Source organism: Kitasatospora sp. NPDC057015 (genome assembly GCF_042673745.1).
GTDB lineage: Bacteria > Actinomycetota > Actinomycetes > Streptomycetales > Streptomycetaceae > Kitasatospora.
Genome location: NZ_JBHUSG010000054.1, coordinates 1 through 57671 on the forward strand (window position 1 = coordinate 1; position 57671 = coordinate 57671).

At 69.6% G+C, this 57671-nt stretch carries 33 protein-coding genes and 1 pseudogene (1 of these 34 running past the window's edge); 21 read left to right on the top strand and 13 right to left on the bottom strand.

Translation table 11 applies throughout. From position 1 onward, the window contains the following. The 3 genes from ACFTWP_RS34640 to ACFTWP_RS34650 form a co-directional block, all read right to left on the bottom strand. Positions 1 to 3100: caspase family protein (locus ACFTWP_RS34640; protein WP_380268995.1), on the bottom strand; the 3100-nt coding region annotated here is incomplete at its 3' end. After that, a complete protein-coding gene (locus ACFTWP_RS34645) occupies positions 3097 to 3888 on the bottom strand; it encodes a hypothetical protein (RefSeq protein ID WP_380268996.1) in 792 nt (263 codons plus the stop codon). The genes ACFTWP_RS34640 and ACFTWP_RS34645, both read right to left, overlap by 4 nt. A gap of 325 nt (positions 3889 to 4213) precedes the next feature. Further along, positions 4214 to 4408 carry a hypothetical protein gene (locus ACFTWP_RS34650; RefSeq protein ID WP_380268997.1) on the bottom strand — a complete coding sequence of 65 codons (195 nt, stop codon included), beginning with the start codon at positions 4406 to 4408 and terminating at the stop codon, positions 4214 to 4216. Positions 4409 to 5122: 714 nt separating this feature from the next. Between ACFTWP_RS34650 and ACFTWP_RS34655 the strand changes: the two genes are divergently transcribed. The 5 genes and pseudogenes from ACFTWP_RS34655 (at position 5123) to istA (ending at position 19382) form a co-directional block, all read left to right on the top strand. Next, on the top strand, positions 5123 to 15826 hold the full coding sequence (locus tag ACFTWP_RS34655) for a LamG-like jellyroll fold domain-containing protein (RefSeq protein ID WP_380268998.1): 10704 nt from the start codon (positions 5123 to 5125) through the stop codon (positions 15824 to 15826). 12 nt (positions 15827 to 15838) lie between these two features. Continuing rightward, complete coding sequence (locus tag ACFTWP_RS34660; RefSeq protein WP_380268999.1) at positions 15839 to 16396, top strand: SMI1/KNR4 family protein; 558 nt, start codon at positions 15839 to 15841, stop codon at positions 16394 to 16396. Between the two features lie 279 nt (positions 16397 to 16675). Beyond that, positions 16676 to 16825: pseudogene (locus ACFTWP_RS34665) on the top strand (transposase); the annotation flags it as partial. A 460-nt stretch (positions 16826 to 17285) separates the two neighbouring features. After that, positions 17286 to 17651, top strand: coding sequence for a hypothetical protein (locus tag ACFTWP_RS34670; protein ID WP_380269000.1), 366 nt, complete (start codon positions 17286 to 17288; stop codon positions 17649 to 17651). Positions 17652 to 17906: 255 nt separating this feature from the next. Beyond that, entirely contained in the window at positions 17907 to 19382 is a 1476-nt protein-coding gene (istA, locus tag ACFTWP_RS34675) for an IS21 family transposase (RefSeq protein ID WP_380269034.1), read from the top strand. A gap of 39 nt (positions 19383 to 19421) precedes the next feature. Here the strand turns inward: istA and ACFTWP_RS34680 are convergent, their stop codons facing one another. Beyond that, positions 19422 to 19703, bottom strand: a complete 282-nt coding sequence (locus tag ACFTWP_RS34680) for a hypothetical protein (RefSeq protein ID WP_380269035.1) — start codon at positions 19701 to 19703, stop codon at positions 19422 to 19424. A gap of 58 nt (positions 19704 to 19761) precedes the next feature. Here ACFTWP_RS34680 and istB point away from each other — a divergent pair, with 58 nt between their 5' ends. The 3 genes from istB (at position 19762) to ACFTWP_RS34695 (ending at position 28299) form a co-directional block, all read left to right on the top strand. Continuing rightward, complete coding sequence (istB, locus tag ACFTWP_RS34685) at positions 19762 to 20535, top strand: IS21-like element helper ATPase IstB (protein ID WP_380269001.1); 774 nt, start codon at positions 19762 to 19764, stop codon at positions 20533 to 20535. A gap of 590 nt (positions 20536 to 21125) precedes the next feature. Then, positions 21126 to 24788 carry a hypothetical protein gene (locus ACFTWP_RS34690; RefSeq protein ID WP_380269002.1) on the top strand — a complete coding sequence of 1221 codons (3663 nt, stop codon included), beginning with the start codon at positions 21126 to 21128 and terminating at the stop codon, positions 24786 to 24788. A 655-nt stretch (positions 24789 to 25443) separates the two neighbouring features. Next, positions 25444 to 28299, top strand: coding sequence for a hypothetical protein (locus ACFTWP_RS34695; protein WP_380269003.1), 2856 nt, complete (start codon positions 25444 to 25446; stop codon positions 28297 to 28299). Positions 28300 to 28683: 384 nt separating this feature from the next. On the opposite strand, the gene ACFTWP_RS34700 is transcribed toward ACFTWP_RS34695, so the two are convergent. From ACFTWP_RS34700 to ACFTWP_RS34715, 4 genes are read right to left on the bottom strand one after another with little or no spacing between them, the layout of a single operon-like run. Beyond that, on the bottom strand, positions 28684 to 29346 hold the full coding sequence (locus ACFTWP_RS34700) for a hypothetical protein (RefSeq protein WP_380269004.1): 663 nt from the start codon (positions 29344 to 29346) through the stop codon (positions 28684 to 28686). A 3-nt stretch (positions 29347 to 29349) separates the two neighbouring features. Continuing rightward, positions 29350 to 32073: an RNaseH domain-containing protein gene (locus tag ACFTWP_RS34705; RefSeq protein WP_380269006.1), complete on the bottom strand. Its 2724-nt coding sequence runs from the start codon at positions 32071 to 32073 to the stop codon at positions 29350 to 29352. Further along, on the bottom strand, positions 32060 to 35377 hold the full coding sequence (locus ACFTWP_RS34710) for a hypothetical protein (RefSeq protein WP_380269007.1): 3318 nt from the start codon (positions 35375 to 35377) through the stop codon (positions 32060 to 32062). The genes ACFTWP_RS34705 and ACFTWP_RS34710 overlap by 14 nt, the downstream gene beginning before the upstream one ends. Continuing rightward, complete coding sequence (locus ACFTWP_RS34715) at positions 35367 to 36530, bottom strand: hypothetical protein (protein WP_380269008.1); 1164 nt, start codon at positions 36528 to 36530, stop codon at positions 35367 to 35369. Before ACFTWP_RS34715 ends, ACFTWP_RS34710 begins: the two co-directional genes overlap by 11 nt. Before the next feature lie 457 nt (positions 36531 to 36987). Here ACFTWP_RS34715 and ACFTWP_RS34720 point away from each other — a divergent pair, with 457 nt between their 5' ends. The 3 genes from ACFTWP_RS34720 to ACFTWP_RS34730 all read left to right on the top strand — a co-directional run bounded on the left by ACFTWP_RS34720 (position 36988) and on the right by ACFTWP_RS34730 (position 40041). Beyond that, positions 36988 to 37473 (top strand): hypothetical protein, encoded by a 486-nt coding sequence (locus tag ACFTWP_RS34720; RefSeq protein ID WP_380269009.1) that lies wholly within the window; start codon positions 36988 to 36990, stop codon positions 37471 to 37473. Between the two features lie 644 nt (positions 37474 to 38117). Continuing rightward, a complete protein-coding gene (locus tag ACFTWP_RS34725) occupies positions 38118 to 38903 on the top strand; it encodes a helix-turn-helix domain-containing protein (protein WP_380269010.1) in 786 nt (261 codons plus the stop codon). A gap of 205 nt (positions 38904 to 39108) precedes the next feature. Beyond that, positions 39109 to 40041, top strand: a complete 933-nt coding sequence (locus tag ACFTWP_RS34730) for a hypothetical protein (protein ID WP_380269011.1) — start codon at positions 39109 to 39111, stop codon at positions 40039 to 40041. A gap of 217 nt (positions 40042 to 40258) precedes the next feature. Here the strand turns inward: ACFTWP_RS34730 and ACFTWP_RS34735 are convergent, their stop codons facing one another. Beyond that, positions 40259 to 40642: a hypothetical protein gene (locus tag ACFTWP_RS34735; RefSeq protein WP_380269012.1), complete on the bottom strand. Its 384-nt coding sequence runs from the start codon at positions 40640 to 40642 to the stop codon at positions 40259 to 40261. 205 nt (positions 40643 to 40847) lie between these two features. Here ACFTWP_RS34735 and tap point away from each other — a divergent pair, with 205 nt between their 5' ends. From tap to ACFTWP_RS34760, 5 genes are all read left to right on the top strand, one after another. Beyond that, on the top strand, positions 40848 to 43145 hold the full coding sequence (gene tap, locus ACFTWP_RS34740) for a telomere-associated protein Tap (protein WP_380269013.1): 2298 nt from the start codon (positions 40848 to 40850) through the stop codon (positions 43143 to 43145). Positions 43146 to 43151: 6 nt separating this feature from the next. Further along, positions 43152 to 43709, top strand: a complete 558-nt coding sequence (tpg, locus tag ACFTWP_RS34745) for a telomere-protecting terminal protein Tpg (RefSeq protein WP_380269014.1) — start codon at positions 43152 to 43154, stop codon at positions 43707 to 43709. Positions 43710 to 43958: 249 nt separating this feature from the next. After that, on the top strand, positions 43959 to 44270 hold the full coding sequence (locus ACFTWP_RS34750) for a DUF6247 family protein (RefSeq protein ID WP_380269015.1): 312 nt from the start codon (positions 43959 to 43961) through the stop codon (positions 44268 to 44270). Beyond that, positions 44267 to 44527: a hypothetical protein gene (locus ACFTWP_RS34755; RefSeq protein ID WP_380269017.1), complete on the top strand. Its 261-nt coding sequence runs from the start codon at positions 44267 to 44269 to the stop codon at positions 44525 to 44527. Before ACFTWP_RS34750 ends, ACFTWP_RS34755 begins: the two co-directional genes overlap by 4 nt. 50 nt (positions 44528 to 44577) lie before the next feature. After that, positions 44578 to 46104, top strand: a complete 1527-nt coding sequence (locus tag ACFTWP_RS34760; RefSeq protein ID WP_380269018.1) for a hypothetical protein — start codon at positions 44578 to 44580, stop codon at positions 46102 to 46104. A 62-nt stretch (positions 46105 to 46166) separates the two neighbouring features. Here the strand turns inward: ACFTWP_RS34760 and ACFTWP_RS34765 are convergent, their stop codons facing one another. Both ACFTWP_RS34765 and ACFTWP_RS34770 read right to left on the bottom strand, forming a co-directional pair. After that, entirely contained in the window at positions 46167 to 46568 is a 402-nt protein-coding gene (locus ACFTWP_RS34765) for a hypothetical protein (RefSeq protein ID WP_380269019.1), read from the bottom strand. 15 nt (positions 46569 to 46583) lie between these two features. Next, positions 46584 to 47876, bottom strand: coding sequence for a competence protein CoiA (locus tag ACFTWP_RS34770; RefSeq protein WP_380269020.1), 1293 nt, complete (start codon positions 47874 to 47876; stop codon positions 46584 to 46586). Positions 47877 to 48096: 220 nt separating this feature from the next. Here ACFTWP_RS34770 and ACFTWP_RS34775 point away from each other — a divergent pair, with 220 nt between their 5' ends. After that, the gene (locus tag ACFTWP_RS34775) at positions 48097 to 49170 is read left to right on the top strand and encodes a hypothetical protein (protein ID WP_380269021.1); all 1074 of its coding nucleotides are present in this window, start codon (positions 48097 to 48099) and stop codon (positions 49168 to 49170) included. Next, positions 49136 to 49477, top strand: coding sequence for a hypothetical protein (locus ACFTWP_RS34780; protein WP_380269022.1), 342 nt, complete (start codon positions 49136 to 49138; stop codon positions 49475 to 49477). Before ACFTWP_RS34775 ends, ACFTWP_RS34780 begins: the two co-directional genes overlap by 35 nt. Positions 49478 to 49680: 203 nt before the next feature. Here ACFTWP_RS34780 and ACFTWP_RS34785 read toward each other — a convergent pair whose 3' ends face one another. After that, positions 49681 to 50856: a methyltransferase domain-containing protein gene (locus tag ACFTWP_RS34785; protein ID WP_380269023.1), complete on the bottom strand. Its 1176-nt coding sequence runs from the start codon at positions 50854 to 50856 to the stop codon at positions 49681 to 49683. 280 nt (positions 50857 to 51136) lie between these two features. Here ACFTWP_RS34785 and ACFTWP_RS34790 point away from each other — a divergent pair, with 280 nt between their 5' ends. The 3 genes from ACFTWP_RS34790 (at position 51137) to ACFTWP_RS34800 (ending at position 54199) form a co-directional block, all read left to right on the top strand. Beyond that, positions 51137 to 51697, top strand: coding sequence for a hypothetical protein (locus ACFTWP_RS34790; RefSeq protein ID WP_380269024.1), 561 nt, complete (start codon positions 51137 to 51139; stop codon positions 51695 to 51697). 1550 nt (positions 51698 to 53247) lie between these two features. Next, positions 53248 to 53508 carry a hypothetical protein gene (locus tag ACFTWP_RS34795; RefSeq protein WP_380269025.1) on the top strand — a complete coding sequence of 87 codons (261 nt, stop codon included), beginning with the start codon at positions 53248 to 53250 and terminating at the stop codon, positions 53506 to 53508. Positions 53509 to 53845: 337 nt separating this feature from the next. Beyond that, complete coding sequence (locus tag ACFTWP_RS34800; RefSeq protein ID WP_380269026.1) at positions 53846 to 54199, top strand: hypothetical protein; 354 nt, start codon at positions 53846 to 53848, stop codon at positions 54197 to 54199. A gap of 869 nt (positions 54200 to 55068) precedes the next feature. Here the strand turns inward: ACFTWP_RS34800 and ACFTWP_RS34805 are convergent. Next, positions 55069 to 57671: the final stretch of an NACHT domain-containing protein gene (locus ACFTWP_RS34805; protein ID WP_380269027.1), read on the bottom strand. It continues 2707 nt past the right edge of the window; the window shows 2603 of its 5310 coding nt (coding positions 2708-5310); its start codon lies off the right edge, out of view; the stop codon is at positions 55069 to 55071.

Sequence of the window (57671 nt, forward strand, 5' to 3'; positions counted from 1 at the left end):
CAGCGTGGCCGGTGAGGGGTTCGCTCACCGGCTGGCCGGTGGTCAGGTCCCACACCCGCACCCTGGTGTCCCCACTGCCGGTGACGGCGACGGGCCGACCGTCGATCTCCGTGCACGCCACCGCGAACCCTGTGCCAGCGTGGCCGGTGAGGGGTTCACTCACCGGCTGGCCGGTGGTCAGGTCCCACACCCGCACCCTGGTGTCCCCACTGCCGGTGACGGCGACGGGCTGCCCGTCGAGAGTTGTGCACGCCACCGCGGTCACGCCGCTGGTGTGGCCGGTGAGGGGTCCGCCCACCGGCTGGCCGGTGGTCAGGTCCCACACCCGCACCGTGCGGTCCTCGCTGCCGGTGACGGCGACGGGCCGCCCGTCCAGCACGGTGCACGCCACCGCGCGCACGGTGTTGGTGTGGCCGGTGAGGGGTTCACTCACCGGCTGGCCGGTGGTCAGGTCCCACACCCGCACCGTGCGGTCCGTGCTGGCGGTGACGGCGACGGGCCGCCCGTCCAGCATCGTGCACGCCACCGCCTCCACGTGGTCGGTGTGGCCGGTGAGGGGTTCACCCACCGGCTGGCCGGTGGTCAGGTCCCAGACCCGCACCGTGTCGTCCGTGCTGCCGGTGACGGCGACGGGGCGGCCGTCGAGCATCGTGCACGCCACCGTGCGCACGCCGCGGGTGTGGCCGGTGAGGGTGTCGCGCAGGGCGGGGTTGAAGGTGCTGCCGGTGGCCCACCGAGGTGTCCAGGTGCCGGGTGGGATGCGGTGGGTGAGGTCGTGGTGGAGGTGGTGGGCGCCGGCGCGGGCGGCATCGAGGGCGAGGACCTGGCGGCGTTGCCTCGGGGTGGTGTTCTGGTGGCGGTGGAGGCCGGTGCGGTAGACGGCGGCGGCCAGGCGGGCGGTGTCGTGGTGGGCGTGGTGGAGGTGTGGGGTGAGGCCGCGGGGTTCTGCGTGGACGAGGTACTCGGCATCGACGAGGACCTCGTCGAGGAGCCCGGCCTGGGCGGCGTGGTGGGCGAGGTAGGTGCGGGCGTAGGGGTGGGCGCGGGACCAGTCTCGGGTGCCGTCGGCGTGGTAAGGCACGCGGTCGGTGAGGACCCGCACGTAGGCGGCATGCACGGCCCGGTCGTCGGTGTCCTCGCGCAGGTGCTCGGCCATGGCCTCGTGGTAGAGCCGGTAGGCCGAGCGGTCGTTCTCAATGGCCTCGACCACGTAGGAACCAGCCTCGTGGCGCAGCCACAGGAGGTCATCGTCGGTGTAGGGGCGGCCGGAGATTTCGGTGGCGAGGGGCGCCCAGATGTCCTCCCAGGGCAGGCCCTGGCCCTGGGCGTAGGCGAGGGGGCGCAGGAGGTCGGTGGCGCGCTGGGCGTGGTGGCTGAGGCGCCGGTGGAGGTCTTCGCGCATGGCGTCGCCGGCGTGGCGGGGCAGCGATGCCCGCCAGGCAGCGTCGGTGGGGTCGGGAATGGTGGGGGATGCGGCGAGGGTGCCGGCGGTGATGCGGGCGATGAGGAAGGAGTGCCCGGCGGCGGTGGCGACGGCTTGGGCGACCGGTCGTACCGTGTGGGGCCGGTCACGGTAGGGGGAGGTGCGGCGGGCCTGGAGCAGGGTGCGGGCGGTGTAGGTGGTGAGGGCCTGGTGGTCGCGGTAGCGGGGGCTGTCGAGGTCGATGACGTGGTCGGTGTTGGTGGGGTCGATACCGAGGCGGGGCAGGAGGTAGGGGCGGGTGCCCAGCAGCAGGCGGATGCGGCCGCGGGAGTGCTGGATGAGGGGGCGCAGGATGGTGGTGCAGAGGGTGTGGGGGGTGGCGGCTTCGTCGAGGGCGTCGATGAGGACGGTCAGTGGCCGGGGGCGGTGGTCGAGGGCGTCGAGGAGTTCGCCGACGGTGCTGGCCCGGACGCGGGCAGCGGCACAGAGGGCCTCAAGGACGTCGGTGTCGGTCAGACGCTGGGCGTAGACCGCGGCGTCTAGGGTGCCGGCGGCGATCAGGTCCTGCGGCAGGCCGAGTGCGTGGAGGGGGACGGTGCGGCGGCGTTCGGGGTGTGTGAGGGCGGCGATCAGGCCGAGGACGGCGGTCTTGCCGGAGCCGGGGGCGGCGGTGACCACCCGGCAGGCCTGCGTGTCCGGGCCGGGAGGGGGGTTGAGCCAGGTGGCGAGGGCCCGGAGGGCGGTGTGTCGGCCGCTGAACCACCAGGTGGGGGCTGTGATGAGGTCGCCACCCGGATCTGCGTGGTAGCCCATGGCGCGTACCAGCAGGCGGGAGGTGAACTCGGTCTCCCGCCGCTGGTCCTGTTCGTCGAAGGCGGCGGCCTGCTGGAGTACGAGGTCGACCTCGGTCAGTTGTACGTCGTGGCGGGGGTTGGGAAGGAACGCGGGCGGCTCGCCGTCCAGGCCCACCATGGCCAGGCCGATCCGCTGGTGGCCGGGCAGGTCCTTTGAGCCGTTCATGTGCTGCACGACGGCGTCCACCGACAGCGTGCCGGGCCCGTGTCCGGCGACCGACAGAGCGGTGACCGCCTCTTCCAGCAGCTTCGGGAACAGGCCTGCCGTCGCCTGCTGGTGCGGCTGGGCGGAGGAGACGACCACTAGGCCTGACCCGGAACTCCTGCCCCAGGCCGCGCCAAGGCGCTCCAGCGCGGCGGCGGCCATCTGGTTGCCGCCTTGGCCGACGTAGCAGGCGTCCAGCAGCAGCATCACCCGGCGGATCCGGGTGTCGCGCAGCATCGTCCGCGTCAGCTCTGTGGTGGGCAGCGCGGTGTAGGTCAGGTCGTCGGGGTCGGTGTCGGCGGTGAGCAGGACGTGTTCCTCGCCGTCGTCGAGGATCTCGCCGTGGCAGGACAGGTAGAGCGTCAGCAGGTCGTCCTCACGCCGCTCCGGCGAGGCGCAGAACGCGCGCAGGGCATCGGTCAGCTGTTGTCTGGTCGGGCTGAGCGGCAGCGCGTCGTGGAGGAGGTAGCCGAACGTGCCGGTGAACAGGTCGACGACCCTGGCGCGGGCCTGCACCAGGCCGGGCCGGTTCCACTTCCGGTTCTTCGGGTAGTCGGCGACCACCGCGGAGATCAGGTACCGGCGCTGCCCTGAATCACCGTCCTGCGGAATGCTCATGCCAGGCCCTCGGCGATGGCCTTCCCGCACAGCTCATCGGTCAGGTACGAGGTGGCGTCGTGGGCGTGCACGCCGTTGTACAACGTGGCGGAGCTCAGCCGCCTGCCGAAGAGCGGGCGCAGGTCCTTCACCAGCGCCACCACGTCGCCGGTGGCGGCAAGGTTTGTCCACGCCAGCTGCTCGCCGCCCGGCCATGCCCCGCGCAGTTCCTTGCCGTCCCGTTCCGGGGCGGGCTGGAGGCGGTCGAAGACCAGGTTGCGGATTCCCAGGGGCGAGCCGATCGTCACCAGCGCCCGCACCCCGTGCCCGGGCAGCGCGCCCAGCGCCTCGTAGGCGACCACGGAGCCGAGCGAGTGCGCCACCACCACCCGGGTGTCCGGGCCGATCTGCGCCATGACCCGGGCGCGGGCCTGCTCACGGACCTGCTGGTCGGTCAGGTAGGCGCGGACCTGCTTGAGGTCCGCGACCACGGCCCGCAGCGCCAGGTTCGCGAAGAACGTCGACCCGGACAGGGCCCGCAGCGCGGCCTGTACCGACCGCGGGGTCGCCACCAGCGTGCCGTCGGCATCCGGCGCCACCACCCCCGGGTCCGTCTGCGCGGCCGCCCGCCACCACGCCGCCAGCAACTCCTGCTCGAAGCCGTCCTCGACATCCCGAGCGGTGTAGGGCGGGTCGCCGGCGGCGAGGAACTGCCCGGCCGGACGGAACAGGTCCCCGTAGAAGCCCACCGCCACATCCAGCTCCGCCACCAGACCCTCCGCCCCGGCCCGGCGCAGCCCGTCACTCATGGCCGGCCACCACACGGACCGCAGCCGGTCCTCCCCCTGCACCTGCTGCCCCATCCCGTGCACACACCACCCGCGCCACGACACCCACCCCACCCGAACTGAAGAAACCGGCCCCGACGGCTCCACACCTACCAGTACCCGTTCATCCCCGGCAGGTGAATCCCCAACACCAACGCCGCGATTTCGCCGACTGCGCCGCCGAGGCCGCCCACCAGCCGCCCCAACGAGCGGGCGATGGCCCTTCCCCTCACCCGAGCAGGCCCCGCCCGGCGGCCGTGCCGGCCGTGGCCGGCCTTCTTCAGAGCGGTCTGGAGTTCGTCGCGGGTCATGGTGGAGCGGAGGGGGAGGTGGCCCTCTTGTACAGCTCGGCCTTCGTCAGCCTGGACAGGTCCTCGCGCCGGCGGCCGGCTGCGGCGCCGGTCTTCTTGCCGGTGGCGCTGGTCGCCGGTCGGGCTGTTCGGATGGGGGTGCTCTTCTTGGCCCCGGTGTCCTTCGGCCGGTGCTCGGCGGCTAGCAGCACGTGCCCAGGCGTGTCAGGGCAGAGTGGGCCAGAGCGAGGCGGCGCTGCCCCAAGAAGGAGAAGGTTGCCTTCAAAGTCATCTCAGGACCGGGCCGACCACCTTGGGTCTCTGCCTCCAGCAGGCCGCAGAATCCAGAGGGATACGGCCCGCCACCGCTTGGCCCACATCCGACGGCTCGGCCGACTGGCGCGTTCGCGCGCCGCCCAGCCCGTGTCGGCCGGTCGTGCCCGGCCGCCGAACCGGCGCAAGGCACCACCACCTACCTGCCCCGCTCCGTCCAAGTCCTCCCGGGCGAGCTAAAACCGGCTCGCCCCGTTCTGTGTATGCAGCCAGCAGGGGGGGCGATGATGACCGCGAGTGCTGCGGTTGGGTTCGCCGCCATCATCCGGGAGAGCCTCGCCGGACCGATGGCCGAAGCCGCCGACGAACTTGATTACGACAGCGCCCCGCGGCTGCGGACCGCGGCGCTGGTGGGACCAAGGATCAACCGCACTTGGGGTTGGTGACGCAGTCGTTAACGGCGCCCCGCAGTGCCGTGACCTGCGGTACAGCTTCGCAAGAGCTTTGGCTGCTGTTTACACCTGTTTGTCGTGTGATTCCAGTCACTTCTTGATCTTGGTTCTTTGTCGATGTAATGACAGTCAGATATATCTGCTGCCACTTCAATTTGCTGTACATAACTGTCTGGTGGGTTCAGAGTGCTCCGCCGTTCTTTGGCAATCCTGCTGTCCATGGTCATGGTCGTCCTCGGGACGTCCGAAGGTGCGGCCGCCGCGGAAGAGCTGGTCCGCCAGGCTGCCGTGGCAGCCGTCGATCCGGGGCCGTTGCCGAAGCAGGGTCAGGGCGACGCCGACGGGCGCTCTCACGACACCACCGCGGGTGCGACCAGTGCCGATGCCGAGGGCGGGCGACCGGGTGCGTCTCCAGCTCCGGGGGAGCTCGCGGAGGAGAAGGCGACCGGCACCGAGCCGGCGGCGGCCGTCATACCGCCGCCGGCGGCGCTGCCCACGACCGAGGCCAAGGTCGTTGCTGCACCCGTTCAACCGCCGAGCACCAAGATCGACCCTGCGAAGAGCTTCGATCCGGCGAAGAGCAAGGAACTTCCCGAGAAGCGCACGGCTCAGCAGCGCACCTTCGAGAACGCTGACGGCACGTTCACCACCCGCAGTTATCCCCAGGCGGTCAACTTCCGTCGCGCCGACGGCACCTGGGCGTCCATCGACACCACGCTGATCGCCTCGGGCAAGGCTTCCGCCGGCCGCGCGGCGCCGACCCAGACCGGCTGGACCACCAGCTCCGGTGAGCGTCAGCTGAACCTGGCGCTCACCGCGGACGCGGACCCACTGGTCAGCCTCGATCTCGGGGACGGAGTTTCCGTCGGTTACGCCCTCCATGACGCCGCCGCGGTCCAGGGCACCGCTCAGGGCAGCACCTTGACCTACCCGAACGCCCGCCCGCAGGCCGACGTCACCTTCCTTGCCGGGAGCACCTCCTTCAAGGAGACCCTCGTCCTCAAGGACTCCTCCGCGCCCACCGAGTGGGTGTTCCCGCTCCGCCTTCAGGGTGTGACCGCGTCCCTGGATGCAAGCGGTGCGGTTCTGTTCACCGACACCGCTGGTACGGTGCGCGGCCGCATGCCGGCCGGCTGGATGCAGGACTCCGCGTTCGCGCCCAACACCGAGGAGGGCGTCTTCTCCGGCCAGGTCACCTACGAACTCCTCCCCCCAGTCGCCGGACAGGCAGCGGGCCCGGCGCTGAAGGTCAAGCTGGACGAGACCTGGTTGCACGCTCCCGAGCGGGTCTTCCCCGTGAAGGTGGACCCGTCCCTCTCCTCCGTGAAGGCGGTCGACGGCACCTACGCGGAGAGTCCCTACAACCAGGACTTCTCCGCGGACACCGTCCTGAAGGCCGGCACCTACGACGGTGGGGCCCACAAGGCGGCGTCGTTCATCCGCTTCAACGGCATCGAGTCCTCCCTCCAGAACGCCAACATCCTCGGCGTCCAGCTCTCGCTTTACGACGCGTGGTCCGCTTCCTGCAATGCCCGGCCGGTGACTGTCCACCAGATCACGTCCGCCTGGTCGGAGAGCTCGGTGCGCTCGTGGCCTGGCCCCACGACCGGCGGCGCGCTCACGGCCGGAAACTTCGCCCACGGATGGCGCTCCTCCCCGTCCGCGTCCTGGGCGTGCGCCCCCGCCTGGGAGTCCCTCGACCTCGGTGCAGACGGCCGGCGCCTGGTGAATGAGTGGACCCATGGATGGACGCCCAACTACGGCCTGGCGATCAAGGCCGACGAGCGGGACTCGAACGGCTGGAAGCAGTTCGGCAGCGATGACATGCCCGGCGGTGAGCCCAGCCTCAACGTGACCTGGTCCAAGTACGGCGCGGACTACGAGCTCTGGGGCCTCCAGCAGCCGGTGACCGCCACCCAGGAGGGCATCGTCCGGCTGCGTGCCTGGAACCGCGGCATGGAGACCTGGACACCCGGCAACAGCTACAAGATGTCGTACCTGCTGTTCGACCAGTGGGGCAACGACATCACCAACTACGGCAGCAACATCGCCTGGACGTCCATGCCCTACGACGTCCCCCCGGGTGGCGGCGTGGTGGTCGACGCGCACATCCGCTCCCTGCCGCAGGGCGCGTACACCGTCGCCTTCACGATGGACGACTACCAGCACAGCAACTTCTGGGCCGACGCGCGCGTGCAGCCAATCTCGATCCAGCTCTCGTCGGTCAACGTACCGCCGCACCTCACCCGGCTCGCCCCGCCTTCGGGGGCGGTGGTGTACCAGCTCAACCCCACCCTCACCGCCGAGGGTCAGGACCCCGACCGATCGCCCTACCCCGAGGTCGACTACCAGTTCTCCGTGTGCCGCGTGGTCGGCGCCGACACCCACGTGGACTGCCACACGAGCGCCTGGCTGCACCGACAGTCCCGATTCGTGGTGCCGGAAGGCTGGCTGGACTGGAACGAGCAGTACGCCTGGTACGCCAAGGTCGGAGACGGAGCCGGTGAGAGCGCCTGGTCACTGACCTCACTCATCCGCGCCGTACTCCCGCAGCCGAACCAGTACGTCACCGACGCCGACGCCGGGCGCAGCGTCAACACCGCTGTCGGTAACTACACCACCGCGGCGACGGACGCGACGCTGCCCACGGTCGGCCCGGACCTGTCCGTCACCCGCAGCTACAACTCGCTCGACCCGCGATCCGACGGCGCGTTCGGCGCCGGCTGGAGCAGCCCGTGGGACATGCAGATCCAGGTGGAATCGAGCAGTTGGCTCTCCCTGCCCGGGAACGTGTTGCTCACTGCCTCCAATGGTTCCCGGGCCAGGTTCGGCTGGAACCCGGGGAAGAACGCCTACGTCGCGGGTAGCGGCGTGGCGGCCGATCTGCGCAAGGCGGACAGCGGCGGTTGGACGCTCACCGACCGCGTGGGCGTGATCCACACCTTTGGCGCCGACGGCAAGCTCACCCGCATCACCGACACCGCCGGCCACACCCAGGACTTCGTCTACAGCGGCGGCCACGCCGTCCAGGTCAAGGACTCAGCCTCCGGCCGCTCGCTGAACCTCACCTGGACGGGCACCCACGTCACCGCCGTGACCGCCACGGGGTCCACCAACAGCTGGTCCTACCAGTACAACGGCGACCAGCTCACCAAGGTCTGCCCGCCCGGCGTTGCACTCACCGCCGCGACCGGTTGCACCGTCTACGAGTACGGCACCGGATCGCGCTACCGCACCGCCGTGCGAGACGCCGACCCGAGTGGCTACTGGCGCCTCGGCGAGTCGGACGGCAGCGCGGCCGCCAACGACGCCCAAGTCAGCGACCGGGCACCCGGCGACGTCAAGGACGCGACCTGGGGTGCACCGGGTGCGCTCGCTGGCAGCGGCGACCACGCGGTGACCTTCAACGGGCGCTCCACCTCCTACGTCGAACTGCCCAACCGCACGATCAGCGCCTCCACCAACCGCACCGTCGAGCTGTGGTTCCGTACCAGCACGGCAGGTGTGATCCTCACCTATCAGAACCGCGCCATGGGAGAGAACCCGTACAACGTCGTTCCGGCGCTCTACGTCGGCTCGGACGGCAAGCTGCGCGGCAAGTTCAACAGCCCACAGGACTCGATCGCGACCTCGGGCAGCGTCACCGACAACGCCTGGCACCACGTGGTGCTCGCCGGTGCCCGGGACAACACCGCACTGTTCCTCGACGGTGCCAAGGTGGGCACCACCGCCGGTGACATCGACCATCTGAACATGGACCGCGCCTACCTGGGCGGCGGCTACACCGGCAATTATCCCGGTGGTAACGGCGGCTGGTCCTGGTTCACCGGCCAGATCGACGATGTCGCGGTCTACGACTACCCCTTGACCGACCAGGTCATCGGCGAGCACTACGCCCTGCGAGCCAGCAGCACCCAGCTCACCAAGACGACCCTGCCGACCGGTCGTACCAGCGCGCAGGTGACCTACGACGCGGCGACGGAGCGAGTCACCAAGGTGACGGACTCCGCCGGCGGCGACTGGAAGATCTCCGACCCCACGTTCACCGGCGGATCGTTCCTCTACAACAACGCCGTGAAGACTTCCGATCCGGCCGGCTACTGGCGGCTCGGCGAGCGCGACGGCGCGCTCGCCGCGAGCGAGACGGGAACCGGCCTCGCCGGCACCTACGGTGACGGAGTCAGCAAGAAGGCGCCGGGCGTCTTCGCACCGACCGACGACACCGCTGCCCGCTTCGACGGCGGCTCCACCTCGCAGATCGAGATCCCCCAGGACGTCCTCCACGCCAAGACCGAACTGGCCGTCGAACTCTGGTTCAACACCACCAGTCCCGGCGTATTGATGGGCGACCAGAGCCAGAAGATCGACGACCCGGCCGGCGTCGGCGGCACCTGGACCCCTGTCCTCTACGTTGGTTCGGACGGCAAGCTCCGCGGCCGCTTCTCCGGCAACGCGCCGTCCAGCGCGGCCTCGGCCCAGAGCGTCACGGACGGCTCCTGGCACCATGCCGTGCTCTCGGTCCAGGGAACCGCACAGACCCTCTACCTCGACGGTCAGGTTGTCGGCGTCCAGAGCGGTACGGTCGACCACCAAGTCAACAGCCACACCTACCTCGGCGCCGGCTACGCGCGGGGCTGGCCGGCCTCGCCCGGCGACATCAGCCGCTTCACCGGCACCATCGACGAGGCCGGGATCTACCAGCACCCGCTCAGCGAGGCGGACGTCGTGGCCCACTATCGGGCCCGCAGCGCGCAGGTCGCCGGGCAAGGCGTCGGCTACCGAGGCTCTGTCGTCGCCGACTCGCCGGCCGGCTACTGGCGCCTCGACGAAACCGGCAGCACAGCCGCCGCCAGCGAGGTTGCCGCGATCAAGGGCAACGGCAGCTACGCACCGGCAGCCAAGCCCGGCACCACCGGAGTCTTCGGACCTGGCGACGGTCGCGCCACCGAATTCAACGGAACCAGCGGCTCCTACGTCGACCTCCCCACTCCCATCCTGCAGGCCAAAACCGACATCGCCGCCGAGCTCTGGTTCCGCACCGGCGCACCCGGCGTGCTGCTCTCGCTGCAGAGCGAGCCCATGGGCGCCGCGCCGTACAGCGTCGTGCCCGCCCTGTACGTCGGATCCGACGGGAAGCTGCGCGGCGAGTTCTTCGGCATCAACGGCGGACCGATCACCTCCGGCGGCGCCGTCACCGACGGCTCCTGGCACCAGGCGGTGCTCAGCGCCGGACAGGGCACGCAGTCGCTGTACCTGGACGGCACCCTGGTCGGCACCGCCACCGGTACCGTCGTTCACCTGAACATGAACCGCACCTACTTGGGCGGCGGCTACGTCGGCAACATGCCCGGCGGCAACGGCGGCTGGTCCTGGCTGAACGGTCAGCTCGACGAGGTCGCGTTCTACCAGTACCCGCTGAGCGCGGAGCGCGTGGCCGCCCACTACCAGGCCCGGTCCCTCTCCTCGGCCACCGAACTGGCCTCCCGCGTGACACTGACCGACCCGGCCGGCAACGTCTCCACCGACATCCACGACGTCACCCGCGGTAACCGCCTCATTTCGCACATCGACGAGGCCGGCGGCACCACCAGCTACACCTACGACACCGGTGGCTTCGTCCACACCGTTACCGACCCGAACGGACACTCCACCGTCAGCGGTCACGACGAGCGCGGCAACACCCTCTCCCTGACCACCTGCCGCGACGTCAACTCCTGCTGGACGGCGTACACCAGCTACTTCTACAACAAGGACAACCCGCGCGATCCGCGCAACGACAAGCCCGTCGAGACCCGCGACGCCCGCTCTGCCGGGCCCGGCGACACCACCTATCGCATGACCGTCGCCTACAACGCGCTCGGCCTGCCCGATTCCACCACGCGCCCTGACGGTCGCACCACCCGCACCACCTATACCACCGGCACCGAACCTGCCTTCGGTGGCGGCACCACCCCGGCCGGACTGCTCGCCAGCGAGACCACCGCAGCAGGCGCCGTCACCGGCTACACCTACTTCTCCAACGGCGACCTGGCCCGCACCACCCTGCCCAGCGGACTCACCCTCACCTACGGCTACAACGCCGCAGGCCGCAAGGCCTGGACGACCGAGACCTCCGACGCCCAGCCCGCCGGCGTCACCACCACCTACGAGTACGACGATCTCGGTCGCCAGGTCGCGCAGACCGGCCCGAAGGTGACTGATGCCGTTACCGGCGACACCCACCAGACGAGGACCACCGTCACTTTCGACTTCGACGGCCGTTCCACCAGTACGACCACTGCAGACATCGCAGGCCTCGACGGCTCCCGTACCGCCAGCAGCAGCTATGACAGCGCTGGCCGCCCGGAGAGCGACACCGACGCCGCAGGATCCGTCACTCGCTACGGCTACGACAGCCTCAGCCGCCGCACCTCCGTCACCGACCCGCTCGGCCAGGTCACCACCTACACCTACACTTCCCGCAGCCAGCCCGCGACCACCGCCGTCACGGGCTGGAACGGCGACGGCAAGGCGGCCCGCGACCTCGCCGTCGAGTCCCGCGCCTACGATCCCGCCGGTCGCCTCGCCTCTGTCACCGACGCCGTGGGCGCCGTTACCAGCTACACCTACTTCGACGACGGCCTGCCCGCCACGACCAAAGCGGAAGGCGTCACCCAAGCCGACGGCACCACCCGTTCGATCGTCATGGAGGCCGACGAGTACGACGGCGCCGGACACCTCGTGAAGCAGACCACCGCCGACGGCACGACCGCCGTACGCACCATCGACCCCTCCGGGCGTGTCACCCAGACCGTCCTCGACCCGACCGGCCTCAACCGCACCAGCACCCTCACCTACGACGCCGATGACCGCGTCACCACCAGCACCCTCAAGGTCAGCGACGCCGAGAACAGCGTCCAGACCAACACCTACGACCTCGCAGGCCGCCTGACCCGCACCCAGCTCGCCTCCTCCACCGGCGGCGCCACCGCGGTCAGCACCTTCAGCTACGACCAGCGCGGCCGGCTCACCGCCGCCACCTCCCCGAACGGCAACGCCGCCGGCGCCGCTTCGGCCGCCTACACCACCGCCTTCCAATACGACGCCCTCGGACGCCAGACCGCCGCGATCGCACCATCAGTTGCAACCGAGAGCGGAGGCGCGGCCGCCACCACAGCCCGCCCGACCAACACCACCGGCTACAACGCCTTCGGCGAGGCCGTCTCCACCAGGGACCCGCTCGGCCAGGTCGCCAAGATCGCCGTCGACCCGCTCGGCCGCATCACCGAGGCCCGTCTGCCCTCCTACACCCCGCCAGGCGCCACCACTGCGCTGAATGCTGTCAGCCGTATCGAGTACGACAAACTCTCGCGTGTCGCCGCCATCACCGACCCGGCCGGGCGGCGGACTACCTTCGGCTACGACCGCCTCGACCACCAGATCCAGCGGGTCGACCCCAACTCCCTCGGCGGCCTCCAGCCCCCGGTGGACGACAATCCGCCCACCTGGTCGGCCACCTGGACCCCCACTGGCCTGCAGCTTTCCGCCACCGACCCGGTCGGCGCCCGCACCGAGGCCACCTACGACCAACTCGGCCGCACTCTCACCGCGACCATCGTCGAGCGCCAGCCCACCCCGCAGAACCTGACCACTAAGTTCACCTGGGACGACGCCGGCAACAACACCGCCCTCACCACCCCGGCCGGCAGCACCAGCACCGCCACCTACAACCGCGCCGGCCAGGTGCTCACGAGCACCGACCCGCTCGGCCGCGTCAGCAAGGCCGAGTACGACGGCCTCGGCCGCACGGTGCGAGCCATCGCCCCGCTTGGTGAATCCGTGCGCATCCGCTACGACGGCCTCGGCAACCCCACCGCCACCGACAACCTGGACGCCGCCGGGACCGTCCTGCGCACCACCACCGCCGGCTTCGACCTCGAAGGGCGCGTCCTCACCACCACCAGCCCGACCACCAGTGCCGTCACCCGCACCGACTACGACGCGCTCGGCCGCCCGGTGAAGCTCACCGAACCGGTTGCCACCGGCCAGACGATCACCACCACCTTCGGCTACGACGCCGCAGGCAACCGCACCCGCCTCACCGACGGCCGGGGCAACAGCACCATCTACACCTACAACACGTGGGGCCTGCCCGAGTCCACCGTCGAGCCGGTCACTGCGGCGCATCCGGCCGCCTCCAGCCGCACCTGGACCACCACGTACGACGTGGCCGGCCAAGCCGTGAAGCTGGCCGAACCCGGCAGCGTCGTCCGCACCCGCTCCTTCGATCCCGCCGGCCGACTGGTGAAGGAGAGCGGCACCGGTACGCAAGCCACCACCATCGACCGGGAGCTGACCTACGACAAGGCCGGAAATCTCATCCGGCACAACTCCTCGGCCCTGAACGGGCAGCTCTACGCCTACAACGACCGCGGCCTGCTCATCAAGGCCGGCACCGATCTGACGGCGGCCGCCCAGACCTGGGAGTACGACGCCGACGGGCGAATCACCAAGCACCGTGACAAGGACAGTGACCTGACCGTCCTCGGCTACAAGGCCGACGGCCAACTCGACTGGGCCAGCAACTCCAAGACCCAGACCCAGAACTGGTACGCCTACGACGGCGACGGCCGCATCAACAAGCAGTGGTACGTCGCACCGGACCCGGCGGACGCCACCAAGCTCAAGTCCACGTCGGAGCGGCGCCTGAGCTACGACGCCCTCGGCCGTCTGAGCAGCGACCAGGTTCTTGCCGGCAACCCCGCGACCGCCCCGCTCACTGGCACCACCTACGAGTACGACCTCGACGACCGTCTGACCCGCAAGACGGTCAGCGGCGGCGCCATCGACCCCGTCAAGGACAACCGCTACGGCTACGACCAAGCCGGCCGCCTGACCTCCTGGACCGCCGACGGCACTACCACCGCCTACCAGTGGGATGCGGCCGGCAACCGCACCAAGAACGGCACCACCACCGCTACCTACGACGAACGCAACCGTCTCCTCTCCGACGGCACCAGTACCTACCGGTACAACGCCCGTGGCACCCTCGCCCAGGTCACCACTGGCACCACCGACGAGATCCTTACCCAGGACGCCTTCAACCGCCTGATCACCGACGGGACCACCACCTACACCTACGACGGCCTCGACCGCGTCACCAGCCGGGGTGCCGCCAAGTTCACCTACGACGGCGGCTCCAACAACCTCACCGGCGACGGCACCTGGAGCTATGCCCGCGATACGGCCGGCAACCTGCTCGGCGCCACCAACGGCACCGCCAACGTGCGGGTGCGCACCGACCGGCACACCGACGCCACCGCCACCCTCGATACCAACGGCACCTCCGTCGTCGGCGCGACCACCTACGACCCCTTCGGCAAGCCCACCACCACCAGCGGCACCCGCTCCAGCCTCGGCTACCAGAGCGGCTGGACCGATCCCATCAGCGGCGATGTCAACATGGCCGCCCGCTGGTACCGCCCCGGCACCGGAGGCTTCACCAGCCGCGACTCCTTCCTCCTGGACCCCAGTCCCTCCGGCCAGGCCAACCGCTACACCTACGCCAACAGTGATCCGCTGAACGGCATCGACCCCACCGGGCATGCATCCATCAAGGACGGCGCCGGCGGCGGCGGTGGCGGCGGCGGCGTCAGGCCCGCCCCCGCCCCCGTCACCGGTCAGCAGGCACCCGCGAACAGCAACAACCAGGGCATCGAGTTCGGGAAGGGCAAGTTCGACGGAAAGATCACCATCAAGCCGGGACCCCAGAGCGCGGGCCAGCCCCCGACCGCGGGCAAGCCCCAGACCTCCCAGGCCTACGCCGACCAGCTGAACTCGTACACCGGGAAGAGCCCGACCCAGAACTACACGTCCGCCTACACCAACCCGTCAGGCGCCGTCGGGTTCTACACCGCGACGGGGAACGGTTCCTACGACCTCAGCGAGTACTACCAGGCTCAGTGGGAGGCCCGGCACAGCTCCCGGCCGACCTCCTCTCCCTCCTCCTCATCGCAGAGCCCGACCGGCGCGGGCAGCCCCCAGTCGCCGGGCGGCCAATGCACCACCTGCCGCCGACCCACATCGCCCGTGCGCCCCACCGTTTTCCACCCTGAGCCCCCCAAGCCCCTGTTTGACAAGACCCGGCCCGCCGTCGAGCGCCCCGCCCCCAAGCTCAACTGGTCCCCGCCGAACAACCACGACGCCCTCAACGTCATCGCCGCTTCCTACAGCTCCGCTGCCCTCTCTGCCATGCTGATAGTGCAGCCGAATGTCACCCCGAACACGGTGGCTGCCTCCGGTCCTCAACCGAATCAGGGCGGGAACAGGCGGCCGAGCTGCCTGGACCGTCGCCCGGCCACGGCCGAGAGTGACGACAGGAGGCCTGGGGGTCGGGGATGGATTGACTATGGCGACATGGAGGATGTCGCAGGCAGCCCGGGAGTGAAGCGGCCCACCATGGCCGAGGCATGCCTGGTCGGTACGCCGAACGCCAAGCGTGGCGCGCGTGCGGACGGACCCATCACAGGGTGGGCGGAAGCCCAGACGACTGCGACAGCCGCGGGCTGGGACCTCGCTGACAAGGACTCGCTACTGCTGGCCCGTTGCCACCTCATAGCTCGGGAGTTTGGTGGCCGAGGCGTGGCAAAGAACCTAACGCCATGCTTCCAGCGCGGTGTGAACACAACTGCGTTTGGAATGCGAGATTTTGAACAAAACGTTGTAGGGAAAGCCCTGAAGGATAAAATGGTCGTCACCTACATTGTAGATCCGATCTATAGCACGCCGTCGAGTAAGATTCCGACTGGATTCTTCATGGTAGCTTTCGGGGAAGGCGCCGACGGTAGGCGGGCGGGGCTAGGATCGAGAATCGTAAACAATGAGAAACTTGGCCCTGGTGGACAAATGGTTCAGCTTGGCGATTAGAAGGGCAAAGGGATGATCAGTGCTATCGGCCGTCTCGGGGAGCTGATGGGCGAGTCTGGCCGCGAGCCTACCAGCGTGAATTGGGCGGAGGCTGTCGAGAGGCTCGGTGTTCAGCTGCCGGCGGACTTCCGGGAGCTGGTGGAACGGTATGGCCGCGTCCAGTACTTCGGGGACCTTGTTGTGGGGGCGCCGTCCCTCCGGCCGGGTGTTCCGGACGGGGAGAGGTTCGACGGCCTCTACGAGTTCAACAAGGACATCGGGGAGATGCTTGAGGTGTGGTACGGGTGGGTCCCTGAGTTTGGCCGTCCGTACGAGCCGTTTCCGGCGAAGGGTGGCCTGCTCGCATGGGGAAGCAACACCACTTGCGACTATTTCTGCTGGGACACATCGGCCGACGACCCCAGCCAATGGCCGGTCGTGGTGTGGCGGTTCGGTATCAGTGAAATGAATTATTTCGACGGCGGCATGGCCGACTTCCTCGCCGCTGTTCTGACGGGCGAATTCCCCGATGCCGAGGAACTCATCGACCGTTCCATGAGTCCCGAAATGTGGCGGTCATTGTCGCCTTGAGCATGCGGGTCAGCGCCTGGGATGGGCCTTTAGCACATGGTCAGGACCGGTCTTTGGAGAGAGTTCATTGAGGAGTCGTTCGGATTGCCTTCATGAGGGCGATCCGAACGACTTTTGCTTCGACTGTTCGCGGGCGCAAGCGCGGTACGAACTTTCGGCGATGTTCTACGAGGATCTGACTGGGCGTTTCGTTCCTGAATTCCGAGAAATCGTAGCACGATCTTGTGACTCGCTACTGGTGAGCGCTACCGATGTGACGATTCGTCCGTTCGTGATCGCGTGAGCAACAATCTATGGATTGTGAACGAAGAATTGTGGGCCCGGATCGAGCCGTTGCTGCCAGCCTGGCCGCAGTGGTCTCCGGGCCATCGCCCAGTCGATGACAGACGCTGTCTGCAGTACGTCCTGTTCGTGCTCTACACCGGCATCTGTGCTGGTAAGAATGCTGTCACCAGCCGCAAATTGCGGTGATCTGCGGGGGCGTCACTCGTGCGGGTGGCTCCGAGGCCGTACGACGGCGGCGGGTGAAGCGCTACGAGGACGATCGGCGATAGGTGCAGATCTTGTAGGGGAGCCTCGTTGGGGTAATGTTCGAGGGTTTCCGGCGTGACCGGACTGGTGAACTCCTAGCGTCATCGGCGGGGTGCCCGCAGCGGGTGCGGGCGTCGAGCCGGGGCGGGTGGTGTAGTGCCATCGTTGATGGAGGCATTGGAGGCCAAGGAGGCCGCGGCTCATGATCGGGTTGATCGGTTGCGTGAGCAGATTGCCGCGCTTCCGGAGGAGTTGTCCCGACCAGAGGGTCAGCTGACGCGGCTGCGGATCACGCGGGAGACGGTGGATGAGGCGCTGGCCGACAGGCCGTCCGCGGCGGCCGGTGGAGCGGGCCGGTGTGGCCGCGGCATTGCTGTCGGCCGTGGCCGAGCTGGATGTGACGGTAATATCGCCGGAGTACCGGGCGGTCATCGTGGCGCCCGACCCGACCAGAGACTTGAGAGTGGCTCTCAAGGGCCTCCAGGGCGCCTACGCCGCGCTCGCTCCGGCCACCTACTCCGCAGCCAGGGAAGCGAACCCGCAGGCAGCCGAAGCCCTGCTCGCCCAGATGAAGAGGACCGCAGCGGGAATCCTCCGACAGGGCCGGCCGGGCAGCAAGCACCATCTAATGGGGGCCGAAGCAGGTGAAGCCCAAAGCACCACGGGGTCCAGAACCCTCAGATCAGACAGGCTCGCTGGCTTCACCTCGGCGGTGATCAGCTGACGTCCCGTGAGTCATACGACATACCCGAGCCTTGACCCTCCAGAGAGTTGGCCCCGGGCGTGTCGGCGGTCGTGGCAAAGTCCAGGTGTGCGGCCAGTCGAGTCCAGGCTGATGGCCACCGGAGATCCAGGTGGATGGCCTGTTGTTCCTGATCGCTTCCTTATCTGAAGGAGACCCCTCCGTCCGGTTTGCTGGTGTTTGCGAGCATCAGCAACCGGCCGGAGAGGTCCTGTGACGAAGTCTGACAGAGAGATCATGGAAATCTTTGAGGCGTACGACCTGACCGAGACGGTCTGGTCGGCAGCCACCCTGACGGGGCACGACCCGAAGACGGTCAAGCGGTATGTCGAGGCCCGAGACAGCGGGCGCAATCCGTATGAGCGCGAGCCGCGCCCGAAGATGATCGACGCGTTCCTGGAGAAGATCGAGGAGTGGGTCGAGCAGTCCAAGGCGACGATCCGCGCCGACGTGGTCCATGACAAGCTCGTGAAGATGGGCTATCCAGGCAGTGCCCGCTCGACCCGGCGGGCAGTAAACGCGGCGAAGACCGCGTGGAAGACCGGGAAGCGGCGGACCTACCGGCCGTGGATCCCCGAGCCCGGGCGGTGGCTGCAGTTCGACTGGGGAGAGGGCCCGCGCATCGGCGGGCGTCGGACCTGGCTGTTCTGCGCGTGGTTGTCCTGGTCGCGATTTCGGGTGGTCATCCCGGTCTGGGACTGCACCCTGGGCACGCTGGTCGCCTGCCTGGACACCACTTTGCGCCGCATCGGCGGGGCACCGACCTACGTACTGACCGACAACGCGAAGACCGTCACCGTCGAGCACATCGCCGGGATCCCGGTCCGGCACCCGCAGATGGTCGCCGCGGGCCGGCACTACGGCTGCCAAGTGGTCAGCTGCGTGCCCTACGACCCGGAGTCCAAGGGTGGTGCGGAGGCCACGGTCCGCATCGCGAAGGCCGACCTGGTGCCCACGGATGCGAACCTGCTACCCGCCTACGGCACCTTCGCCGAACTCGCGGACGCCTGCTTCACCTGGTGCGATGCGGTGAATGCGCGCCGCCACCGGGCGACCGGACAGATACCCGCCGACCGTCTGGACATCGAACGCACCACGCTGCACGTCCTCCCGCTGGAGCCGCTGGCACTTGCGCTGGGCGAGGAGCGGGTGGTCGGCTCGGACCGCACGATCAGCTTCAACTCGGTGCGCTACTCGACCCCGCCGGGCTATACCGGCACCAGGGTCTGGTGCCGGGTGGTCGGAGAGGAACTGTCCATCTTCGCCCGCACCAACTCCGGTGACCTGTCCGAGATATGGCGCCACCAACTGTCGGTCCCAGGAGTTCCGCAGATCATCGATGCGCACTACCCCGACCACCCCGACGGCCGCGGCGTCCACCAGCCCAGACTGCAGCCGCGCTCGGAAGCGGAGATCGCGTTCGTGGGCATCGGTCCGGGAGCCGGGCGCTGGCTCAAGGAGGCCGGACCCGCCGGCGCCGTCCGTATCCGCGCCAAGATGGCCCGCGCCGTCGAGCTCGCCACCGTCATGGGCTCCGACAGCGTCGATCAGGCCCTTGGGCTGGCAGCGACCGCCGGACGCTTCGCCGACGCCGACCTGCTCTCCATCCTGGAGCATCTCGCGGCGAGCAGACCCGCAGGCGAGGTCGTGCGCGCGGACGAGGCACGCTCCGTCCAGAGCGGCACGATCGGCTGGCAGGCCCTGGGCCAGTAGCCAACGACCCCTAGGCAGTTGAAGACCAGCCGATCGGGGTCAGTCGCCGAGGAACCACAGATACAGGTGCTGCCCGCGCTCGACGACCTGGCACAACTCGCGGGCCTGCCCGACCCAGTCGCCACCACAAGCGGCGGGAAGCCGGTCGAGTTCCGACAACAGCAGCGGCACCTGCCGCTGGTTGAACACCGCATCCCCATACGGAGTCAGGGCCCAGAGCATCGGGAACTCCGCCAGGTCCAGGTCCGCGAAAGCAGCGGTCCACTCCACACCGCCCTGGGCTCGGGCCACAACGTCCCCGCGGTCACCACGCACCGCCATATTGATCACCCGCCGAGCCTATCGGCGCCCACCCCGACCAGCGAAGGAATATACGACCATGACGTTTCCCCAGGCCCCGGCCCTGCCCGAGGAGCTGGACAGGCTGATGCGCCGGATGCGTCTGCCCTATATGCGCAAGGCCGCACCCGACGTGCTGGCCACCGCCCGAGCGCAACGCTGGGACCCCGCCGAGGTGCTGCGGCTGCTGATCGCCGAGGAGGTCACCGGCCGCGACGCCGCCACCCGCCGCCTGCGACGCCACTCGGCGAACTTCCCCACCGGCAAGACCCTGGCCTCCTGGCGGGCCGAGGACTCCACCATCCCCGAACCCACCCAGAACTCCCTGGTCACCCTGGAGTGGATCAGCCGCGCGGAGAACCTGGTGATCGCCGGCCCGTCGGGGACCGGAAAGTCGCACTTCACCGAGGGTCTGGCACAAGCCGCGATCGAGAAGGACCTGCGAGTGGCCTGGTTCACTCTGGAGACCCTGAGCGCGGCGATCGGCAAGTCGAAGGTCGACGGGTCCACCGCCCGGACCGTCGCACGGATCTGCCGGGCCGACCTCATCGTCGTCGACGACATCGGCCTGCTGCCCGTCGGCGAGGACGCCGCCGAGGCGTTCTATCGGATCATCGACGCCGCTTACGAACGCCGCTCGACCGCGGTGACCAGCAACATCCACCCCTCAGGCTTCGACACGATCATGCCCAAGACCCTTGCCGGAGCGAGCACTGACCGCCTGATGCACCACGCCCACCTCGTCACCACGACCGGCGACTCCCACCGACTTGCCGAGGCCCTCGCTGGCAAGGGCGTGGTCCCCCTGCACTGACGCCCACCCTCAGGAACACCGCTGGCCACAGGCATGGACTTCTGATGGCCACCAGCCTGGACACCCAATGACCACCCACCTGGGCATCTCAATGACCGTTGACAGCAGATACCCTTGCCGGCCAGGACGTTGGTTGGGTAGGTCGCGTTCTCGTGTCCCGCCCCGCAGTTCACCCGGTGAGGTTTCCGAGTGCCGAGCCACTCGGTTTCGAGGACCTCGCCACCCAGGTCGGCCACGCGCGCGCGGAACAGTGCTTCGGCTCGCATGGAACTCGCCCTTGACGCGCTCACGATCCACTCACGCTGTGCGAAGCCGGAAAGCCGCCCACCCGGTGAGCCAGGTTGGCGCCTGATCGCCAGCAGGATGGTGCTTGCCTGCCGGAGTGGTTGTAGGCGTCACGCCGCTGGTCATGTCTCCCCATGACGGGGGATCATTGCAGAGGCCACCGACATCCGAGTTCAGACGGCGCTGCCGCCTGCCCCGTTCACGAGTCGGCCAAGAAAGCATGGCGGCGGTGCCTTGAGCGTGCGTGCGAGGTGGTTGTCAGTGAGAGCTCGTACGCTTGCTGCCCTGTGAGTGGAGGGGGTTCTGTGACTTCGCAGCCGCGCCGTAACTACAGCAACGCGACGATCGCCGGGCTGATGACGTTGGCCGGTGGTGCGTGCTACTGGCCCGATTGCGGTGAGCCGATCCTCCGTATGGTGGGCACGGAGCCGATGCTCAACCTGGAGATTGCCCACATCCGGGCGCTCGAGAAGGGCGGTTGCCGGTTCGACCCGTCCTGGACGGTGAGGCAGCGCAACAGCTTCATCAACCTGCTCCTGATGTGCAAGCCGCATCACAAGACGATCGACGGCCCCCGAAGCGCCGAATTCCCGGTGGAGCTGCTGGAAGAGTGGAAGCAAACCAGGGAGGCCGAGGGCCAGGGCGCCCTCGCAGGCCTGCGGGAGGTCACCGAGGCGAGCCTGCAGGACATGTTCACCGACCTGCGCGACGACCTCCTCGCCCAGGTGGAGCAGGCCGCTGCGACCGGGGCCGCGATCCTCGCGCGGCTGGATGCACGCACCGACTTCCCGACGGGCTTGTCGACCTTGAGCCCACGCGCGCGGCAGACCGCGCAGGGCCTGGTGAGCGCGTGGCCCGCGATCGAACGGGCAGTAGGGCTTCTGCACAGCGTCCCGGAGAATCGCGGGGCACTTCTGCAGCAGTGGGCAGGTCATCTGCCCGGCTGGATGAATCAGGCGCCCCCGGACGCTTTCGGCTGGCTGGGCCAGGTCGCCTCGGACTACGACGCACACCGGGCCGCGGTCACCTTCTTGCAGCGGTGCCTCGACGATGGCGGCTTCCCGCGGGAGCAGTGGGCCGCGCTGGTCGTGCAGCAGCTCAGCGCCGCCGGTGAGGACCAGGAGGCGCGAGCGTTCCTGGCTGCCAACGCCGACCTCGACTCGCCCTTGCTCCTCGCGCTGGCGGCGCTCTTCGACGGCGACTGGAACGCGGCCTTGGAGCACGCAGCGGCTGTGCGACCCGCAACCGAGACCACGCGCCTACTCAAAGCTGGGGTGGAAGCCGTCGCCCTCACAAAGACCGGACAGGACGGTGCCGCACTGGCCTGCCTGCGCGCTGCGGATCCGGACGGCATCCTCTCCAGCGTCCAGCTGCTGATCGCTCAGGCTCTTCTGGAGCGCGCAGACGGTCGACGGAGCGAGCACTGGTTGACGGAGGCCCACGAGGCCTTCTCGCTCGCGATCAAGGCACGCGACAGTCGGCGTCGATGGTTCGGCGACAGCGTGGAACCCACCGTGACCGCCTTGCAGGCAGCCCAGATGTGCGGCGACACCGCCACCGCATGGGAACTGACCCAAGAACAGCCCGACGGACAGGCCACGTTGCGCGAGGCGCGCGACGTTCGCCTTCTCGAGCACCGGGCACTGCTTGCCGCGCTCACCGGCCGGACGGGCGAGGCCCGGCGCCTCCAGAACCAGGTCGAGAGCGTCTACGTCAGAGCGCAGGTTGCAGCTGTGACTCTGGAGAGGGAATGCAGCGGCCAGACGCAGCCCCCACAACTCCAGGATGCCTGGCAGGCCGTCTGGGACGCGGCCACCACTGACCAGGAGCAGCTCCACGCAGCAATGGGCATGGCGGAGTGCGGATCAGAACCGGCCAGCCTGCACCACCTCGAAGCCTCCTACCCTGAGAAGGTCGCCGAGATCCGACTCATCGCCCGTGCACTCAGGTCAAGCGGCGACGGCGACCTCTCGGCACTGCGCGCCAACGTCACCGAAAGCCCCATCATCGTGATCCTGCTGGCAGGGCGCTACGAGGTCAACGGTAACTGGGAGCAGGGAGCGCGCACTCTTCGATCAGGGGCCGACTACTGGCGGGACGCCTTCATGATGGCCATGGCGGCCAAGGCGTATCGGCACGCCGACCTGCCCGCGCAGACGAAGGAATGCGCGCGGGAGGCCTTGGAACTGGCCGGTCCCGACTGGGCAGCCCAGAGCAAGAGCGAGATGTACGCGCTCCTGGTCGAGGCGGAGTTCGCCGAGGGCCACCCCGACCGGGCCGCCGGCGCGGCGCGGAGCATGCTCGCACTCAACCCGGACGACCATGACGCACTGTGGGCGCTGACCCGCTGTCACGTCGCCCGCGGCCTTGTCGAAGAGGCCTGGAACGCCCTGACCCAGCGAGGAGCGCCTATCGAGCCCCGCACCAAACACGAAGCCCTGCTCTGGGTGAAGCTGGGAGCAAAGTACTATGACGACCCGAACTTCGCTGGCCAGGCACTGGCGTTGATGCAGCGTTGGCCCGATGACGAGGAACTTCTCGGTGGCTTCATCACCGCTCTGCACGTGGCCGCCGCTGGTACCCCCGAGCGATGGCCCGAGGAGTTCGGCAACCAACTCACGCAAGCAACCGAGCGCTACCTGGAACGGTTCCCCGACAGCTCCCAGTTCCGGGCCGTGCAGCTGGGACCCGACGACGATCCGCTGGCCAACATCGCCGACGAGCTTCGACAGGCGTACGAGAACACCAAAGAGGTCCGGGACAAGGTCACCAGTGGCGAACTTCCCCTGGGCATCCTGACCTGGGCGGCGGGCCGCACCTACACCGAGGCAAGCCTGCGCCGCGCCGCCGGGTTCGTCTATGCCCGCGATGCCGTGGCCGATGTCGCAGGAGACGAAGCAGTGGCAGCGGCCCAGAACACTCGCACCGTCATCGATCCGACCGTCGCGCACACCCTGGCACTGCTCGACCCCGGGCAGGCCGAGCGTTTGATCGGCTGCCTCGACGAGGTCATAACCACTGATCAGCTGTTCCAGGACGCGCTGCAGGCCAAGGAGTCATTGGCTCTGCAGACGGACCTGACACTTGTCTGGGACGCCGAGGAGCAACGCTCGGGAGTCCTCGCCGAGCAAGCGGACGAACTGGATCGGCTTCGCTCCACAGCAGTGCGCGTGGTGAAGCTCCTCAGGTCCACCGCCAGGGTCCCCCATCCGGAACTGCGGCGTTTCCCGCTTCCAATAGCCCAGCGCGGAGAATGGCTCACCGCCCTTGACCACGCGAAGGAACACGGTCTGGTTCTGTGGACGGACGACCGTGTACTGCGATCCCTTGCACGTGCAGAAGGAGTCCTTGGGTTCGGCACCCTCGACCTCTTGGACTCGATGGCCACAACAGGGCAACTCGGCCGTGACGAGGTCCTGCTCGCCAAAGCCGACCTCCTGCGCCAGTATTACGTCGACATCCGTTTCACCAACGACGTCTACACCGCGGCAGCCCTTGCGGACGGATGGCGGGCCAAGGCCGTTGCGGACGCCTTGTCTCGCCCCCAGACATGGACCCAGCCGCAGCCTGTGGCCTCGTTCGTGCTCGGTTGCATCGCCCACATCAGTGAGCAACACCCACAGGACATCACTCGATGGCTGGCCACTGCATCCGCAGGTCTGGCACAGGCATCGGCGCCAGGCACCGCCAACCAGAACCTCAAGACGCTGGCCTGGCAGGCCCTGACACAAACCTGGACAACCACCTCCTCGCTCCCGTTCATCCTGGCCGGGCTCCGCAGCGGCATCGCCATCCGCGACGACGCCGGGAAGCCGCTGGAAGACGCGCTCGCCCAGTTCTACGCTGCGCTGGTTGCCCGGCTCGGCCACGAATCGGCGGCCAGCCGGCTCATGAGACTGTTCGAGCTCTCTCCCGACGCCGAGAGGGCCACAGCTGCCCGTGCCGTACTGACACACCACGGGAGCTAGGACCTCGCCCCCAGAACCGTGCGCCGCAGCGCCAATAGTCCTGCGTGTGCAGGGCTGCCAACGATGACACCCGTGATTGCCCAGAACACCTGCCCTGTCACCTGACAGACAGCCCTGTCCTGGCACACCCGCGGGGGAGGACCAGGATCATTGAAGTGATCAGTGCGAGTGCGGACCTTCAGTGCGACCCGCCATCCCTACGACGGGCCGACCTCCAGGACGAAGCACATGGCGCGGTAGCCGGCCTGTAATCCGACGTCGGCGCACTGATCCATATCCGGTCCATGCCCACGGCGCGTCCCGCACTGCTGCCAGCGCGGACCGAACGGGCCGGCGAATCGATCGCATCGCGCTGCGATCCAGTGCCGGACCGGTGGCGGGGCCACCCGGACCCACCCGCCAGGACGGTGCGCCCGCATGAGCAATGCCACCGCGCCGGAGCAGCGCCGGTGAAGCAGCGCCACCTGTGCGGTGACCCACGTCAGTCGATCGTGCGTGTTTACCTGATGAAGGCCAGCATAGACATCCTTTCGCAACCCTTGGCCACCAAGGCGTCACTATGTGCTACACCAAGGGGGTGAGGCGTGTGCTGTGTTGAAGGCTCCGCCTCAGTGATCAGTCGGTGCTGACGGTCAGTTGTGACAAGGAGCGTTCGATGGAGAGCGACACCAACTCGTCCCGGGAAGAGCAGACCGCCAACCTCGCGGGGGCCACGACCCCATTCGCGCCGGCGCCGTCGTCGCCAGGAGCACCTCTGGAGGTGTTGCGCCCAGGGGCCGCAACACCACACTTCATGCCTCGGGATCCGAGTATCGAAGTCGTGCTCGACAGGAGCGAGAAGCTGTTGAGCCGGGGCCGGTACGACGCGGCGCTGCGGGAGATCGGCCAGGTGAGCCCGGGGCGCGACGTGCTTGGGTCGGCGTACGCACTGAAGCTGGCTGAACAGACAGTGCGCGCTCACTTGGGGCGTGGCGATCGGCATCTGCAACGTGGAGAGGCGCGGGAAGCGACTGCTGCCTACGAGACAGCCCTGAGCTCGTCCACGGAACATCCAGCGGTTACCGGGGTGTACGCGCTGGCTATCAGGGCGATCGGTGCCTTGGCGCAGGAGCGGTCCGCTCTCATCAGCCAGCTCTTGGGACTGGTGGCCAGGAACGACTACACGCGCTGGTGCGAAACACGTAACGGGATCATCGGCACGTCAATCCTCAATGTGCCGATCAAGCCCCTGATTCCTGACATTCCGTTTGAGGACGTTTTCGGCACCCTGCGGCCGGGGCAGTTCCCGCCCCCTCCTGCGGAAGGCTGGAGCCGGCCTCTCAGTGACCAAACGGACCCGTTTGGTCGGGTGATGGTCGACGGTCCATCGCTGACTCCTGCGCTGGCCTTCGAGGCTGCCACGACCAGGCCTCTGACCGTGGCGGAGCTGGCCGCCCACTTGGGCCCAGCGACAACCACTGGCCGTACGCATCAGTTCACTTCGAGTGCGGCCTCGTCGGTTCCCTTGTTGAGCTCGTTGATCCGCGTTCGCGCTCGGTTGCACGGTCTGGCCAACGGACTGGACCTGCTCGGTTCGGCACGTGCGAGCACCCCGTTGCTGAGGTACAGCTACTTGCGGCAAGAGGCCTCTCGGATCCTCGATCACGTGGACACCCTGGACCAGCACATGATCACCGCCCAGTTCAAGCAGGACGACTTTGAGGCAGTTCTCGGTCCTCAGCGTGCCCATGTCGACTCCCTGGCCGCAGAGCTGCAGGCGATCAGCATCAAGATCGATCAGCTCAGTTCGGGGCTGGCCAGTTTCCAGCAGGGTGAAATGCAACTCAGGAACGCGGTGAAGCAGCTGAGCCAGGCGGAGGACGATTGTGACCCGGAATGGTGGGAGGTCGTTCTTTCTGTTCTGGTGGTGATTGGTGCGGTCGCTGTCGGAGCAGTAGGCGGATTCATCCTCTCGGGTGGCAATCCGCTCGGTGCAGTCGCCGGTGCCGTAACGGCTTTGATCATCAGTATCGGGCTGACTGTAAAAGTATGGTCGGACAAGAAGATCACATGCGAGAATGTGTCGCACGCTAAAAATGACTTCCAGCAGGCTCATCAGGCTATCCAGGCCGCGATTGGCGACGTACAAGCCGAACTGGAAAATGCCCTCCTTATGCGGGATGCACTGGCCACGGACCTCGTATCGGCGAAGCAGCGCCTCGATAAGGCAGAGGCGGGTGACAAGGCACGTGTTCTCGATGCTGCTACGCTCGGCCGGGTCATCTTCGGGCTGGATCAGGTGCGCACCAGCATGATTCTCCGTGCCCATACTATCGCCACGATGGCACAGGCCTCGTACAACTTCGAGAACGACACCGCAGTCGCCCTGATCCGCGACTCCCATACTGATTACATCGAGCCGGAAACACGCGGTTACACCGCCGCTGCAGCGCTTCGCCGCGACCTCGACGGTATCGATTACATTCGTCAGACCGCTCGGACCCGCAAGGAAATCCAGCTCACCCAGGTTGTGTCACTGCGCAAACACCAGCCGATGACGTTCGCGGCATTGCTGATGTCGGGTGCCGCCCAGTTCTCCACTCGACTGGAAGACTTCGACCGTTGGTATCCGGGCACCTACCTGCAGCGGTTGAGGGAAGTGCGCGTGGAGGTTGTGCTTGCCCCCGGTGCAGACAGTGGGCAGATCCGCGGCTATCTCACGAACGCCGGCGTCTCCTACGTGCGATTCAGCGATATCGGAAACAAAACCGCCATCGACAATCGCGATATCTTCGCCGAGACTGACCCTGATCTAGTGAAGCTGTGCTACAAGCGGCGGCGGCGCCATCACGCGGTGGAGACGAAGGCATTCCCTCAGATGAGCAGCCCGTTGGCTGATGCCCGTGATATCGCACTCCAGACGGAGGAGCGTAACCACTTCGAAAACTGCGGCTTGGAAACCACCTGGTCCCTTGAACTGCTGCCTGACCAGCAACTCAACCTCGCTCAGATCGAGGACGTCAGACTGCACTTCCAGTACGGTGCGTATTTCGATCCGTCACTCAAGCGGGTTACCGAAGCCAAACGGTACCTGGACCGGCACGAGACCGCATTGGTGTCCGCGCGACAGCTTTTCGGCAACTTGGGGCGCCAGCTCGACCTCACCGCTCCGGTGGAAATGTCCGTCTCGGCCTACCAGTTCGAGGCACCTCAGGTACCAAAGACGATTGATAAGGTCGCCGTCATGGTACGACCCAAAGGCTCCCCCTTGCTTGCGGGCAAGGCTGGACTGCGGATCAGTTTCGAGCAGTCGACACCCGTGGAGATGGAAACCAACGAGATGGGGCTCATCGCTACATCCTCGACCCGCCCGGCAGGCACCGGCACAGATGAACTGCAGACACTGGTGGCAGGAAAGAGCGTCACGGGGCTGTGGACCGTGGAGGTGACGTCCCTGCCTGACGGGCTGACGGTCGCCGACATCGACGACCTCTTGTTGATCGTCAACTACACCTACCAACCGGAAGCCTGACACCGGGCGCACGGGCAAACCTCAGCCAGACTGTCGCGGTAGATCTCGGATCTACCGCGACAGGACCTCGGCGTCGGATCAGGTGTTTCGATGCTGAACGCTGCCGCGCCGGCAGGCCTCTCCCACAGGCCTTTCACCCCGGTATGTACTGAGAAGGTATGCCTCCGTTGCCGCAGCAGCTCCATGACGTTCCCACCACCGTACGGGTCGAGGGGGTGGCCGAGCCCCGCACACCGGCATCTCCGGTCGTTTCGAGTAACCGTTTCAGCGCGTCGCGAAGCAACGGCCAGGCCCGCCGTGACTGGGCTGCCAGCCGGCAGCACCGGATTGATCCTGGGGCCTTCTCGCCGCGAGTTTTGTGGTAGCCGGTCTCGTTCCGGTGCGTCAGTGCCGGGCCGGGTTCCGTCTGTGCCTGCCGGAGGGCCTCGGTGCGGTGTCCGGGTGGACGGGAAGCGTTCGGGAAGCCGTTGAGAGGACCTCGGCGCCCAGTTTCGTCAGCCGATACGACCAGGGATGGGCGTCCTCGATGTAGCCCATGCCCTTGCCGCCCAGCGCCCTGGCAGCGGAGCGTCCCACCTCGTACCGGGCCAGCCCGTCGGCCCCGGCGCCCTCGACCCGGCGCAGGACTGCGAGCATCCAGTCAGCAACCGGGGCGCAGGGCTGAGCACCGGGCGCCAGGGCGGCACGGCACGCGGCACGCCCCGCCGCCGTGACCCGCACATCCACCCGCTGCGCTCGGCCGGCGGCGGTGTCGACCATGACACGCCGCAGCTCGAGCAGCCCCCGTCTGACGAGTGCCGCGAGGGTCGAGCCGCTGCCGGTGTCTCGCAGACCCTCGGCGTCGAGCCGCTGCTGCGCCTGGGTCTGCGCGTTGTCGACACCGCGGACGGTGTAGGGGATCCAGCGCCAGGCGTGGGCCGGCGTGCGGGCGCGGCGGCGTTGCCAGCGGCGCTGCTGCTCGTGTTCGGCTTCCTGGTCGAGGGTGAACAGGACCATGAGGTAGGACGCCTGGCGCTGGTTGAGAGCGGGCGGCTCGGGCCTGGTCATGGCCTAGCTGTCGCTCTGCTCGATCTCCTCGATCAGGTGGCGGGGAAGGATGTGCTTGGCGACCAGGTGCGCCATGTGCAGCACTCCTGGGAGCAGTAGGGGGTCGGGGTGGTGGCGGGAGGAGTAGCGCTGCTGGTGGATTGCGGATGCCCACGCGGTCGGGTCGTCGCTTTCGTCGTGGCAGGCGACGAGCAGTTCGAGGAGTTGCGGGTTCCAGACGTTCTTGGTGGTGTCGTGCTTCCAGCCGTGTACGGGGTTGCCGTCGGGGTCGGTGCCGGTTCGTCCCCAGTGGGCTTCGATGCGGGATCCCTGGGGGGAGCCGGGGGCTGCCGTGGCGGGTTTGCGTGCGGTGCTGAAGAACAGCCGGGGGTGGTCGGGGTCGGTCCAGAGGCCGGATCCGGCACCGACCAGGCCTTCCTCCGTCGCGTTCGCCCGGAAGGCGAAGTGCTGGCTGGTCTCGCTGCGGACGTTGGTACGCATGCGGATGTGCCGCAGGCCCTTCCAGGTCTGTCGGGGGATCGGCCGCTTGGGGTCGAAGGCCAGGGTGTCGGGAACAAGGTGTTCGTTGTTCAGGCCCGGGCAGTTGCCGCGGATGTTCTGGGCGAGGGTGAGCAGGGCGATGTCGCTGCCGTCGCAGACGTCACCGATGATCTCGCCGAAGAAGTCGCGCACGCTCTCGTTGGTGAATGTGCGCTCCGTCTGGTGGTCGGCCAGGGTGAGGAGTGCCTCGCGGTAGGTCAGCCACGGGCTGAGGGGGGTGCGCATTCTGACGAAGGGTTCGCCCGGTAGTTGGACGACGGCCAGCGGTAGACGGGCGCTGAACTCCTTGTTGCGGCGCACGATCCACAGCCCGACGGTCGTGATGTCGTTGAGCGGGCAGGCGGGGGTGCCGAGGAAGGGGGGTGCTGCGAGAAGGCCGTTCTGGCGTACGAGCAGGTCGAGGATCGACTTGCGGACGCGTTCGCTCTGTCCGCCTTTCTCACTGTTCTCCTCGCCGGAAGTGGGCTTGGCGGGGGTGAGGTTCTGGACGAGTACTCCGGCGGAGCCGGCTGCGGCCTTCACCGGGTGCTTCGGGTCGTGATCACCGGTGCGGAAGTCGTCGGCGCCGGGCATCTCTACGACGGCGAAGCGTGGGGCGCCGGCAACGTCGGGGCGTTGGAGCCAGGCGGTGGTCTCGGTGCGGCGCGGGGCGGCGGCCTGGGTACGGCGGTCGCGTGGGTTCTTGATCGAGTCGTCCACGGTCAGTGACGCGGCCAGGCCTGCGACCGGTTTGATGCGCAGGTCGACGTCGACGGCCCGGCCCGGCAGTCCGAGGTGGAGCTCGCCGTTCAGCGGCAGGTCGACGGTCGGCCGTGGGACGTTGAACGCCTCGTGAAGTTCGGTGATCACGGCGTTGGCGATCGCGGTGGTGCTCCAGGCGAGGTCGACGATGAGCCGTGGGCCGGCGGCCTCACGCAGCGCGTCCTGGTCGATGTGCAGCAGCTGGCCGGCGCTGGGTCGGGCGGGCAGTCGAACCGGGACGCGTGACAGGGGCGCCTGGGGGGTGGTGATGCCGGCGAGGGCGGCGTGGAGCTGGTGGAACACCTGCCAGCGGTCGCGGGCCGAGCTGCCCACGCCGACGGGGTGCTTGGAGTAGGTGCCGAGCCCTTCGCGGAACAGGACGCCGGCGAGGGGTGTACCGGTGTCCGTCTCCAGGAACTGGGCGGGGTCACTGGCCAGGTCCGGTGCCTGGGGCAGGTGGGCCTGGGTGGTGGAGCGGGCGAGCGTGTCGGCGAGTACGTCGTCCCACACCATCTTGCCTTCCCGCTTGCCTTTGGGGCCGGGCTGCCACTTCATGCGGGCACGGCCGAAAGGGCTGGTGCCGTTGGCCCACGGGGACGGGGTGAACAGGCAGACGCCGATACCCCGCTTGTCCCAGACGTTGGTCCTCGCCCAGCGTCGGATCCCGAGGGTGATGTGCAGCAGGGGCTGCGGTCTGAGCCCGTTGTTCTGCACGGTGAAGCGCAAGGTGTAGGACCAGTGGTAGGTCGCGCTGCCGTTCTTGGCCTGGTACGTGTGCGGCGGGTAGGAGATGAGTTCGGCGCCTTCGTCGCTGGCGCTGCGGTGCCAGCGGGAGATGCCGTCGAGGATGTGCTCCTGCTTCTCGCTGTCCCACCGCCGGTGGTCGACCTGCCACTTGGAGGCGACCAGCCGGTGGGCGACGGTGTGCGCGAGCAGTCGGTAGTCCTGCCTGTTCACGGCTTTGCCGGGGTCCACGCGTAGCTCGCGGACCTCGCTGGTGAGGTCCTGCGCGGTCAGGCCGCCGAGGATCCGGGCGAGGACCTGCATGTCGATGGGGGCGGGTTTCCCCCGTCGTCGGGCCCGTTCGTTGCTGGCCTGGGCGGCGACGGCGAGACCACTGCGGACCAGTTCGACGATCATCTCGCGGTCGGGCCGCGGGGTGCCCTCCTTCACGTCCCACGCGAGCCAGACACGGTCGGCGGCGCCGGTGGCGTCGGTGACCAGGACGTGCGGCAGCAGGGCGGCGATGCCTGCGTTCACCGCCCACAGCGGAATGCCGTACGGCTCGGCCTCCTCCGTGTCGGGGGCAGTTCGCCGGAACACCTCACGCCGCAGCGCGGTGGCGATGCGCTGGGGGAAGACGAACGCCTCGTAGGTGCACAGGGCAGCGCCACCTGTGGGCTTGAACGCCAGGGACGTGCGCTGGATCCGGTCATACGTGGCCACGGTGCTTCTCCAGAAGGGTACGCAGGGCATGTCTGAGGGGGCGGTAGAGCGGTGTTGCGACGTCGGCTGCGGGCCCGCTCATGGCTTCGTCGAGGGCGTGGTACATGCCCAGGAGGATGCTGTCGTCGGCGGACGGGTCGAACGCGCCGTCGCAGAAGTAGATCTGGGCGCTGGCCGCGCCGCGCAGCTGGCGGCCGGCGATCTGGTTCAACGGCGGGATGTTCGTCCAGTCCATGGCGCGCCGCTCGGGGGAGTCCGGTTCGGTGAGGGCGTACCGCAGGGGATCCTCCAGCAGGTCCGTCCAGCGGCGATGAGCGATCCGCCGGAAGGTGGTGGCGCGCTCCGCGAGGCCGGCTTCGGGAAGTCCTGCACTGGGGAACCCCGATCGGATCTCCTCGACCCCCCAGCGGTTCATGGTCTCGATGTGGTAGCTGAGATCCTCGGGGTGCAGGTGCGGGCGTACCAGGTACAGGGCGGCACCCAGGGCCGCAACATGCTCACTGTTGAGGATGTTGTGGCCACGCTCGATCGCGAGCATCGGGGTGATGAGGATCCAGGCATCCTCGTGCCGGGCAAGGCTCGAGACACGGCCGCGGGTGAGTGAGCCCGGATCCCAGTGGTGGGTGCCCCGGTCGTCGTCAGGCACCAGGTGAAGAACCTGCCCCGCCCACTCGGGGCGCAGATGTACCAGCTGCTCGTGCACCAGGCGTGCCTCACGGTAGTTCCCGACCAGTAGAAGCAACCGGCGGCGTCCGGGGTCGAGCCGGTCCCGGATCTCCTCCAGGGCGCTGGGCCGCGGGCCGCGCAGCGCGGACTTGGCCGTGCACAGCGCGGCCAGAAGCTCGGTGAGCGCATCCGCACGGGCCTGGCCACGTTTCCCGGACACCTTGACGTCCCGGCGCACACCGTCGGGACCGGTCACCGACGACGGCAGGTACTCCAGGACAATGTGCTCGTCCAGCGGGATCCTGTCCGCGGCCTTCGAGGACAGGACCCCGCTGACGGGCACCTGGACGTCGTAGCGCGGGGAGTTGCCCGCCCAGCTCGTGGCGGACAGCAACAGCACCCCCGGCCCTTGCGATCCGAACAGATGCGGCAGATCGAGGAGCAGGGAACGTCCGATCCCCGAGCAGCGGAAGAAGCTGAGGGTGCCCAGCTGATCGGGATGCCCGCCCTCCTCCTCGCGGTACTGGAATCCCAGCAGGTTGCCCATCGGACTCTCCGGCACCAGCGGCAGGTACTCGGCCGCAGGACGGTGGACCAGGCTTGTACTCATCGAGTCCGCGCCCATCTCGCTCTCCACCTCCCACACGTACCGCGTGAGCTTGTCGAGTTCCTGGGCCAGCAGCGCGACGGTCATCGTGACGTGGAAGCGCACCGCGAGGCGTTTGCGTGACTCCTTGCCCATCGACCGTGTCTCGGTGAGAGTGCCCAACCAGTCCACGAGGTTCGAGGTGATCTCGTCGGTGTCGTCGAAGCCGCGGGAAGCGATGGCGAGCAGGACACGCAGGTCCTCACTGCCCGCGCTGAAGCGCGCCGCGGGTTTGGTCAGCCAGTCGCGCAGCACCACCATCCACCGCCGGTAGGCGCTCTCCCGCCTCGTGTCCGCCTCGCAGGGACCGTCCGACGACACGGGGTCGAGCGGCAGGCCGGCCAGCTCCGCCGCCAGCTTGCCGCCCAGTCGCCACTCGTTGAAGTAGCTCTCCGACAGCCACTCGCGCACATACCGGTGGGCTCCCATCAAGGCATGCAGCCTCGCCGTGAGCACCGCCGCGCGCTCGATGCCCACCGACCACTCACGCACCGTCGCACTGGTCGTCAGGTGCTTGCCGCGCGAAGAACGGTTGTGCTGGTCGAAGAGGCCCTTCACCTCGTACAGCCACGCCTCCTGCCCCGGACCGGTCAAGGTTTGGGTGGGACTGAACGCCTGGTCCAGCTGGATCTGGACCCGGTCCGCCTCGTCGAAGGCGATGACGTCGCTTCGCTCCCACGCCAGTTCCAGGTAGCGCTGGCCGGTGTCGATCACCTGGACGGGGACCTTGCAGTGCAACAGGCCGGGAGCGGTCGAGACCCAGATCGGAGCGTCGACGAGCGCCCTGGGCGCCTCCTGCCGGCCGCACCTGAAGAAGAGCGGACACGCGCAGGACTCAGGGCCTCTCCTGCTGCCGGTGGACTGCCCGGGGTCCTGGTCGCTGGTGCCAACAAGGCGCAGCTTGCCCTTGCACGGTGCGTCGGCCAGTGCGAACGGAGCCGTGAGAGGAAGCAGTCCCTGCATGGTGCACGCGGTCGACACCCAGCGCAGGCGGTCGTCGTTGAGCAGGTCCAGCCCCACGGCCAGCGGATCGGCAGGGCGGTGAAGCTGACGCAGGTGCTGTCCGCGAGTGGAGGCGCCCAAAATGGGGGCGGCGGCGCCGGGTACGTAGAAGTTGAGGTCGCCGACCATATCGAGCACCGACACGACATCGCCGAGCACAACGGTCATTGTGTGCCTGCTGCGGTGTCTCGCCGCCCACACGGCGAGGATCGTCAGAAGCGTCGTCTTGCCCACCGCGGGCATACCCACCAGATGGACGAGGTCCACGACTGGGAGCCTGCGTGCCCGGCGCAGTCCGCCGCTTTCACGGACGTGCAACTGGACGTCCGTGATCCGCCGGTGCCAGTTGCGGGTGCGGTCTTGTCCGGAGTCGACGGTGTCCATCCACCGTGCCGTTCGCTCCAGGGCGCCCCAGGTGATTGTCACCCTGCGTCGGCGCCTGGGCCGGTGGCCGCCGCCCGCGGTCGGGACGAGCCATGACGGCAGGACGACCTGGTGCTCCTGGCCGTTCACGCCGAACCGGTAGGCGGTGTCCGGCTCGGCAAGCGGGGTGGAGTGCGAGCGGTGCTCGGGTGCCGCCGCCAGGGCAGCGGCGTAGTGGTGCTCCCGGTCCGTCGCCTCGCTCAGCGCCCGCCTGACCGCCGGCAGGTCGACGTCCTTCACTTCGAACATGCGCAGGTGCTCGGGGAACTGCTGGTACGCCTCCAGCGCAGCAGTCCAGTCCCGTTCCGCCTTCAGGGCGCCGATCAGCCAGCGGATCGAGGAGTTGACCGCCGGCCGTCCGTCCTCCTGCGGACGAAAGTCGTAGCCCGGCAGCAACGCCCACACTTCCTTGGCCGCGCCGCTCGGCTGCCATCGCGCCATCGCGTACAGACCCAGTTCCACGTCGATGGCCTGCCGGACCCGGGCATTGGACATTCCCGCGCCGTTGGCCGGCCGGACCAGGTCCGCGTAGACCTTCGCCCTCCACGCCGTGCGGTTACGGCCCACAGGTGACCTCCCCAGCGACGCCGGTGTCGGGGCAGGACTCGATCAGCTCCCGATCGGTGACCGCATGCACGTTGCGCTGCGAGCGCAGGGCCGCGCTGCGCGCCCGGAGGATCCTCAGATAGGTGTCCCGGCCCCCGGTGCGGTCGGCCGCCACCGCGACGAACCCGCTCTCGTAGGCGTAGGGATGGCCGACGGACCACGCAGGGAACATCTTGATCCTGCGGGCGAGCAGGTAGGCGTTGCGCCAGTCCTTCACATCGACCCCGATCGCATACCCGTCGGGCCATCGCGCCCACACGTCCAAGGCGTCGAACTGCGGAGACAGCACGACGTGGGCCCCGCGGGCCGCCAGCGCCTCGGCGAGAGCGAGTTCATGGGCCCCCGGGAGCGCGACGGAGGTCACCAGCTCGACCCTCAACCGATACAGCCCGTCCGCCGGCGTCATCGTCGGCTCGCCCAGCCGGGAAGCCACCGCGCAGCGCCAGCTCGGGCAGCGCCACTCGCCGGACGCAAGCGGCGTCATCCACTGCCCGCAGCCGGCGCACACCGCCACCTGCCCCGCGACGGAGCCGCTCACCGGCACCGGCTCGTACGACTCATCCAACCACTGCGCCCATGGAGCAACGTCGAGGAAGGCGTTCTTCAACGAGAGCATCCGAGCGGTGTGCACCACGGAATGCCGGGTGACCGTCCGCCGCCACTGCGCGTAGAGCTCCGGACGCCCGAGAACCCTGGCGACATCCTTGACATGGTTGACGAGGGAGCTCTCGTGCACCTCAGAAATCACGTCGGAAGCCGACAGGACCCATTCCCGGCAGAACTCACTCGGTCTCCCGCCCAGAAGGAGCAACTCGCCGCCGGCAAGCACATCCCGGTCCAGCACCAGCGGCCAGTCACGCAGAGGCCTGCCTGCACACCAGTCCCACACCAGATCGCCCACGCCGACGGGCGCCATGACACCGACGCGCGCACATGCGACGGACAGCCTGTCCAGCCCCAACTGCAGCCGCGCGTCGTACGGGCGGCGCCGGTCGACGTCACCGCGCCACCCCTGCATCCTCACTAGTCCTGAAGCCACCAGTGACAGGATCAGATCCGACTCACGCTCAGGACTCCCATGCCCCGTATAGACGAGCTGGTCCACGCTATTCACGTCGTCAGGGTAAGAACGTCACCGACCCCTCAAAGGCGCCGAATCGATTCACCTGGGAGGGGAATCACACGAACGAGTGATCGCCGTCGTCCGGTTTCGCTTGTCCGTCCGATCCGCGCACAAGACCACGTGGGTCGGCAGATCCATTCGGCCTTGCCTCCGCGTACCTCGACGCGGAATCACCTGCGCTCGGAGGAGAGGCAGAACGAGTGCGAGTCTTCTAGAGAGCCAGCCAGGTGGCGGCAAGGAGCACTGCGGGTCCGTGCCGACCGACACCCTGGACGCCCCGGCTGCAGACCGAGCGCCTGGGGCCGATTCAACAAGTCATGAGCCTGCCCAGAGGCCCCCTCAGTGTCCTGTCTGCCCAACCCGGCCGGGCGCCCCCGGCTAGGAAGGCAGTTCCAGCATGGCAGGACCGAGCGCGCCCGGTACCACGGGCCACACGGTATTCGGCGGGGTGGACTCCCACGCTGACACCATCCACGCTGCGGTCGTCACCGACCGCGGCGGCCACATCGCCGACGCCGAGTTCCCCACCACGGTGCTGGGCTACACGGCAGTGCTCGCGTTCCTGACCGCCCACGGCACCGTGACCTCCATCGGAGTGGAGGGAATTCCTCCTACGGCTCCGGCTTCAAAGGCCCGCACCGCGACACTGAATCAGATCGGGCACGCCCTCATCGGCGCCCCCGGCGACATCCGCGCCAAGTACGGTGCACTGCAAGGCGACAACCGGACCCAGGCCCTCGCCAGGATCCGCCCGACCGGCGACGGCGTCCACATCGCGTTCCTGACCGCGCTCAAGACCCTCGCCAAGCGCGTCCAATCCCTCACCGAGGAACACCACGCCCTCACCGTCGCTCTCGACGCCCTCGTCACTGAGCTCAATCCCGGCCTGCGCGCCACCTATGGAGTCGGCCCGACACCGCCGCCCAGCTGCTGATCACCGCCGGCGGCAACCCCGACCGCCAGCGCACCGAGGCGTCCTTTCATCACCTGACTCTGCTACGCCAACGGCGTGCCTGGGCCGCACAGGCGGACACTCCGCCGCTGGCTTACCAGAAGCACCGGCTGTGCCGACGTCGTGCTGCGCCGGGCCTCGTGTCTCTTGCTGTCTTTGGCTTGCTTTTGCTGTGGTCGGTGCGGGCCTACGGTCTCTGCGTGGCGGGGGAGTTCACCGTGTCGGATGCTTTTTGGGCGTGGGGATTGTCCCCCGGGTGGGGCCGGTGAGTCCGGTGTCGCGTTGTGGAAGCCCTGGAAATGGGCCCCCGTCCGTTTCCTACGTGTCGTGGTCCGCAGGGCGGCGGTGTGCCGAGCGTAGCAGGGGCCTGTGACAGCGTCGCGCCCATGCTTTCGGAGGTTCTTCGCTTTCGGTGTCGTTCGTCTGCTCCGTTGGTATCGTCGGGGCCGCAGGGGAATCGATGGTGGGCAAATCGCCATTCCAGATGCAGAGCTGACGATCTGTCAGCCCTCTGGGTCATGTATTCAGCGAACCCTAGTACGGCGCGTGGGTGGTTGCAGTCCGGGGGTCTCGTGCTGCTCCGGGCCGACCGTGCCGGTGGATAGGGTGGAAAGGATTATCGAACGATGTCTGCGAACGTTGACGCGGGAACGGATGGTGTGGTTGCCGTTCGGACGTCGGGGGAGGTGCCCCGGTCGGCGCAGCAGTGGACGCTTGCGGAGACGACCCGACGGATCATCACCGCGCATACCTCGAACGGTGGACGCCGATACGAGCTGTCGTATGACTCGGTCACTCCCGGTCGGGGACGGGTAGGCATCGTCGGCTGCGATGCGAGCGGCGAGGTGGTCACGGAACTGCGAGGGGATGTCCTCTCCGTCGACATCCCGCTGATCGTCCGCCTGCTGACGGGCGCCACGGGTACGGACGGTACGCACGGCGGGGAGCCCGCTCCGACCGGTCCACGGGCTCCTCGCCGGCCACCTCGTACCGGGGAACTCTGGAGCGGTGAGGAGGAGAGCCGACTGGCCACCCTCCACTACGAGGGGAGGGACCCGGCCGACATCGCGCAGCAGCTCGGACGCTCTGAGAAGTCGATCCGCTGGAAGCTCGCCGGCCTGGGCCTGGCCCTGTTCCCCGAGGACCTGGTTCCCGCCCCGCGGTCTGTCCCCGCGCAGCCCGAGGCCGAGAAGGCCTACACGGTCGAGGAGAAGCGGCGCGAGCATTCCAACGCCTACAAGCGCTGGACGGTCGAGGAGGAAGAAGATCTCCTCGACCGCTGCGCTCAGGGCGTGTCGTTGCGTGAACTGGCCGAGGAGTTCGGTCGCAACGAGGGAGCGATTGCCTCGCGACTGCTCAAGCTCGATGCGCAGGGACCGGCGGTCGCGGAGGCTGAGGAGTTCGGCGGGTGACAGTGCCAAGGCCGAGCGCTGCTGAGGCCCTGTGTGTGGTGATGGGTGCTCGTCGTGCCGCGGCGCTGCTCTCCCTCCTTGAGAGGGCGGGGTGTCACCTCGGGCCCCGGTCGGCGCCCCGTCCCCTTTCGCGGCAGGTGGGCCGAATCGCCGCGCTCTTCGCGGCCTTGATCGTCACTACCTCCGTTCAGAAAGAGAACCTGCTGTGAGCCTGACCCGACTTCTCGACGACAAGACCTCCGCCCTGCGGGTCTTCTTCGACAGCGAGCTGCCTGTCCTGCGGGCCTTGAGGGCCTCCTACCGGGCGACCCGCTCGCACGTGCTGCCGACGCAGCGGCCTGAGCCGCAGGCCGAGACCCGGTGGGGCACACTGGGGGCAGCGATCGACCATCGTCTGCGCTGGTCGCTGCGGGCGGTCCAATTGCGGGGCCGCTCCGTGGACGCCGGGATCTCGATGGCCGGCGAGTACGCCCCGATCCTGCAGCGTGTCGGCGCTGAGCTGCTCGACACGATCGACGAGCTGATCGTCCGTGAACGGCTCGACGATCGTTCACTGCCCGTCTCCCGTGCGAGTGAGACGGAGGAGCGCCTCGCCCGCCTCGCCTATGTCGCGGCATTGTTCGAAGAGGTCTTCCGCACGGGGCAGGTCTGGCCGTCCACTGCGCTGGCGCAGGCCGACGGCTTCCTCACTCTGGAGGCGCTGCTACGGGCTGTGCCCGACCATGAGGCGCGGGACGTCGTCGCGATGGTGGAGCGCTCCCGTCATGGAGGACTGGAGGCTTTGCGTGCAGCCACCGCCCCTGATCTGGTCGTCCTGGCCCCGACCTTCGCCGGCAGTGCGGATGTCGCAGGCGCCGACGCCGACTGGATCGCGGATCGCACCCTCGTCGACGTCAAGGCGACCGTCACCCCGGACAAGCTTCCCGGAAAGGACATCCACCAGCTCGCCGGCTACCTGCTCCTGGATTACGAGGACGACTACCGGATCGAGCGACTCGGCTGGTACCACGCCCGCAATGGTGCGCTCACTGTCTGGGAAACCGCAGAATTCCTCACTCTCTTGGGCGCCAGGGACTCGCTGCCGCGCCTGCGCGAGCGGCTGCGGGCCGTCTTGACCCGTGCTGCCCACCCTCGCTGAACGCTTCCAGCGGAGCGCCGGAGCGGTGCTGCCCCGGGTGCCGCCAGAATGTGGCCGACCCGCAGGCCGGTCAGGAGGCCGAGTGCGAGCAGGCGGCCGCTGTCGCGGTGAAGGGCGCCGGCTCCTGGTGGCGCCGCTCGCAGCGCTGACCACCCTCCATGCCCGGGTCGTCGCGCAAGGCAACCACTCCCACTCGGAGATCAAACCCGCGTGTTAATCATCGGCAGGCCCTTAGCTGATCGGCGCCGGCCCTGCCGCCGACCTTCGGCCGCGGCCTGGCTCTGGTCCACCAGGTGTCGTCGGCGGGCGAGGTTGGGGCCGGCGAAGCCGGGCCGAGGCTGAAGTGCAAATTCAGGTCGGCCTGGTCGTTCTCGTGGACGCTGAGGGTGGGGTGGAACGAGTCGGACTCCCACAGGTCGTTCATCGACTTGTACGGGCCCAGGCGCAATGTCCCCGTGGCGAGGATCCCGGTGATCACCGCGTCGGCGCTCGTGTAGTGGTAGAGGTCGCCGGTTTCCACTGGCTTCGCCTTCCGGGCGGCACGCTCGGCGAATGCTTCGAAGGGCTCCCGCAGCGTCCCCATCTGCCGTGACCTGGCCATCCAAGTTCTCCTGCCACTCGACCGGCAGTCCCCCTTGGGACAGGCCTTCCGGTGCCTTCGCTCTAACCTATTTATCGTCTAGCTGACGATAAATAGCGCAGTGCAGACCATCCGGACCATCGGGACTAGCTAGAAGGGTAAAAGAAAATGGATAAAGCAGAAAGCTAAAGATGTGTTAGATTCTTTCTGGAGGTGAGGCTTCAACATGCCTACGCAGGACGAGTTGTTCGCGGCTGTGGATGCGCTGCTGGCCGGGGTCGAGCCGGGTTCGCAGTTGCCGGAGCCGGCCGAGCGGGCGCGTCTTCGGGAGGCTGCCGGGGTGACCCAGGCGCAGCTGGCGAAGGTTTTGCGGTCGACGGTGCAGACGGTGAAGAACTACGAGAACGGCCGCTCGACGCCGAAGGCGCCGCGCCTGGAGGCGTACGTGCGGCTGCTCGACGGGTGGGCGGCGAAGCACCCGGCCCCGACCTCCGCCCCGGCCGCTGCGACGGTCGAGCAGGTGCCGGCCGCCTTCGCTGCGAAGCCCGCCTTGGCCGCCGCGCCGCAGGTCGAGCCGGAGCCGGTACCCATCGCCGACGCGCAGGAGCCGGCCGAGGAGACCTCGCAGGAGCCGGCGGAGCCGGACGACGATCAGCCTCCCTACATCACCCCCGGGAGGAAGCCGGTGCGGGCCGGGCAGCCGCAGCCGCTGCGCCGTGCCGCGCGCCCGGCCCCGTACTTCGACGGGCAGTTCCCGAGCGGGCCGCTCGCGGTCTTGGACGGCGACGGTGTCGCGTACGGGGTCGGCGGCCTGGTGCTGGAGTGCCCGGCCACCACGTTGGCGCAGCTGGTCACCTGGGCACTGGGCGAGTCGGGCCTGGGCACCGCCCGGCTGCACCGCAACGGCCGGGACGGTGACCCGCTGATCGTGCTCACCGCGGCCGCCGCCGAGAGGTTCGGGCTGCCGGCCACCCTGGACGACGACCCGGCGACGCGCCGCTCGCAGCGGCTGCCGGAGGACCACAGGGTGGTGAAGGCGCTGGCCCGCTCGAAGTGGCAGCTCACCCGCCGCGGCTTCGGCCCGTGGGCGCGGATCTACCGGCCGCTCAAGGACGGCCGCCGCCAGTGCGTGCAGCTGGCGGTCCTGCCCTGGCGGGCCCTGGACACCAGGGCCTGGGGCGACGCGGCGAGCCTGCCCACACCCGATCTGGCCCGCGTGCTGGGCATCTACGCCCAGCGGGTCATCACCCCGCGCGGCTCGACCGCGACCTGCGGCCTGGAGCTGATGACCGCGCTGCGCCCGCCGACGAGGGCGGTGCGCGACGAGGCGACGGGTGGGTGGGTGTCGGGACCGAACCCGGGGGCGCTGACCGACGTCTACGAGGCGGCGCCGCCGGAGGTCCTGCTCGAGCACCCGGCCGCTCAGGGCTGGGAGGGCGGGTTCCTGGGCGAGGAGTCGTACCAGTGGATCCGGCCGGTTCAGACGCTCTCCGAGGCGGAGATGATCGAGCCGTTCGCGGTGGGCATCGACATCAACACCGCCTACCTCGCCGCCGCCGCCCGACTCTCCGTCGGCCTGTCCGGCCCGGTCCACGTGAGCACCCCGGTGTTCGACAAGAAGATCCCGGGCTCCTGGTTCGTCGACCTGTCCCACATCCCCACCGACCCGCGCCTGCCCAGCCCGTTCACCCCGACGGGCAAGCCGCCGACGGGACCGGCCTGGTACGCCACCCCCACCCTCGCCTACGCGGTGGAGATCGGCGCCGACGTCCAGCCGATCGAGGCGTACCTGCGCGAGAGCGCCGGCGCCTACCTGGACCCGTGGCACGACCGGCTGCGCGAGGCCTACGTCACCACCATGGCCGAGGCCGGCATCCCCGTCGACAAGGACACCGACGAGCGCGCCTTCCTCGCCGCGATGACCGCCCACCGCCTCCTCAAGAGCGCGGGCACCGACCTGGACGCGCTGCGCACCTCGCTGGCCGCCGAGGGCCTGGGGCACCTGGCCCAGATGAGCGACGGCCAGCTCACCGCGGCCGGGTGGCGTCACCACCAGATCGCGATGGTGCTGTCGGCGGTGAAGTCGACGGTGAAGTTCGGGATCGGGAAGCTGCGCGAGCGCCCGCAGGGCCTGACCTACAAGGCGGGCGAGCCGTGGTCGGCGCTGGAGCGGCCGACCTGGCGCCCGGACATCCGGGCGGCGGTCATCGCGAAGGCGCGGGTGAACATGCACCGCAAGATGGCGAACGTGGCGAAGGCGAACGGCCGCTACCCGCTCGGCGTGAACAACGACTGCGTCGTCTACGCCTCCCCGGGCACCAGCCCGCTGGACTTCCTGCCGCTGACCGGCTCCGGCAAGGGCGTGCTGCCCGGCACGTTCCGCCTCGGCGCCACCCCGGGCCTGTCCAAGGTCGAGGGCGTGCAGTCGATGCTGACCGTCGTGGACTGGCTGGAGCGCGAGCAGCCGCTCAACCCGGCCCGGCACATCAAGGGCTACGACTCCACCATCGTCGACGGGAAGTAGGAGGACATGGCCGAGGAGATCGGCGACGCGATCGACCGGGCCGCGCCCGAGCACTTCACCCAGCGGCTGCCGAAGTCCGCGCAGGCGCAGATGCGGGCCCTGGTGAAGGCCGCCAAGGGCGATAAGAAGGCCGTCGCCGCCGCCCTGGGCATCGACCCGAACACCGTGCGCCGCTACCTCAAGGGTGAGCGCAAGCACCCGCGCCCTGCACTGCGCGAGGCCCTGGTCCGCGAACTGCGCAAGGTGTGGCAGCCCGGCATCCGCCGCCAGGCCCGCAGGAAGGCCGCCAGCAGCGGCGGCATCACCGTCGAGGTGTGGGCGTACTTCGGCTACACCGCCCCCGTCGGCACCACCGACGAGGCCCGGCTGCGGCACCTGACCGTCCACCTCCCCCCGCGGTACGCCGAGCGCCTCTTCACCGCCCAGAACCAGGGCGCCGGCGACCAACAGATGCGCGACATCATGGCCGAGGGATTCCAGGAAATCTATTTCAAGGACGGCGGACGCGCCGCCGGACTCGAAGTCGAATTCACCGGGATCCAGGCCATCGACGTGAAGTACTGACTTCGGGCAGAGAATTCAAAAGGCCGGGCGACGGACACGTGCCCCGGCCGCCCGCACCATCCAAAGTCCGGGGCCGAGGTGGCGTGGTGCCTGGGGCACAGGGCCTCCGGCACCGCACCGCCCGCCGCGAAAGAACGCGGCGCCGACGTCACCCGGCCTATCCGACGGCCCACGGCAGGAGAATTCGCCGCGCACGCCACCATGCGCACCGATTGCCGTAGCGTGACCGACGACGAAGTGGAGGACCCCATGAGCGCCCAGCCCGAGCACCTTCCCGCCCCGCCACCCGCTCCGGCCCCGCGCGCCGCAGCGCGACTGCTGGCCCGAATCCGCGCCGAACGAACCGAGCGGGCCCAGCGATGGCTGCCGGCCTTCGAACGGGACTGGGCCAAGGCACTGGAGGACTCCCGCCAGACCTACGACCTCTCCCCGCTGCACGAGGTCGTCCGCACCTGGCAGGTCCGCCTGGACAGCGCACCCGCCGTCGACGCCTTCACCGCAGGCGGCATGAACGACGACGACGGCATCGACCTCGCCGAATTCCTCGGGCCCCGCCCGTGAGCGACCGGGTATGGCCCGCCCGCCTGTCCCCACAGGCCGGCAAAATCCTCACCCAACTCCCCCCGCACGCCCAGCAGATGGTCGCCGACCTCCTCGACATCGCCTCCCGCACCCCCTGGGGCTGGCCGCAGTGGGACGCCACCGACCCCGAAGGCGAGGACGTGCGCTGCGCCTCCATCGGCCAGCTCAGCCTGATCTACCTGGTCAACAGCGCGGCGGGGCGGTTGTACGTCATCGACATCGTCTGGCTCGGCTGACCCTGACACAGGGCGGTATTTCGGGGGAGGGGTTGATCATGCCGGGTGACATGCGGCGCATCCAGACCGCGGTGCTGGGCGGCGCAAGGTCCGATATCCCGCTGATCCTGCCGCTGGAAGCGATCGAGGTGGAGGCCTTTCGCCGCGAGCACGCCGCCGACACCTTCTGGTGCGGCCTGCTCCTCGGCGGCTGCGGCAGCCGGCTCGCCACCAAGCTCTACACCGACCGGGTGTGCCACTTCGCGCACTTCCCCGACCCCAACGGCGCCCACGTTTGCGAGCGCCGGGCCCGGGACGTGGCCAGCGCCGACCACCTCTACGCCACCGCCGCCGCCCGGACCTGGCTCCACGCCCAGGGCCATCGGGCAACCGTCCGCCACGGCACACCGCTCGGCTCCGTCGTCGACCTCCACCCCGGCCCCCGGGCCCGCGGGCTGCGCCTGCACCTGGACGCCGCGATCGCACCCGTGTGGGACGACGAGAGGACCGAGCCGGTGCTGGGCGTGTCCGTCCCCGTCGACGACCGGACACTGGTGGACCGCCGCTACGTGCACCGCGTGCGGTTCGACAGCGTCGGCACCGCCCGCCGGGTCCGCATCGGCACCCAGTCCTTCGCCCGGGGCACCGAGTGGTTCGCCCTGGACGACTGCACCCTGACACCCGAGGGCCTGCACACCCCCGCCGTCGAGCGGATCACCCGCGCCCGCACCACCCCCGCCCGCCAAGGACTCTGGCGGCCACCCGCGCCCGCCTCCCGAAAGGATCACACGCCACCCGAGCTGCGCCTGCAGGCCGCGATCGCCTCGGGCTCCCGGCTGGCCGTGCTGACGGCATGCCGGGAGATCGAGGCGGCCGGCCTGCACGAGAGCCCCGGCGCCGAGCTGGTGGCCGCCGCGCTGGAGCGGGCGCGGGCCTGGCTGGACGGGCAGAGGCGGGAACGCTCGCGGGTGCTCGAGCAGTTGCGGCAGGCCGTGCACGACGGCGCGGTGGATACGGCGCGCACCCTGTTGGAACGCGTGGACCGGCGCTCCCTCAAGCACCGGAGCCAGGAGGAGCGGGACACCGTTGCCGCCGCGATGCGCCTGCTCGGCACCCACAGGCGCGAGCAGGAGACCCGGGCCACGCAGGAGCGCCAGGAAGCGAAACGGCGTGCGCGGCAGGCCGACGGGAACGGCGAGCGGCAGCCCGCCCAGGAGCGCCGCACCCGGCCGGACCGCACAGCCGCCCCGGCCGGGCGACCGGCCGGCCCACCGCCACGGAGCCGGCAGCCCGATGCCGCAGCAGCGGCACACCGCCGAATGCAGGACATCCTCCGCGACCTGCGCCGCCTCGGCACCGGCCTGGGCCCCCGCACCCTGACGCACCTGCTGCGCTCGCTGTCGACGGCGCTGAACGCCGCCGGGGACCGCGTCACCCCGCAGCAGCGCCAGGAGGCCGAGGACTGGTTGCGCCGCGGCCGGCGACTGCGCGGTGCCATTGCCAACCCTGCACCCGAGACCGCACCCACCGGCTCCGACATCCGGCCGGGCAGCCGCCCCAACGTATCCGCCGGCTCGAAGAAGAAGCGCCACCGCTGACGATCCACAGGGCACGACCCTCATATTTGCTCGGCCGACCCTCGGACGGTTGGTGGGTGGGGTTACTGCCAGGAGATCAGTTGTGGATCCCCCTGGGCTTTGACGGCTGCGGAGGACACGGTTGTGATCTTCTGTGGGGTGGATCCCGCGGTCAGGTCGAGGCGGTAGAGGTCGATGGTGGTGCCCTGTTCGGAGAGGAAGGCGATGGCTTTGGCGTCGGGTGCCAGGACGACGTTGCGGTTCTTGCGGTCGGTGTCGGGCAGAAGCGGATCCACCGCCTCGGCCTTGGTGAAGGCGGCGTCGAAGCGGACCCGGAAGAGCTTTGTGCCGGTGCCGCAGACGAGGGTGTGGTCGTCGATCCACAGGGCGGGTCGGCAATCGCTGGGAACCGTCGGGACGCCGAGCCCCAGCCACCCCCTGTTCCCGAGCCCGCCCGGCTGCGCCCGGGGCCAGGACGGGAACATCTCACGGGGCAGCTGTCATCGGGCCGCGCCGGGCAGGACGACGATCCGGGCGCCGTTCGGCGCGGTGCGCCCCAGCAGACGCAACTCGTCCCGGTTGCGGACGAAGATGACCAGCCCCGCCAGCCGGCTCCAGTCGACGAACCGGGGCCGGGGCCGCAGGACGCCGTAGGGACGCCCGCCGACGAACATTGCCGTGCCCAGGGCCCAGCGCCGGTCTCCGTCCCGGTGCCGGAGCACCGCATGGACGCCATCCAGGACCAAGGCCTGGGACACGGCGGCGGCGTGCAGGCGTTCGCGCTCCCCGGAGGGTAGGTCGACTACCCACCGGGGCTCCGCCACGGGCCCGTCGGGTGCGGTGGGCTGCCGCGCCGCCTGGGCCGGGGCGGTGGCCGCAGCGGCCGCCCGCTGTCGCGCCAGGCCGCGGCGGCGGTCCGCCTCCCTGCGGCGGGACTGCTCCTCCCACTCGGCGAGCAGCCGGTGACGCTCCCTGGAGTGATCGGCGTCCGCACGGATGTATCGGTCGGCGCTCCACACACCCGCCCACCGGTGCCCCTCGATGTCCAGCCCGCCCGGCACCGGGTGCGCCACCGCACGGCCGGCCAGGACCCAGCCGACGAAGGACCGAAGGTCGGCGGTGGCCTGCTGCCAACGCCCGTGCCCCAGGGTGCGACCCAGCAGGCACTCGTCGCACTTCTCGACGGTGAACCGCACCAGCCCGCCGGCCACCGTCCACCCCGCCCGCTCCTCCCCAGGCGGCCGGACGTGAACGGAAGGCACCGCACCCACCCACGGGCGCAGCTTCGTGGCCACCCAGCACACCCGCACCGCGTCCTTGGCGAACCGCGCGGTGCGCCGGGCGACCTCCTCGGCCGTGATCGGGGAGAGCTGCGCCTCCCAGGCCATGCGGACGGTTCCGTCGGGGGAGGAGGCCATGACGTCGGCCCGCCAGTCGCCGCCGGGGCCGCGGACCTCCAACTCGGCGTGGAACCCGGCAGCGCGTACGGCGCTCGCCAGCTCCAGCTTCAGCAGGTGGTGCTCCATCGACTCGCCGCTCAGCGCGCAGTCGGGCGCCCCCGGGTCGTGGGCGAAGAACCGCAGCCGGTGGCGGGAGACCTTGGCGTGCATCCCGTGCCCGCACTCCGGACAGGCCAGCGGCACCCGAGGGCGCGCCCGGTGGACCGCGCCCCAGGCCCATCCACACCCGAGGTCCTCCAAGCTGGCATCCAGCCGGCCACGCTCGCCGTGCACAGCGGTGATCGCCACGCATCCCCCACCCCCTTGGCCCGCACCGACCAGGCCCCCAACCACCTACCTCCCAGACCCTTCCCCGCACCCGGGCCCCGCGCACCTACGGCCCCGGGCCTCAGCCGGGCGTCCCGTCACCGGATCGTGTGCACCCAAGAGGCAGCACACGGGGCAGACCTCTGCCCTACTTCAGGCGTTTCCGGGCGCGTCGGCACGGTGCTCTGGCATACCTGGAGAGCGCAACGCCCCAGGCGCCCGCGCGCCGGAAGGAAGGACCAAGTTCGTGCCGGATACCAAGCCCCGTCCCAAGACCGCCCGCAGCGGCGCCGCACCCGACCCGGCGGACGCCGACCGCGCGCAACCCCCGACAGCGGTCAAGCAGATGCTCGCCCTGACGCACTGGGTCGGTCAGGGACGCCAGTTGACCACCACGCGGCAGCTGCGCCGCGCGGACGCGCGGCACCTGGTCGAGCTGCTGGCAACCGGCGACCAGGACACCGGCACCCGGTCCGCCGCACACCTGCACGGCCTGCAACGCCTGCTCGCCTGGGCGCACCGCATCGACCTGCTCCACACCGACGGCCCCCGGCTGCGCCCCGGGTCCGCCGCCACCCGCCTGGGCGAGAACCCCACCGCCCTGCGCAAGGTGCTGTTCGCGACCGTGCCCCGGCTTGAGGACACCCGCCGTGGCTGGCACCTCGTGCGCCCCAACCTCCAGGGAGCGGCCGACTTCAGCGCCGGCCTGGTCGCCCTGTGGCGCCGCCTGCGCACCGGACCCCTCACCGAGGAGGACGCCGCCCAGGTGGTCTGGAACGAGCTCGCCGGCCCCTACCAGCTGGAACTGCGCCCACCCCAGGGCCTGGCCACCTGGAAGGCGATGGTGGCCAAGGACGTCACGGCAACGCTGCGCCTCTACGAGGCCGTGGGGGCTGTCCGGATTGAGGACGGCCGCGTCGCTCTGACCTCCTACGGCCTGCAGCGGGACCTGACCGTCGTGCGCGACAACGACTTCGACCCGCGCAAGCTCGGCGAGGCCTTCATCCACGAGGAAGTGTCCTCCCAGGTCTTCCACCCCGGCGGGGACACCACCACCGAGCTCGCCCCCGCCGTGTGGACGCTGGCCCACCGCGGCTACAGCGGCTCCGGCCGCCTGGACATCTGGACCTACACCAGCCGCAAGCGTGCTCTGAAGGCCGGGGCGGACCTGGCCATGGCCTGCGCAATGGACGACCACGAGGCGGCCCGGTCGCTGTACGGGGCCGGCCGGTACGAAGACCTTCTCGCCCTGTACGAGAGCCACCACCCCGAGACCCACCTCCTGCGTGTCCAGCCCAGCTTCCTGGACACCGAGCGGTAGGCGCACCCACGAGACCCGCGTTTCTGGGACCGGAAACGGTGCGGCGCCCTTCGGCAGCGACGGGCGGCCCGCCTTCGACCAGTCCGGACGCCGTTGGCAGGTCACCATCGCCGCGCCCACCGCGGGTGATCCGCGCGCCTGTCCCACGCCCGTCCTCGCCACCCGCCGCCCGTCCCGGCCCGACGGCGAGCCGATCACCCCGCTCTACGTGCTGGCCGCCGACGTCAACGCCAGCCGGGCGGCTGGGGTGATCGCCTTGGTCCAGGGGCCCGCGGCCCTCGCCGACATCACCGCCGCCCTTCACTGAGGCTCGCCCGCCAGCGACCGAGACCGCGGCCCAGGCTGTGCTCAAGGCCCTCGACCCGCTTGTCCGCGAGCGCATCGAAGTGCTGCTGCGCCCCGGACACGTGGTGGCCCGGGCGGCCCTCGATGGGCTTCTGCTGGCGTCTGCGTGCCTGGTCCCGCGGCAGGCAGGCAGGCAGGCGCCGGGGCGACCGCGCGTGCTGGGGGTCACCGGGTGGGCGGGTTCCAGTGGTGGCCTGGGTCGTCGAGCCATACGGTGCGCTGGCCGGCTCGGGTCACGGTCAGTCCGAATCGCTCGTAGCCGGGGCGCCCGGCCTTGTCCCAGGCGTTCCAGGCGGCGTGGATCTCGTCCCACAGCCGCCGCGGCCCCGACTGGCGCACGTCGTACTCGTCCGCGCCGGGGACGGAGTCGACCGTCGCCCAGGACGTCACGGCGGTGTCGAAGAACCACCAGGTCACCGTCTCCCGGTACGGCGCCCGCCGGTAGTACAGGTCCGGTAGGCGGGTGCCGACGGCGAACTGCGCGAGCCAGGAGGCGCCGACGGCCTCCGGGTCCAGATCGGTGGTCGACCGCTGGGCGTCGCCTGGCCACTCGCCGGGCAGGTAGGCGTCCACGGGCGGCGCCTGGTAGCGCTGCTGGCGCATCCGCATGAAGTCCGAGGAGCCGGTGAACCGCCCACTCGCGCTGCGGGCGTCGTCGGCGACCTGGAGGCGGGCGACGGCGCCGCCGCCGAACAGGGTCGCCGTCGGGGCGACGATCAGCCCACCGGGGCAGGTCTGGTCGAGCCAGGCGAGCGGCAGGTCGGTGACCAGGCTGGAGCAGGTGGCGATCAACCGGTCGGCCCGCCCGCCTTCGCCGACCGTCGCGTCGGCGCCGTCCCCGACCAGGACCCGCACCCCTCCCAGGCCCGCCGCGGCCAGGTTCGCCCGCGCGAGGTCGGCCACCGCCTTGTCGATCTCCACGCTCACCACACGGCCCGCGCCCACGCGGTGCGCCAACAGCGCGGCGTTGAAGCCCGGCCCGGTACCGACCTCCCGGACCCGGTGACCGACCTCGACATCAAGGTCACGGAGCATCAGCGCCACCATCGTCGGCATGCTCAGACTGGAGGTGAAGTCCCGCCGGCCAGCCACCTCGTCACCGTCGTCCCACTGCGTGATGGCCGGAGTGTCGCGGTAAGCGCCGGCCAGCCACCCGTCCGGGTCCGCGGCGCGATCGCGAAGGACAGCGCTGCCGTCGACGAACTCCCAGTACACCGGCGGCAGGAACAGATGACGCGGGACAGCCTCGAACACCGCACGCCACCCGGCGTCCAGCGCACCGGCACCCGCCAGATGGTCGACGAGCACCCGCCGGGCGGCCTCCCCGAGGTCGGCGCTCACTTGTGCTTGGGATCCGGCTCGGGATTCTGCCCGTCCGGACTGGGCTTGGGCCCGATCTCCGGACCACCCGGCTTCGCGTGCGCCCCGCCACCGCCGTCGTTCGGACCACCCTTGTTCTCGTCACCCACCGTCAATCCCCTCCCACTCAAAGAAACCCCATCGTGGTCCGCGCCCGGCACGACCCACAAGACCGCCCCCCGCTGCCCTCCCCGATGCCCCGCCCCGCCACGACCGCCTTCGAGGGAGCAGCGCACCTTGGCCGGGCACTACGCTGCTCGTCGTGAGGAACACGAAGGCGTTCAAGGACGCGGTGGCACAGACCCTCTCCGAACTGGCACAGCGGGGGGTGACGGTGCGACCGGGAACGGTCGCCGATGTCATCGAACGCAACACCAGAACGGTGGCTGAGCGTCTGGGGATCCAGGAGCGCTCCGCCTGGCGGTACTTCGACGCGGCCGCCCTCGCGGAGTCCATCGCCCGCCAACAGCAGGAGTTCGAGGACTCCAGCAACGCCTCCGGCGCCGGTCAGGCCCCGATGCCCCCTCTCGGCAACCCCGAGCTGGCACTGATCCTGGCCGGCGTGCCCGACATGCTCGCCGAAACCGGCGGCGACCTGTATGCGGTCATCCTCAACGTCGCCGCCAACGCCTGGATGGCCGGCCACATCCACGGCGAGGACGGCTGCACCGGATGTGAAGGCAGCCGCGGCCCGGCCGGACATGACTGGCAGACCCGGATGAAGGCGATCACCGCCCAGGCGCCGGACATCGACCGGTGGTTCGACCCACAGGTATGGACCGAGGCATTGATCGACAGCGGATTCACCGTCACCCGCCGCTGACCGGAGCCGCCCGCCCCGCCAGCCGCTCCGGTGCTCCCCGCGGCTCAGCACGTGACCGATACCAGGTCTCCCCCCCCGCGACCCGGGCGTGCCCGCGGCCCGCTCCGCTCGTTGAACCAACCGAGCGCCCCGACCAGGGCGTGCGGCTGCGCCTGCTCCACATAGTCCGACTCGTACACCCCCACGGCCCGGACCGTGCAGCGCCGCCGCTTCGGGGCGGCCGGGCCCGGTACACAGGCCGGCCGCCCCGTGCCGCGCCAACAGGCGGCCGTCCACCGGAGCCTGCCGAGCCGGCCCTGCGCCTGTGACAGCCCGACGCCCGGCCTGATCGCCATGGCATGCCCCCGGCTCCCGAGCCCGCTGCCCCACATTGGGCGGTGGGTTCACACCTGGTCTGGGGTGGTGCGGAAGCAGACCTCGAGTCGGTCGAGGGCGTCGAGTGCCTGGTCGAACACGGCGGTCGAGGGCCATGGCGGGGTTTCGGGGCGGTGGGACCAGGTCGGTCGGACGACGGCGACCCGGTACGGGCCCGGCCGGTGCGGGCGTTCTCGTCGTCGAGGCGCACCAGGACGTCGTCGCAGGCCCCGCACTCCAGCCAGCAGGTGAGCGCGAAGCCGTGCAGCAGGTGACCCGGTGCGACCTCCCGGCGAAGTTCACCCACGACGGCCGCGGCCCGGGGCGAGTCCTCGACCTCCCACCACCACTCGGCCTCCGCCTCCGGATCGGGGCACCAGCGAAGCGCCGCCGCCGCTTTGGCCGGCACGCCGAACACCTCGGCCAGCGCGAGGACGGCCGCCCGATCCGCACGCAGCAGCGGCGTGTGGTACTCGGAGAGCTGGTCGGCGAGATCCTCGACGGCCATCTCCCACTCACCCGCGTCCCAGGTCGACACCGTACTGGCCACCGGCACGGCCGGGTCGAGCAGCCCCGTGAGCCTAAGGAACTCGGGGCGGTGGATCATCCAGGGGGTCGTCACAGCGGCCATTGCACCAAAGAACCGCCGAACGCCGCCAGAGCGGCCTCGTGGCGGGGAAGGATCCGCCGCCGACACACCGCGCCGACTCCATCCTCCAGCCCAGGAGCAACTGCTTGTCCTTCAGCCGCCAAGGGCTGCCCCACCACCAGCCTCCCGTCGCCGGAAGACACCGAGCGCCCGCCTGCAGTTCCTGCTTCCCCGCAACCGCCCCCGACCCGGGTGCGCACCCGCCGCTGACCGGAGCCGCCCGACCCGCCAGCCGCTCCGGTGCTCCCCGCGGCTCAGCACGTGACCGATGCCAGGTCTTCCCCGTCGACCCGGGTGTGCCCGCGACCCGCTCCGCTCGTTGAACCAACCGAGCGCCCCGACCAGGGCGTGCGGCTGCGCCTGCTTCGCATAGTCCGACTCGTACACCCCCACGGTCCGTGCGCCGTACGGTGAAGCTCGGGGCGGCCGGACCCGTACACGGTCCGCCTGCCCGGTGCTGTGGCGCCGATCCGCTGTGGAGGGGGCCAGCCGCGTTCGAGCCGAGCCAGGGCAAGGGGTAGGCACCGTATGGACTACGCTTCCGCGGATGTGGATAGTCCTCGCCGCAGTCGCGGGCGTTGTGGGGTTGATCAACCTCGCGCAGGTGTTCATTGGCCGTCAGTTGATTCGGCCATCCGCCAGCCGACGCTCAGCGCTGGAGATCCGCCAGCAGTCGGCCGCCGCCGCCGTTGCGATGCTTGGGGTGTCCCTCATCGGGCTGCACGTTTTCTGGGGCCTTCTGCCCGTGCTGCTCGGGTACTCGGCGCTCGTACTCCTCCTCCTCAAGAAGCGCGCGTCGAAGCGCTGAAGGCGGCAAAACGGCATCGGCCGGCCTGCAGCCATGGCACGGGCTGAGCGGGGTGGCCGAACTGCACGACCTGGCGGCACTGCGGAGCACTACCGACCTGCGGCTGTCGGCGCAGCGAGAACCCGGACACCGGTCACCAACCATTCTGCGCACTCACCCATACCAACCCGGCCGCGCTGCGCCAGGAGCCCGACCATCGGAGCACGCCCGCAGTGCGCCCTCGCAGGCCAAGCGCCCCACGGTCGGCTGCTCGGCCGCGCCGCCCCCGCTTCCTGCGCCTGGGATGGGTTGACCTGTTCACTGTCTGATACGCCCCGTCATAGGGAATGATCACAGAGTGAGTTCATGGTGGGCGGTACGCAGGGACGACTTACTCGCCGAGCTGGCGGCCGCTCTGGTGTTCTTCGGCGCGCAGCCGGTCGAGGACCCCGGCGTGGGGGAGCTCGCCGACACCACACAGGCGTTGGCGGGGGAGTACCGGGCCAGCACCCGCGGCCGCGCGGTCCGCCAAGCCGGCGAACTCCTCGACGCCGCAGCCGGCGAGCTGCGATCAGCCGACCGCTTCCGCGGCGCCCTCCACCCGCAGGTGAACCGCCACCTGCGCCACGCCCACTCGCTCCTGCTACGGGCCCGCGGACACCTGGAGGCAGCAGCCGACGGCGAACACGACAGGACCACCGCACACCGGTAGATGCCCCGGCCCCGGCCGGCCCCGGCGTGGCTGCGAGATGCCCGCCGACGACATGGCGTGTGACCGCATCGGACGGTGACCTCCCGGGCCGCACCTCACACCCCGCGTCCGCCGCCAGGGTGCGGTCACCGAGGAGACCAAGGGGGACAGACGGCGGGGGACCTGGGGGAGTTGGCGTCATGGTCGGCATGGGTGCCGTGGCGCACGGCCCTGGACACCGCACCCGACTGGCCCGGGGTGTATCTCGCCCGGCAAGGCACCGGGCCGGTGGTCTACGTCGGCATGGGCGGCGAACGCAAAGGGCAGGGACTGCGAGGCGACTGCACAAGTACGCCGACGGCCCGGCCTCCGGGCTGGCGCAGGCCGCGCTCGACCAAGCCCTGTCCGACCCTGCCTGGCTGCAGGACCGCCTCACCGAAGCCCAAGCCGGCCAGGCAACCCGGATACGCGAGTGGGGCCGCTCCGCGCTCGACCGAGCACGCATCGAGCTGTGCTGGCCACCACCGCCACCACACAAGACGCCAGGGCGACAGAGCGACAGATCCTCCTCGCACTGCACGACCAACACCTGTGGAACCGCAGCCGACCCCGGCCGCCGGCCCCACCGTCGACCCGCTGAACCCAGCGCCCGGCCCCGCCCCCCCCACACCGTCACAGCCGCAACGACGCGGCCACCAGCCACGACCTCACCTCAGCCCTGCACCTCGGCAACAACCACCCACAGCAACCCCAGCCCGGCCAACCGCGCCAGCCGCTTCCCACCGAGCCGCACCCACCACCGCAGTCCCTCGGCACGAGAGGGCCCGTGATGGCTCCCGCCGCCGGCGCACCGATCCCTGGGAGCCCGCGCCTTCCCGCCTGCTGTGTTGTCAGGTGGCGGCGTCGAGGAGGTCGAGGACGGCGAGAGCGACGGGGCGGGGTGTCATGAGGGGGTTGTCGGCGAGGGTGGCGTCGGCGCTGGTGAGTGGGGCGAGGGCCTCGGTGACCGCCGGTGGCAGGCCGGTGGCGGCGAGAAGGAGCGCGGCGAGCAGGATCTGCTGGTGGGCAGGAGAAGTGTCGCCGACCGTGTCGGGCGCCTGCCACATGCCGGTGCTCGCGTCGATGCCGTCCGGGTGGATGATCGCGGCGACGAGGGCAACCTCGGCTGCGGGGTCTCGGCGCAGGCGGTGGACGACGGCCTCCACGAGGTCGGGCGCGTAGTAGTTCTCTCCGCGTCGGTGCAGGCGGGCGCTGAGGCGCAGGATGAGGATGGGCAGGTGGGCGGCGGGGGCGAGGCCGATTGTGACCGCGCACGCCTCTTCCCAGGTCCAGTCGATCCCTTCACCTGATTCCAGGACGGCTCCGAGCCAGCGGTAGAGACTCTGGGCGTGCGGGTCGTCGGGCAGGAGCCGCGCCAGGGCTACACGCCGCCAGCCGCTGATGTGGAAGCCGATCTCCTCGTCGTTGATCAGGGCCGGTACCCGCCCGTGGCCGGGCTGTTGAACCAGGAGGGTCAGAAGGTCACGGTGTGCCTGGGCATTTGTCGGGGCGCTCACCTGGTCGAGGAAGGCGTCGGCAGCGCTGCCGACGCTGCGCCCCATGTCGGCAGCCTGCGCGGCGAGGTCCAGGAGCCGGGGATCGGACGGGTTGCTCTCGCTGTACCAGGCCAGTACCCGCCTGTCCCGGAGAAGTTCGGGGTGGGCGAGGACTGCGTCCTGCAGTGCGCGCTCGACGTCCGGGTGGCGACGGGCGACGGGCGCGAGCGCCGACCACACCGCGGGCCGGGCAGGGTCCCTGCGGGCGGATCTGCTGGAGAAACGGTCGATCAGCTGGTTGTTGCACTGCCGTTGTAGAACGGTCCAGTTCGCGGCGATGAGTTCGCTGAACTGGCTGTCTGTGGCAGTCAGCGGACGAGCGGAGAGCTTGACGCTGACGGGACTGCGGTCGCGGCCCTCGACTAGGCCGTCCAGCAGGGTGACATCACCCAGGAGCAGCATGATGACCCAGGCGGTCCGGCGCTCATGATCCTCTGCGGTCCAAGAGGCGGCCAAGTCGGTGCGGCACTCCCGCCGCAGCCTCTCCAGGGCCTCCTGCCGGCGTTCTGGAGGGCTCCCGTCGACGGCCTGGCCGCGCTGTGGAGCGAGTGCGCGGGCCAGGGTGGTGGCAGCGGCGCGGCGTACCGCGGGGGAGGTGTCGGACTTCCAGTCCCCAAGGAGGTCGATCACGAGGTCGGTGTCGATGCCGCGACGTGCGAGCTGCTGGGCCGCCACGACCCTCAGCTCGGGCTCCAGCGGGGACAACAGGGCCGTGGCATCGGCGACGATCTGCGCGGCCGTCGGACCCCCGTGCGGTCCGTAGCCGTACAGGACGCCGGAGACCTCGGGCTCGGGCCCGGTCAATGCCTTGCGGGCGTAGGTCAGGACCTCCGGGACCTCGGGCCAGGTGCCGATGATCCAGCCTCGCGCGGTGCCGTAGCCCTCAGTGGGTACGGCATCGAGGCACTGCAGGGCCAGGTCACGGCCGGAGTACTGCTCCAGGACACGGGCAGCCTCCGTCCGGTCGAGGCTGGCGTGGGTGCTCTCCGTGGTGCCTTCGTGGCAGCTGCGCCACAGGCGGCCGATGGCCGACACCACGGTGGAGCGGTCCTCGCCGGAGTGTTCGCGCAACAGATCGGTCAGGCGTTCCATGCCGGCCACAGGGCCGAGTACGTCCGCGGCGATCCAGGCGAGGGCCGCCGCCTTATCGGCCGGTCCGCCGATTCTGCGCCGCAGGGCCTGTCGGGCGACCGGGTCCTGGGCGAAGTGCTTCTGGAGGGCGAAAGCGGCCTGCTCGGACTGCCATGCCTCTCTGTCCAGGAGGGTGATCATGTGATCGCGTGTCTGTTCGGTGGGGGACAGGCGCACCAGATCGACGGATTCCCAGACGCCGGCCCTGTCGCGCTGCAGGCGACGGTACGCAGCGTCGCGGATGGCGGGCTCCTCGGCCCACCTGTCGGGCGCGGCCGTAAGTCGGTCCGGCAGGTGCTCCTTGGAGGCGAGCGCGGCCACCATCCAGTCGATCACCTTGGGATCGCTTCCGAAGGTGACCGGCAGTAGCCTCCAGGCCAGCGCGGTGAAGCCCTGCGGCCCGGGAGATCCGGGGAAGCCGCTTACGAGGCTCAGGCACCGGTCACGGACCTCGGCGTCGCCCTCCGCCGCCTCGCACACCATCTCGACCAGCGCCGAGTCCTGGGGCAGGACCTGCCGTGAACCGTGATCCAGGACGGACAGCAGCCACTGCCGCTCCTCCTGCACCCACGGCGCTGCGCCGCCGTCGGCATCGGATGACTGCGACGATTCGCGCGCTGCCCGGATCGCCACGGCCCGGATCTTGGCGGCACGCTGGCGTCGGCCCCAGGCGATCAGCTCGGTCGTGAGGGGCTCCGCTGGCCACCCTGTGGTCAGCGTCTGAAGTGCGGCACCCTGGGTACGGGCATCCGCCGCACCCAGTACCA

Excerpts from the sequence above, each read along its gene's own strand:
- ACFTWP_RS34645 (WP_380268996.1), bottom strand. The coding sequence starts at position 3,888 with ATGAGTGACGGGCTGCGCCGGGCCGGGGCGGAGGGTCTGGTGGCGGAG.
- ACFTWP_RS34660 (WP_380268999.1), top strand. The coding sequence starts at position 15,839 with ATGATCAGTGCTATCGGCCGTCTCGGGGAGCTGATGGGCGAGTCTGGC.
- istA (WP_380269034.1), top strand. The coding sequence starts at position 17,907 with ATGGAAATCTTTGAGGCGTACGACCTGACCGAGACGGTCTGGTCGGCA.
- ACFTWP_RS34680 (WP_380269035.1), bottom strand. The coding sequence starts at position 19,703 with ATGGCGGTGCGTGGTGACCGCGGGGACGTTGTGGCCCGAGCCCAGGGC.
- istB (WP_380269001.1), top strand. The coding sequence starts at position 19,762 with ATGACGTTTCCCCAGGCCCCGGCCCTGCCCGAGGAGCTGGACAGGCTG.
- ACFTWP_RS34695 (WP_380269003.1), top strand. The coding sequence starts at position 25,444 with ATGGAGAGCGACACCAACTCGTCCCGGGAAGAGCAGACCGCCAACCTC.
- ACFTWP_RS34700 (WP_380269004.1), bottom strand. The coding sequence starts at position 29,346 with ATGACCAGGCCCGAGCCGCCCGCTCTCAACCAGCGCCAGGCGTCCTAC.
- ACFTWP_RS34725 (WP_380269010.1), top strand. The coding sequence starts at position 38,118 with ATGTCTGCGAACGTTGACGCGGGAACGGATGGTGTGGTTGCCGTTCGG.
- ACFTWP_RS34735 (WP_380269012.1), bottom strand. The coding sequence starts at position 40,642 with ATGGCCAGGTCACGGCAGATGGGGACGCTGCGGGAGCCCTTCGAAGCA.
- tap (WP_380269013.1), top strand. The coding sequence starts at position 40,848 with ATGCCTACGCAGGACGAGTTGTTCGCGGCTGTGGATGCGCTGCTGGCC.
- tpg (WP_380269014.1), top strand. The coding sequence starts at position 43,152 with ATGGCCGAGGAGATCGGCGACGCGATCGACCGGGCCGCGCCCGAGCAC.
- ACFTWP_RS34750 (WP_380269015.1), top strand. The coding sequence starts at position 43,959 with ATGAGCGCCCAGCCCGAGCACCTTCCCGCCCCGCCACCCGCTCCGGCC.
- ACFTWP_RS34760 (WP_380269018.1), top strand. The coding sequence starts at position 44,578 with ATGCGGCGCATCCAGACCGCGGTGCTGGGCGGCGCAAGGTCCGATATC.
- ACFTWP_RS34765 (WP_380269019.1), bottom strand. The coding sequence starts at position 46,568 with ATGTTCCCGTCCTGGCCCCGGGCGCAGCCGGGCGGGCTCGGGAACAGG.
- ACFTWP_RS34795 (WP_380269025.1), top strand. The coding sequence starts at position 53,248 with ATGTGGATAGTCCTCGCCGCAGTCGCGGGCGTTGTGGGGTTGATCAAC.